The organism is Dyella jejuensis (genome assembly GCF_044904675.1).
Lineage (GTDB): Bacteria > Pseudomonadota > Gammaproteobacteria > Xanthomonadales > Rhodanobacteraceae > Dyella_B > Dyella_B jejuensis.
This window is the reverse complement of record NZ_JADIKJ010000012.1, coordinates 1-57,671: the sequence shown is the minus strand read 5'-3', so window position 1 is coordinate 57,671 and position 57,671 is coordinate 1. Positions and strand designations below refer to the sequence as shown.

The 57,671-nt window shown below is 62.6% G+C and carries 42 protein-coding genes, 1 pseudogene and 1 riboswitch (1 of these 44 running past the window's edge); of the genes and pseudogenes, 16 read left to right on the top strand and 27 right to left on the bottom strand.

Annotation, left to right across the window (positions count from 1 at the left end; genetic code table 11):
- On the top strand, nt 1–999 hold the 3' portion of the coding sequence (locus ISP15_RS11330; protein ID WP_404547445.1) for an alkaline phosphatase family protein. 153 nt of this gene lie to the left of the window's left edge; the window shows 999 of its 1,152 coding nt (coding positions 154–1,152); its start codon lies off the left edge, out of view; it ends in the stop codon at nt 997–999.
- 83 nt (nt 1,000–1,082) lie between these two features.
- On the opposite strand, the gene ISP15_RS11325 is transcribed toward ISP15_RS11330, so the two are convergent.
- From ISP15_RS11325 to cyoA, 6 genes are all read right to left on the bottom strand, one after another.
- Complete coding sequence (locus ISP15_RS11325; protein WP_404547444.1) at nt 1,083–3,233, bottom strand: S53 family peptidase; 2,151 nt, start codon at nt 3,231–3,233, stop codon at nt 1,083–1,085.
- Between the two features lie 662 nt (nt 3,234–3,895).
- Nucleotides 3,896–4,678, bottom strand: coding sequence for an SURF1 family protein (locus ISP15_RS11320; RefSeq protein WP_404547443.1), 783 nt, complete (start codon nt 4,676–4,678; stop codon nt 3,896–3,898).
- Nucleotides 4,679–4,785: 107 nt separating this feature from the next.
- Nucleotides 4,786–5,184 (bottom strand): cytochrome o ubiquinol oxidase subunit IV, encoded by a 399-nt coding sequence (cyoD, locus tag ISP15_RS11315; protein WP_404547442.1) that lies wholly within the window; start codon nt 5,182–5,184, stop codon nt 4,786–4,788.
- Nucleotides 5,181–5,819, bottom strand: coding sequence for a cytochrome o ubiquinol oxidase subunit III (gene cyoC / locus ISP15_RS11310; protein ID WP_404547441.1), 639 nt, complete (start codon nt 5,817–5,819; stop codon nt 5,181–5,183). The genes cyoD and cyoC overlap by 4 nt, the downstream gene beginning before the upstream one ends.
- On the bottom strand, nt 5,812–7,785 hold the full coding sequence (gene cyoB / locus ISP15_RS11305; RefSeq protein WP_404547658.1) for a cytochrome o ubiquinol oxidase subunit I: 1,974 nt from the start codon (nt 7,783–7,785) through the stop codon (nt 5,812–5,814). The genes cyoC and cyoB overlap by 8 nt, the downstream gene beginning before the upstream one ends.
- Nucleotides 7,786–7,837: 52 nt before the next feature.
- Nucleotides 7,838–8,800 (bottom strand): ubiquinol oxidase subunit II, encoded by a 963-nt coding sequence (gene cyoA / locus ISP15_RS11300; protein ID WP_404547440.1) that lies wholly within the window; start codon nt 8,798–8,800, stop codon nt 7,838–7,840.
- 443 nt (nt 8,801–9,243) lie between these two features.
- Here cyoA and ISP15_RS11295 point away from each other — a divergent pair, with 443 nt between their 5' ends.
- The 5 genes from ISP15_RS11295 (at nt 9,244) to ISP15_RS11275 (ending at nt 14,058) form a co-directional block, all read left to right on the top strand.
- Entirely contained in the window at nt 9,244–10,575 is a 1,332-nt protein-coding gene (locus ISP15_RS11295) for an MFS transporter (RefSeq protein ID WP_404547439.1), read from the top strand.
- A 524-nt stretch (nt 10,576–11,099) separates the two neighbouring features.
- Complete coding sequence (locus ISP15_RS11290; protein WP_404547438.1) at nt 11,100–12,203, top strand: enolase C-terminal domain-like protein; 1,104 nt, start codon at nt 11,100–11,102, stop codon at nt 12,201–12,203.
- A gap of 15 nt (nt 12,204–12,218) precedes the next feature.
- A complete protein-coding gene (locus ISP15_RS11285; RefSeq protein WP_404547436.1) occupies nt 12,219–12,668 on the top strand; it encodes a PPC domain-containing DNA-binding protein in 450 nt (149 codons plus the stop codon).
- Nucleotides 12,665–13,054: a sensory rhodopsin transducer gene (locus ISP15_RS11280; protein ID WP_404547435.1), complete on the top strand. Its 390-nt coding sequence runs from the start codon at nt 12,665–12,667 to the stop codon at nt 13,052–13,054. Before ISP15_RS11285 ends, ISP15_RS11280 begins: the two co-directional genes overlap by 4 nt.
- Complete coding sequence (locus ISP15_RS11275; protein WP_404547434.1) at nt 13,051–14,058, top strand: SDR family oxidoreductase; 1,008 nt, start codon at nt 13,051–13,053, stop codon at nt 14,056–14,058. Before ISP15_RS11280 ends, ISP15_RS11275 begins: the two co-directional genes overlap by 4 nt.
- 36 nt (nt 14,059–14,094) lie before the next feature.
- Here ISP15_RS11275 and ISP15_RS11270 read toward each other — a convergent pair whose 3' ends face one another.
- Together ISP15_RS11270 and ISP15_RS11265 are read right to left on the bottom strand one after the other, a co-directional pair.
- Nucleotides 14,095–16,026, bottom strand: a complete 1,932-nt coding sequence (locus ISP15_RS11270; protein ID WP_404547432.1) for a glycoside hydrolase family 15 protein — start codon at nt 16,024–16,026, stop codon at nt 14,095–14,097.
- A 1-nt stretch (nt 16,027) separates the two neighbouring features.
- Nucleotides 16,028–16,741 (bottom strand): DUF4396 domain-containing protein, encoded by a 714-nt coding sequence (locus ISP15_RS11265; RefSeq protein ID WP_404547430.1) that lies wholly within the window; start codon nt 16,739–16,741, stop codon nt 16,028–16,030.
- A gap of 401 nt (nt 16,742–17,142) precedes the next feature.
- On the opposite strand from ISP15_RS11265, the gene ahpC reads away from it, so the two are divergent.
- From ahpC to ISP15_RS11250, 3 genes are all read left to right on the top strand, one after another.
- A complete protein-coding gene (gene ahpC / locus ISP15_RS11260; protein ID WP_404547429.1) occupies nt 17,143–17,706 on the top strand; it encodes an alkyl hydroperoxide reductase subunit C in 564 nt (187 codons plus the stop codon).
- 242 nt (nt 17,707–17,948) lie between these two features.
- Complete coding sequence (gene ahpF, locus ISP15_RS11255; RefSeq protein WP_404547428.1) at nt 17,949–19,532, top strand: alkyl hydroperoxide reductase subunit F; 1,584 nt, start codon at nt 17,949–17,951, stop codon at nt 19,530–19,532.
- A gap of 46 nt (nt 19,533–19,578) precedes the next feature.
- On the top strand, nt 19,579–20,214 hold the full coding sequence (locus tag ISP15_RS11250) for a gluconokinase (protein ID WP_404547427.1): 636 nt from the start codon (nt 19,579–19,581) through the stop codon (nt 20,212–20,214).
- A 198-nt stretch (nt 20,215–20,412) separates the two neighbouring features.
- Here ISP15_RS11250 and glmS read toward each other — a convergent pair whose 3' ends face one another.
- The 5 genes from glmS to ISP15_RS11225 all read right to left on the bottom strand — a co-directional run bounded on the left by glmS (nt 20,413) and on the right by ISP15_RS11225 (nt 26,228).
- Complete coding sequence (glmS, locus tag ISP15_RS11245) at nt 20,413–22,242, bottom strand: glutamine--fructose-6-phosphate transaminase (isomerizing) (RefSeq protein WP_404547426.1); 1,830 nt, start codon at nt 22,240–22,242, stop codon at nt 20,413–20,415.
- Between the two features lie 227 nt (nt 22,243–22,469).
- Nucleotides 22,470–23,840, bottom strand: a complete 1,371-nt coding sequence (locus ISP15_RS11240; protein WP_404547424.1) for a pyridoxal-phosphate dependent enzyme — start codon at nt 23,838–23,840, stop codon at nt 22,470–22,472.
- A gap of 459 nt (nt 23,841–24,299) precedes the next feature.
- Nucleotides 24,300–24,536, bottom strand: a complete 237-nt coding sequence (locus ISP15_RS11235; protein ID WP_404547423.1) for a YdcH family protein — start codon at nt 24,534–24,536, stop codon at nt 24,300–24,302.
- Between the two features lie 355 nt (nt 24,537–24,891).
- Complete coding sequence (locus ISP15_RS11230; RefSeq protein ID WP_404547422.1) at nt 24,892–25,536, bottom strand: hypothetical protein; 645 nt, start codon at nt 25,534–25,536, stop codon at nt 24,892–24,894.
- Entirely contained in the window at nt 25,533–26,228 is a 696-nt protein-coding gene (locus tag ISP15_RS11225; RefSeq protein ID WP_404547420.1) for a DUF4398 domain-containing protein, read from the bottom strand. Before ISP15_RS11225 ends, ISP15_RS11230 begins: the two co-directional genes overlap by 4 nt.
- Before the next feature lie 84 nt (nt 26,229–26,312).
- Here ISP15_RS11225 and ISP15_RS11220 point away from each other — a divergent pair, with 84 nt between their 5' ends.
- The gene (locus ISP15_RS11220) at nt 26,313–27,428 is read left to right on the top strand and encodes a PilT/PilU family type 4a pilus ATPase (RefSeq protein WP_404547419.1); all 1,116 of its coding nucleotides are present in this window, start codon (nt 26,313–26,315) and stop codon (nt 27,426–27,428) included.
- 112 nt (nt 27,429–27,540) lie between these two features.
- On the opposite strand, the gene maiA is transcribed toward ISP15_RS11220, so the two are convergent.
- Complete coding sequence (gene maiA, locus ISP15_RS11215) at nt 27,541–28,206, bottom strand: maleylacetoacetate isomerase (protein WP_404547418.1); 666 nt, start codon at nt 28,204–28,206, stop codon at nt 27,541–27,543.
- A 124-nt stretch (nt 28,207–28,330) separates the two neighbouring features.
- Here maiA and ISP15_RS11210 point away from each other — a divergent pair, with 124 nt between their 5' ends.
- The 5 genes from ISP15_RS11210 to ISP15_RS11190 all read left to right on the top strand — a co-directional run bounded on the left by ISP15_RS11210 (nt 28,331) and on the right by ISP15_RS11190 (nt 40,802).
- Nucleotides 28,331–29,509: a phosphoglycerate kinase gene (locus tag ISP15_RS11210; protein ID WP_404547417.1), complete on the top strand. Its 1,179-nt coding sequence runs from the start codon at nt 28,331–28,333 to the stop codon at nt 29,507–29,509.
- Nucleotides 29,510–29,964: 455 nt separating this feature from the next.
- Nucleotides 29,965–31,260: an MFS transporter gene (locus ISP15_RS11205; RefSeq protein ID WP_404547416.1), complete on the top strand. Its 1,296-nt coding sequence runs from the start codon at nt 29,965–29,967 to the stop codon at nt 31,258–31,260.
- On the top strand, nt 31,257–32,255 hold the full coding sequence (locus ISP15_RS11200) for a helix-turn-helix domain-containing protein (protein ID WP_404547415.1): 999 nt from the start codon (nt 31,257–31,259) through the stop codon (nt 32,253–32,255). Before ISP15_RS11205 ends, ISP15_RS11200 begins: the two co-directional genes overlap by 4 nt.
- A gap of 180 nt (nt 32,256–32,435) precedes the next feature.
- The gene (locus tag ISP15_RS11195; RefSeq protein WP_404547414.1) at nt 32,436–33,251 is read left to right on the top strand and encodes a sulfotransferase family protein; all 816 of its coding nucleotides are present in this window, start codon (nt 32,436–32,438) and stop codon (nt 33,249–33,251) included.
- Nucleotides 33,252–33,380: 129 nt separating this feature from the next.
- Complete coding sequence (locus tag ISP15_RS11190; protein ID WP_404547413.1) at nt 33,381–40,802, top strand: ESPR-type extended signal peptide-containing protein; 7,422 nt, start codon at nt 33,381–33,383, stop codon at nt 40,800–40,802.
- Nucleotides 40,803–40,875: 73 nt separating this feature from the next.
- On the opposite strand, the gene ISP15_RS11185 is transcribed toward ISP15_RS11190, so the two are convergent.
- The 9 genes and pseudogenes from ISP15_RS11185 to metF all read right to left on the bottom strand — a co-directional run bounded on the left by ISP15_RS11185 (nt 40,876) and on the right by metF (nt 51,110).
- Nucleotides 40,876–41,370, bottom strand: coding sequence for a hypothetical protein (locus ISP15_RS11185; protein ID WP_404547412.1), 495 nt, complete (start codon nt 41,368–41,370; stop codon nt 40,876–40,878).
- 427 nt (nt 41,371–41,797) lie between these two features.
- Nucleotides 41,798–42,385, bottom strand: coding sequence for an alpha-ketoglutarate-dependent dioxygenase AlkB (locus ISP15_RS11180; protein WP_404547411.1), 588 nt, complete (start codon nt 42,383–42,385; stop codon nt 41,798–41,800).
- Nucleotides 42,386–42,415: 30 nt separating this feature from the next.
- Complete coding sequence (locus ISP15_RS11175; protein ID WP_404547409.1) at nt 42,416–45,499, bottom strand: error-prone DNA polymerase; 3,084 nt, start codon at nt 45,497–45,499, stop codon at nt 42,416–42,418.
- The gene (locus tag ISP15_RS11170; protein WP_404547408.1) at nt 45,496–46,896 is read right to left on the bottom strand and encodes a Y-family DNA polymerase; all 1,401 of its coding nucleotides are present in this window, start codon (nt 46,894–46,896) and stop codon (nt 45,496–45,498) included. Before ISP15_RS11170 ends, ISP15_RS11175 begins: the two co-directional genes overlap by 4 nt.
- A gap of 423 nt (nt 46,897–47,319) precedes the next feature.
- Nucleotides 47,320–47,925: pseudogene (gene imuA, locus ISP15_RS11165) on the bottom strand (translesion DNA synthesis-associated protein ImuA); the annotation flags it as partial.
- Nucleotides 47,925–48,545, bottom strand: a complete 621-nt coding sequence (lexA, locus tag ISP15_RS11160) for a transcriptional repressor LexA (RefSeq protein WP_404547406.1) — start codon at nt 48,543–48,545, stop codon at nt 47,925–47,927. The gene lexA and the pseudogene imuA, both read right to left, overlap by 1 nt.
- A gap of 128 nt (nt 48,546–48,673) precedes the next feature.
- Nucleotides 48,674–49,591 carry a branched-chain amino acid transaminase gene (locus ISP15_RS11155; RefSeq protein ID WP_404547405.1) on the bottom strand — a complete coding sequence of 306 codons (918 nt, stop codon included), beginning with the start codon at nt 49,589–49,591 and terminating at the stop codon, nt 48,674–48,676.
- Between the two features lie 63 nt (nt 49,592–49,654).
- Nucleotides 49,655–50,254 (bottom strand): DUF4124 domain-containing protein, encoded by a 600-nt coding sequence (locus tag ISP15_RS11150; protein ID WP_404547404.1) that lies wholly within the window; start codon nt 50,252–50,254, stop codon nt 49,655–49,657.
- 31 nt (nt 50,255–50,285) lie between these two features.
- Nucleotides 50,286–51,110: a methylenetetrahydrofolate reductase [NAD(P)H] gene (gene metF, locus ISP15_RS11145; RefSeq protein WP_404547403.1), complete on the bottom strand. Its 825-nt coding sequence runs from the start codon at nt 51,108–51,110 to the stop codon at nt 50,286–50,288.
- Between the two features lie 215 nt (nt 51,111–51,325).
- On the opposite strand from metF, the gene ISP15_RS11140 reads away from it, so the two are divergent.
- The gene (locus tag ISP15_RS11140; protein WP_404547402.1) at nt 51,326–52,987 is read left to right on the top strand and encodes an APC family permease; all 1,662 of its coding nucleotides are present in this window, start codon (nt 51,326–51,328) and stop codon (nt 52,985–52,987) included.
- 38 nt (nt 52,988–53,025) lie between these two features.
- Here the strand turns inward: ISP15_RS11140 and ISP15_RS11135 are convergent, their stop codons facing one another.
- The 4 genes from ISP15_RS11135 to ISP15_RS11120 form a co-directional block, all read right to left on the bottom strand.
- On the bottom strand, nt 53,026–54,111 hold the full coding sequence (locus ISP15_RS11135) for a homoserine dehydrogenase family protein (RefSeq protein WP_404547401.1): 1,086 nt from the start codon (nt 54,109–54,111) through the stop codon (nt 53,026–53,028).
- Complete coding sequence (gene metB, locus ISP15_RS11130; protein ID WP_404547400.1) at nt 54,108–55,316, bottom strand: cystathionine gamma-synthase; 1,209 nt, start codon at nt 55,314–55,316, stop codon at nt 54,108–54,110. Before metB ends, ISP15_RS11135 begins: the two co-directional genes overlap by 4 nt.
- Before the next feature lie 3 nt (nt 55,317–55,319).
- A complete protein-coding gene (metX, locus tag ISP15_RS11125) occupies nt 55,320–56,366 on the bottom strand; it encodes a homoserine O-succinyltransferase MetX (protein ID WP_404547399.1) in 1,047 nt (348 codons plus the stop codon).
- An 80-nt stretch (nt 56,367–56,446) separates the two neighbouring features.
- A riboswitch (SAM riboswitch) is annotated at nt 56,447–56,562 on the bottom strand.
- A gap of 793 nt (nt 56,563–57,355) precedes the next feature.
- Complete coding sequence (locus ISP15_RS11120; RefSeq protein WP_404547398.1) at nt 57,356–57,517, bottom strand: MBL fold metallo-hydrolase; 162 nt, start codon at nt 57,515–57,517, stop codon at nt 57,356–57,358.
- Between the last annotated feature and the right edge of the window lie 154 nt (nt 57,518–57,671).

Below are 57,671 nucleotides of genomic sequence, written 5' to 3'. Positions count from 1 at the left end.
ATGCTGGAGAACGAATCCTATGCGGTGACGTTTGGCCAGCAGTCGCTCGCGCCTTATCTCGCGCACGAGTTGCCCAGGCAGGGAGCTTTGCTCAGCCAGTACTACGGTATCGGCCATTACAGCCTGGACAACTACCTGGCGATGATCAGCGGGCAAGCCCCCAATCCCGCCACGCAAAACGATTGCACCACCTTCGGCGAATTCGTGCCCACCGGCAAAATCGATGCGAACGGGCAACTGCCGGGCACCGGCTGCGTCTACCCCAAGCGCGTGCGCACCATCGCCAACCAGCTGACCGATGCCGGCCTGAGCTGGAAGGCCTACATGGAAGACATGGGCGCCGATCCGTCGCGGGAAGCGGCCACCTGCGGACATGTCGCGGTCGGCGCCAAGGATCCCACCAGCCACGCTACCCCGAAAGACCAATACGCCGCCAAGCACAATCCATTCGTCTACTTCCACGCAATCATCGACGATGCGAAGTATTGCGATAGCCGCGTGGTGAACCTGGACCATCTCAGCGCCGATCTCGCACACGTCGACAGCACGCCAAACTTCGCCTATATCACGCCCAACCTTTGCCACGACGGCCATGACGCGCCATGCAAGAATGGCGAGCAAGGCGGCCTGATTTCGGCGAATGCGTTCCTGCGCACCTGGGTGCCGCGCATCATGGATTCCCCGGCGTTCAAGCAGGATGGCCTGCTGATCATTACCTTCGACGAAGGCACCGACGGCACCGCCTGCTGCAACGAAAAAGGCCTGCCCGGCGGCCCGCGGCCGGGCCAGTTCGGACCGGGAGGCGGCGTGATCGGCGCCGTGATGCTGTCGCCTTTCATCGCACCGGGTACCAGGTCGGACGTGCCGTACAACCACTACAGCCTGCTGCGCAGCCTCGAGGACATCTTCGGCCTGCCGCACCTGGGATATGCCGGCGACAACCGCCTGCGTACATTTGGCAGCGACGTGTTCACCGCCCGTCCCATCCCACAAAAGTAACTCGTTCGGATAACGCGGAAAGAAGAAGCCCCCTGGCAAGAACCAGGGGGCTTGTCGATCCGCAGCGTTCGTAACGGCGGCAGTTACCAGTTGGATGCGTAGACCAGGTTGTAGGCGTTCACCGAACCGATACCGGTGGCGAAATCCCAGCCGGTGCCCGTGCCATAGGCCGGAGCGTCGGCCGAAGTCGACGTCGACAGTACGCCGTAAGTACTCGAAGGCTTGTAGCAGCTGTGCGTGCCGGTGCAGTTCACGTCCATGTCGCCCTGGGTAACGTCATAGAAGATGCACGAGCTGCCCACGGTATTGCCGTTGCTGGAGTTGCAGGTGCTGCTGCCCGATGAGCCGTACTCGGTATTGGCCAGCGAGTAGTAGACCGGGTTCGGGTTACCCGCGCCGCCGGTCAGGTTGTTGTGCTCGTTAACCAGCGACTGGATCGCCGCCATGATCGGTGCTGCGAACGAGGTGCCACCCGCGCCGGCCCAACCGCTCGGGGCACCGGTACAAGCCACGCCCTCGCCCTTGGTGTTGCTGTAGCAATACACGTAGTAATGGCCCCACGCACCGTTGGCCGCGAACAGCGAGACGTCCGGGATATCACGCACGCCATCGGCCGGGTTGCCGAGTATCGATTGCCACGACGGCTTGGCCGTGCCCTTGCAGGTGCCGCTGACGACGCCCGAGGTGCTGGGCTTGCCGCTGGCGCAACCGCTGGGGCCACCGCTGCCGGAAGCCGTGGTCAGGTAATACTCCTTGCCCTCGCTGCTGTTGCAGAAGCCGCTCGTGCCGTAAGGCGTGCTGTAGCCTGCCGCCTTGCTCAGCAAGGCACTGGCGCAGGAGTCGTTCCACGGAATTTCCGGGATATACGACAATGCCGAGCCATAGGTCGACGTATTGCTCGAACTCCAGTACGTGCTGCTGGTGCCGGCATAGGTGTCGCCGAAATCGGTACCGCCCACCGCCACGTTGTACGGCGTGGAAGCGAAGCCGCTCACGCCGACGCCATGAGTAGCGTTGCTCTCGTCGGCATCGCAGCTGGCCGCGCCTTCGTCGCCGGAGGAAACGAATACCGACACGCCTTCGGTTGCGGCCTGCTGGTAGGCCGACACATAGGCGGCATTCGCGGTGGCTCCGTTCTCCGCCTCGCACTCGCCGTAGCTGATGCTCATGATCTTGGGCACGGACGAACCGTTGATCAGGTTCTGTACCGCGATCAGGCCGCCGAAAGTGGTCGAGGTATCCTTGCACGACGCCAACTCCAGCGTGGCGCTGGGAGCGGCGGCGCCGGCGTATTCCACGTCCAGTTCGGCTTCGCCGTCATTGCCGGCGACATCGCCCGGGTCCGTGCAGCTGCTCGGATGCACCTGGCTGAAATTGGCGGTCGGCAGTCCGAAAGTGGAACGGAAAGTGGTGATATCCGCCGTCTTGTATACGTCGGTATCTTCGATCAGCACGATGGTCTGGCCGCTGCCGTTGATGCCGGCATTGAACAGCGGATTGAGGTTGTAGATCGTTGCCAGGTCGGCCGGTGTCACCGCCTGGTAGGTGCTGCTGCCGCTGGTGAAGGTGTAATCGCCATGCGGCTTGAAGTTCACGTGCGGGCGGAAATCGTTCAACGACACCACCCCTTGCACTGCCGCCGCGAATGCCGCCGGAATCTGCGGATCACTCATGTTGGCGATATGGTTCTCGCCGTTGACGCTCAAATGATGGATCTCGGCATTGAACGCGCTATGCACCTGGCCAGCGGTACCGGAGAAATCGATGGTCATGCCGCTGTCGTACACGCGGTTCACGGTGAAACCCTGCGACTTCAGCCAGCTGGTCACCGTATCGATATCCATCTGCGAAGGGCCGTATTGCTGGCCGAATTCGGCAGCCGTCAGCCACTGGTGGTAATTCGGCGAGCCTTTGGTCAGCTGTTGCTGCATGAACGTTTCCAGCGCCGCCTCCCGGTCGGCGGGGCGCTTCAACTGCAGGAACATATGATCCAGCACGGTGGCGTCTTCCACCCGGCCGCGATCATTGCTGGCCGTGGCGAAGGGCGATACGTTTCCTTCCAGGGTAACGCGATCGTTATTGTTCGGGGCCTGCGTAATCTGCGGCCTGGACAGCAAGCCAATCGTGGCGGCATGGCTACTCATGGCGTAGGCCGATGCAAGGCCCATGGCCAATACGGTCAACACAAACTTGGCAGCACCATGGCCGCCATGACGTACAAATCCAACTCTCACGTGTATGTCTCCCCAAGATTTCCATAAGAAATGACGTCGCGGAAAGCCACGCATGCCATCACGACGGCGGCATGGCGATGGCACGAAGCGCCAAACGCAAATCCACAATCACGTAAAAAATCCCCTCACCACACAGTGCTGAAAATGTTGCGACTGTTGCCCTGGTTCGCCGTCATTTTCGCCCCGGCATCTTTCTAACATGGGCCCTGCATGACCGATAGATGACGATCACATGAAGTCGGTCACAGTTTTTTGTAGGCGTAAAATTTCCCGCGTCACTGCGCAAACGGGCATGGCGACGAAAAACGACAACTGCTCGCGCACACGTCCGCAAGTATCTCGATCTAAATGACACACTCGGCTTTTACTTGCGTGTTGGCATCGCGCCCACGCCCGGCTGCCCGTTAAAAAACAGCAGTAATGACGCAGCATGCGGCATGGCCGTAATGGGATGCGGTATCCGCGCACAGTCGGCATTGCGCCGCGCGTTTTTCAAACGTATCGGGTCGCCGGTGTATGCAATCGACGACTATCGCCACGACGTGCAGCGCCGCTCCCGAAAGCGCGCTGGTCCGATCTCGGCAGCAGCCAATCATCCGCATGGCAACGCGAAGCTATCTACCCGGCCCGCAGCCAGCGTCGCAAGGACGAATCGGCTCCGCCTATACCTTATCCAGCGACCGGGTGCGCAAGCGGTATTCGTCGTAGCCCACATAGATACTGCCGGCCAGCACCATCAACGCGAGCAGATACCAGGTGATCAGGTAGCTGAGATGGTTGTTGGGAAACTGGATGACGGTCTTGCCGCCCTTCGGCCATGCGGATGGGCCGCCGGCAGGCGCGGCATCCGCATCGACGAAGTAAGGGGCCACGTCGGCAAGTCCGCGCGCCGCGGCGATGGCGCCGACGTCGCGCGTGTACCAGCTGTTGTGAGCCGGATCGTTGTGGCGCATGAACGCCGGCGGTTCGGACATCCGCAGCAGTCCGGTGACGGTCGTTTCGCCGGTGGGACCAGGTTCGCAATGCCCTTCGCGGCCACACCAATCGGCGGGCGCGAAACCACGATTGACCAGCACGATGGCGCCGTCGGCCATCTGCAAGGGTGTCATGACCCAATAGCCGCTGCCTTCGTCGGTGGCGGTCCAGATCAGGGTCTGGCGATCGTTGAGAAAAACGCCGTGCAGGCGCACGTGGCGGTATTCGTCGTCCCCGGCGTTGACACCGCTCCATTGGTCGGGCGCCGGCGGCGCCACCGGCGGCGCATGCACGCGCTGGTCGACATGGGCGATCAATTCGCGCTTCCATGCCAGCCGTCGCACCTGCCAATTGCCCAAAGAAATGAAGCCGACGAACAGGCCCGCGGCAAAGATGGCAAGCAGGATCAGCGCCAGCGGACCACGGGGCTGGCGGGGCGCGTCGTAGGGAGAAGTCGTTTCGGAAACCATGGCGCCATGATCGCATGCGCTGCGATCCGTGGACCTGCCTCGCGTCATTCCGGCGCAGGCAGGCATCGCCGCCGGATGGACAGGAAACCTGACGCGACGGGCCGTACTTACGGCAAATTGCGCGTGTCCTGCATCATCGACGGCGTCATGTTGTCGTTGAGGTGGTACATGATCCAGATCGATCCGCTCAAGGCGATCACCACCAATACGATGGTGAAGACCAGCGCAAGCATGTTCCAGCCACCTTCCGACTTCGTGTTCAAGTGCAGGAAATAGACCATGTGCACCACGATCTGGATCGCCGCCAGCATCAGGATCAGCACGGAGGCCGGGCCGGATTTGGCGAACGCGCCCGACATCACCAGCCAGAACGGAATGGCGGTCAGGATCGCGGCCAATCCGAACCCGGTGAGATAGCCCTTCAGGGTAACGTGGATGGCGGCCACGCCGTCATCGCCATGCTCGTGATGGCCGTCGTCGTGGCCGTGCTGGAGGTGTTCGCTCATGGCAGCACTCCCATCAGGTAGACAAAGCTGAAAACGCCCACCCACACCACGTCGAGGAAATGCCAGAACATCGACAGGCACATCAGCCGCCGCTTGTTGGCCGCAGTCAGGCCTTTCCTGCCGACCTGCACCAGCAGCACCACCATCCAGATCAGGCCGCAGGTCACGTGCAGGCCATGCGTGCCTACCAGGGTGAAGAACGAGGACAGGAATGCGCTGCGCTGTGGCCCCGCGCCGATCGACACCAGATGCGTGAACTCGATCAGCTCCAGCGTGATGAAGCCGGCGCCCAGCAAGCCGGTGACGATCAGCCATGCCATCATCGGTCCGCGGCGATTCTGTTGCATTTCCAGCACGGCGAAGCCGTAGGTGATCGAGGAAAACAGCAGCAGCATGGTGTTGATCGCCACCGTCGGCAGCTCCAGCACCTGCGCGGCGGAAGGACCGCCCGCGTAGTCATGGCCGAGCACGCCATAGGTGGCGAACAGGCAGGCGAAGATGAGGCAGTCGCTCATCAGGTACAACCAGAAACCCAGCAGCGTGGCGTTTTCCGGATGGTGGCCCTCGGCCACGTGGAAGCGCAGCGCTTCCTCTGCGCCGCTGCCCCCGCTTACGGTCATGGTCATGTCAGACATGGCTGGCTAGCAACTCCGCGCGGGATGCTTCAATGCGGGCCACCTCATCGGCGGGTATGTATTTGTCGCGGTTGTAATTGAAGGTATGTCCGATCGCCACGGCCAGCAACGCCACGAACGACACCACCGCAAGCAGCCACATGTACCAGACCATGGCAAAGCCGAACACGAAGCTCAGCGCCGCCATGATGAAGCCCGCGCCGGTGTTCTTCGGCATGTGGATGGGCAGGAACCCTTGCACCGGCCGGCGATAGTTGTACTGCTTCATCTGCCACCACGCATCGACGTCATGCACCTGCGGGGTGAAGGCGAAGTTGTACGGCGGCGGCGGCGAGGAGGTGGACCATTCCAGCGTGCGGCCATGCCACGGATCGCCAGTCACGTCGCGCAGCTGTTCGCGGCGCAGGATGCTCACCGCGAACTGTACGATCATGGCGAGGATGCCAAGCAGGATCAGGAACGCACCGAATGCCGCGATCTCAAACCAGATCTGCAGGGCCGGATCGTCGAAATGGCGCAGGCGGCGCGTCACGCCCATCAGGCCCAGCAGGTACAAGGGCATGAAGGCGAAATAGAAACCCGTCACCCACAGCCAGAACGAGCACTTGCCCCAGAACGGATCGAGCCGGAAGCCGAACGCCTTCGGAAACCAGTAATTGATGCCTGCGAACATGCCGAACAGCACGCCGCCGATGATCACGTTATGGAAATGCGCAACCAGGAACAGGCTGTTGTGCAAGGAGAAGTCCGCTGGCGGTACCGCCAGCAACACGCCGGTCATGCCACCGATCGCAAAAGTCACGATGAACGCCACTACCCACAACATCGGCACGTCGAAAACGATGCGGCCGCGGTACATGGTGAACATCCAGTTGAAGATCTTCGCGCCCGTGGGGATCGAGATGATCATCGTGGTGATGCCGAAGAACGAGTTGACGCTCGCGCCCGAACCCATGGTGAAGAAGTGGTGCAGCCATACCAGGTAGGAAAGCACCGTGATCACCACCGTCGCATACACCATCGAGGCATAACCGAACAGGCGTTTGCGCGAAAAAGTGGACGTCACTTCGGAGAAGATGCCGAACGCCGGCAGGATCAGGATGTACACCTCCGGATGGCCCCACACCCAGATCAGGTTGACGTACATCATCATGTTGCCGCCGTTGTCGGCGGTAAAGAAATGGGTACCGACATAACGGTCCAGCGCCAGCAGCCCCAGCGTAGCGGTAAGCACCGGGAAAGCCGTCACGATCAGCACATTCGCGCACAGCGCGGTCCAGCAGAAGATCGGCATCTTCATGATGCTCATGCCCGGCGCACGCATCTTGATGATGGTGGCGAGCAGGTTGATGCCCGATAACGTGGTTCCCACACCGGCTATCTGCAAGGACCAGATGTAGTAATCCACGCCGCTGTCCGGGCTCGATGCCAACTCCGAAAGCGGCGGATAGGCCAGCCAGCCGGTGCGCGCGAAAGCGCCGATGAACAGCGAACTCATCACCAGCATGGCGCCGGCTACCGTCATCCAGAAACTGAAATTGTTGAGGAACGGGAACGCTACGTCACGCGCCCCGATCTGCAGCGGCATCACGTAGTTCATCAGGCCGGTAATCAGCGGCATGGCGACGAAGAAGATCATGATCATGCCGTGCGCGCTGAACACCTGGTCGTAGTGTTCTGCCGGCAGGAAGCCTTCGTTCGGACCGAAGGCCATGGCCTGCTGCGCGCGCATCATGATGGCGTCGGAGAAGCCGCGCAGCAGCATCACCAGGCCCAGGATCATGTACATGATGCCGATCTTCTTGTGATCGATGCTGGTGAACCATTCGCGCCAGAGGTAGCCCCAAAGGCGGTAATAGGTCACCACGCCGAGCAGCGCCACGGCGCCGAGCATCACCGCGATGAACGTACCCACCAGGATCGGCTCGTGCAAAGGGAAGGAAGCCCAGTTCAGGCGTCCGAACAGCAGCTTGGCGAGATCAGGATCTTGGAGGGTCATCGCGGCACCGGGGCGTGATTCACTGTGGGTGAGCCATCGACATGGCGTCATGGTTGCTGGAAGGCGCGGCCGCCTCCGGTTCCTCACCGGACTCCGGGGTGCGGAGCATGTTCATGCACGCAACGCCGGGATGGACGCAACGGTTGAGGATGGACCCGTACAGGCCGGGCGCCACGCTGCCGTAATAGTGCACCGGGTTGCGCTCGCTGGGCGCTTCCAGCGATGCATAGGAAGTGCGATCAAGCCGGTCGCCGCTGCCCTTGACGCGCGTCACCCATTTGGCGAAGTCACCCTCGCTCAGGCCATGGAAGGTGAAATCCATGTACGAGAATCCCGCGCCGCTGTAGTTGGCCGAAAAACCCGTGTAATCGCCCGGTTTGTTGATCACCGCCTGCAACGTGGTCTGCATGCCCGGCATGGCGTAGATCTGGCCGGCCAGGGCGGGAATGAAGAACGAGTTCATGACGGTCGAGGCGGTGAGGTTGAAATGGATCGGCCGGTTCACCGGCGCGGCCAGTTCGTTCACCACCGCGATGTGTTGTTCGGGATAAATGAACAGCCATTTCCAGTCGAGCGCGACCACGTCGACCTCGAGCGGCTTCATGCCTGCCGGTACCGGCTTGCCGGGCGCCAGACGGTCGAGCGGCCGGTACGGGTCGAGCTTGTGCGCGCTGACCCAGGTGACCGCGCCCAAGGCGATGATGATCAGCAACGGGGCCGCCCAGATCATCAATTCCACGATGGTGGAATGATCCCATTCCGGATCGTACTTGGCCTTGTGGTTGTTCGCGCGGTAACGCCAGGCGAAGACCAGCACGGTCACGATCACCGGCACTACGATCAGCAGCATCAGGATCAACGAGACGATGATCAGGTTGCGCTGCTGCAAGGCGACATCGCCGGATGGCGACATGAGCACCGTATGGCAGCCCGTCAGCGACAGGACAGCGGCAAGCACTAGCAGTCCGCGGAAAGCCTTCATGGACATACCCGGCGATGCAACCGAAAGGGAAAAGGTGGTGCTGCGCTGAAAAGGTACGCCGATCGGCAGTCGATGCGCAAATGGTCTGGTGGACGCAGGGAAATCCTTTGCTCGATTCGGTGTAAGCACGGGGCCGTCTGTAACGTCTGCGCCATCGAGGCGGTGCGAACGGAAAACGCGGGCCAGCTTATTGAATGGCCACGTGATGAGAGGGTGATTCCGGTCTTTTTACGCGGCCCCGCGTCGTGCGACAAAGAAGCGCAGCGGCATGCTGCAACACCTCGACAGGGCCGCCCTGGCCCCTGTCTTTGTCGCCACGCTCGCAGGGAAAACAGGGCCAGGGTGTCCGCGTCTGCGCGAAATAGACTTTCTACGCCCTAGCCTTGTCGCCGCGACGGTGCCATGCTGTGGCCGCCGCATCATCCCTCATCCGGGTAACGACGATGTCCAGTACGTTTCAGGATCAGCGCGAACCAGCCGGCTTCTCTCCCGAAGACATCGGTCGCATCCATGCCCATGCCAAGCTGGCACCTGGCGAAATCGCCGTCGGCGTGATCGTCGGGCGAACTTCCGAATACTTCGATTTCTTTGTGTTCGGGATTGCCTGCGTGCTGGTGTTCCCGACCGTGTTCTTTCCGTTCGAAAGCCGGCTCGACGGCATGCTGCTGTCGTTTGCGATCTTCTCGCTGGCCTTCATTGCCCGTCCGATCGGCACCACCCTGTTCATGGGGTTCCAGCGACGCTGGAGCCGCGGCACCAAGCTGACCATCGCCCTGTTCCTGCTTGGCAGCACTACCGCGGGCATGGCCTTCCTGCCCAGCTACACCATCATCGGCGGCTGGGCGATCGGCCTGCTGACGCTGTTCCGCTTCCTGCAGGGCATTGCGCTGGGCGGCTCCTGGGACGGCCTGCCTTCCCTGCTGGCGCTCAATACGCCGCCCGAACGCCGCGGCTGGTATTCCATGCTGGGCCAGCTCAGCGCGCCGATCGGCTTCATGATTGCCAGCGCCCTGTTCCTGTTCCTGCACGCCGAGCTATCTACCGACGATTTCATGGACTGGGGTTGGCGCTATCCCTTCTACGTCGCCTTCGCCATCAACGTGGTGGCGCTGTTCGCGCGCCTGCGCCTGGTGGTGACGGAGGAATACACCCGCGCGATGGAAGAGCGAGAACTGGCACCCATCGGCCTGTTCGACATGCTGCGCCGGCAGGGCTACAACATATTCCTCGGCGCCTTCGCGTCGCTGGCCAGCTATGCATTGTTCCACCTGGTATCCATTTTTCCGCTGTCGTGGATCACGCTTGGCACCACGCAATCCATCAACGCGGTGCTGACCGTCCAGGTCATCGGCGCGCTAGTGGGTATCATGGGCGTGATCGCCTCCGGGCTGATCGCGGACCGCATCGGCCGCCGCACCACGCTGGGCACGGCCGCCATCTTGATCGGCATCTTCGCGCTGTTCGCCCCATGGCTGCTGGGCGGTGGCCAGGCGGCACAGGATGCCTTCATCCTGATCGGCTTCGGTTTGCTGGGTCTGTCGTATGGACAGGCCGCCGGCAGCGTGACGTCGAATTTCGAGATCCGGTTGCGCTACACGGGAGCGGCGCTGACCTCCGATTTCGCGTGGCTGATCGGCGCTGGGTTCGCACCACTGGTGGCACTGGGGCTGTCGGCCCGCTTCGGGCTGGTGGCGGTAAGCGTGTACTTGCTTTCCGGAGTGGCCTGCACCCTGATCGCGTTGCGGGTGAACCGGGCACTGGCTGAGCGCGAATAGCACTGCACCTGCGGCAAGTTCCTGGGTGGCGTGCGTGGGCGTGCCATCCACACGAAGCGCCAAGAACGACACGTCCGCAAACATGAGTCACGTGGGTAGTCGCGCGCGCTGTGTTGCGACTTCAGCTTTGACATTTTGCGTTTCTTGGTGATGCGTACTGCGCACGCCAGGGTTTTCTACACAGCAGTGCAGCCTGGACGATCACGTCCAGCGGCGACCGAAATACCCCGCGCAGCAAGCAATCTGCAAACGCTTGCATGGACTTTTCCAACGCTACGAACACCGGGGCCAAGGTCACATCTTCAGGCTGCGCCAGCCTGCAATCGGAAGCAGCCACGTCGAGCGCGCAACCGTGTCCACACAATCTCCACCGAATCGCTGCGCCACCACTGCGCCTCGTTCACCCATGCATGACTTGCTTCCGCGCAGGATGAAAAACCTCGTCTTGCCATCCCTGATTGCCACCTCATGCCCCATGACATGTCACCCGCGCATAACCGCGCATTGAGCGAGGAACCGGCGCAGTGAGCGGCGCGGCAGCGCGAATCGATAGTGTCCAGGCCACGGCCTATACCGTGCCGACCGACGCGCCCGAAGCCGATGGCACCCTGGACTGGGATTCGACCACCATCGTCATCGCCACGATCCGCTGCGGGGAGTACGAAGGCCTGGGCTACAGCTACACGCATCACGCGGCGGCGGCACTGATCGCCAAGCCGCTGCGCGATTGCCTGCTGGGCGCCGATCCCATGGATATACCGGCGTTATGGCAGTCGATGCGCCGCAGGCTGCGCAACATCGGCTGTCCCGGGCTGGGCCTGATGGCGATGGCCGCGCTGGACCATGCGCTGTGGGATTTGAAAGCCAAGCTGCTTGGCGTTTCCGTGGTGACGTTGCTGGGCCGCGCCAGGGACGACGTTCCCGTGTATGGGAGCGGCGGCTTTACCTCCTACACCATCGATCAATTGCAGACGCAGCTCGCGGGCTTCGTCGAGCAGGGTATTTCACGAGTGAAAATGAAGGTGGGCACCGATGCCGGGCAAGACCCCAGGCGCGTGTTTGCGGCGCGCGAAGCGATCGGAGCGGAGCCTGCCTTGATGGTCGACGCCAATGGCGCCTATACGCGCAAGCAGGCGCTCGCGCTCGCCGATGCGTTTGCCGAATGCGGGACGGACTGGTTCGAGGAACCGGTATCGTCGGACGACCTGGAAGGCCTGCGCCTGCTGCGCGACCGTGCCCATCACGGCATGGCTATCGCCGCCGGCGAATATGGCTGGGACAGCGTGTACTTCCATCGCATGCTGGATGCGGGCGCGGTGGATGTGTTGCAGATCGACAGCACGCGCTGCGGCGGCTTCACCGGATTCCTGAAGGCGGCCGCACTGGCGCAAGCGTATGGCATACCGGTATCGGCACATTGCTCGCCTCACCTGCATGCCCACGTTTGCTCCGCCATCGAAACCCTGATGCACGTGGAATATTTCCACGACCATGTACGCATTGAATCGATGTTCTTCGATGGCCTTCCCGCTTTGCGCGGCGGCGCGCTGGTGGTCGACATCCATCGTGCAGGCCTGGGCATGACTTTGAAGAAACAGGACGTCGAAGCTTTTCGCGTCAGTGCTTGAGGAGATCGAACTACCATGCACCACCAATTGATCCACCATGGGCAGGGCGCGCGCACCTGGGCCGTCGTACTCGACACCGGTGACGAAGTGAATGCCTGCCTGCTCGATTTCGCGCGCCGCGAAGTACTCGCCGCGACCAGCTTCACCGCTATCGGTGCGTTCCAGGATGCCGTGCTCGGCTATTTCGAATGGGAGCGGCGCGAATACCGCCGCAATACCTTCGACCGCCAGCTGGAAGTGGTATCGCTGATCGGTGATATCGCATTGCAGGACGGCAAGCCGCAGCTGCATATGCATGCCGTACTTGGCGACCGCGACGGCACGGCGCTGGGCGGTCACTTGCTGGAAGGGCATGTGCGCCCCACGCTGGAAGTCATCCTGACCGAAACACCGGCACACTTGCACAAGGAATACGACGCCGATGCCGGCTTGGCCCTGATCAAGCTCGATGGGGGTTCGTCATGAACGCCCCAGCGATCGGCAGCCGGCGCTGGGCGATCGCCGAAGGCTACATACCGCTCAACCCGACGCCGTCCGACGATCCGCGACTGGTCAGCCACGAGGCGGCCTGCCTGCTTAACGCCAACGACCAGGATGCGCAGGTGACCCTCACTGTCTACTTCAAGGATCGCGAACCGGCCGGCCCTTACCGTGCCGTGGTGCCGGCGCGGCGCACGCTGCATCTGCGCATGAATGATCTTTCCGATCCGGAACCGGTGCCGCGCGACACGGATTATTCCGTAGTACTCGAATCGGACGTGCCGATCGTGGTGCAACACACGCGCCTCGATTCGAGGCAATCGGCCTTGGCACTTATTTCCACGATAGCCTACGCAAGCGGCGGAGCATGAAGAAGCGGCCTGAAGTGGTGGTCATCACTGGCGCATCGGCCGGTATCGGGCGCGCGACCGCGCATCGTTTCGCTCGCGCTGGCGCGCGCGTCGCCTTGCTGGCACGCGACAATCTGGCCTTGCTGGCCACCGCCAACGAAGTCCACGAACGCGGCGGCGAGGCGTTCCCCGTGGCGGTGGACGTCGCCGATGCCGCGCAGGTGGAAGCAGCAGCCGAGCGGATCGAACAGGAATTCGGACCGATCGACATCTGGATCAACGCCGCGATGGCGACCATCTTCGCGCCGGTCAGCAAGATCAGCGCGGAAGAATTCCGCCGCGCCACCGAAGTGACTTACCTGGGTACCGTACATGGCACGTTGGCCGCCCTCAAGCGCATGCGTGCGCGCAACCGCGGTCATATCGTGCAGGTCGGTTCGGCACTGGCCTATTGTGCGATACCGCTGCAGGCGCCCTACTGCGCGGCCAAGTTCGCTATCCGCGGCTTCACCGATTCGCTGCGCGTGGAACTGATGCACGACCGCAGCAAGGTGCACGTCACCATGGTGCAACTATCGGCTTTCAATACGCCGCAATTTGAATGGGCCCGCTCCCGCCTCGATCGGCGCCCGCAACCGGTACCACCCATTTTCCAGCCGGAGCTGGCGGCCAAGGGCATCCATTGGGCGGCGCACCACCGGCGGCGCGAAGTCTGCGTCGGCTTTCCGGCGGTCAAGGCGATATGGGCGAACAAGTTGTTTCCGTCGCTGGTCGATCGCGTGCTGATGCGCAGCGGCTACAAGGGCCAGATGGGACGCCAGGCCGAGCCCGAAGGCCATCGCGACAATCTGTTCGAAGCGTTGCCTGGGGATTACGGCACCCATGGACGGTTCGATGATCGCGCGCGCTCCGGCAGCCTGCAATGGTGGCTCACGTCGCATCGCAATGCCTTGCTGCTGGGTATGGGAGCGCTGGCGGCGCTGACGATCCTGCGTAAGCTGCCCGGCGGCAGACGGCCCGATTGATCGGCGTCCTCTCGCCGGCCACCAGGCCGGACGAGATCAGTCCCGCGCCAGGCCAAGCCTGGGCAGGTCGAGCACTGCGGCTCGCGGATCGCCATGCTGCGCCAAAGCTTTCTTTTCCATGACCTGCGCCAACTGTTGCAGGCGATCGGCATGCGTGCCGCGCAAGGCTTCGTAGCCGAAGTGTTCGACGAAGCGCAACAAGGTTGCGCTATGGATCAGGGCCAGATGCGAAAGCGCTTGCGGGAAATTGCCCAGGAAATGCCCGCTCGCCGCATCGATCTCTTCGGCGTACAGGCCCACATCGTTGGCCTGCCGCAGCAGTTGCGCGAAGCGGCGCTTTGCCTCCTCGACACGCCCGGCAAACAGCAGTGCATCCACCAGCCAGAAGCCGCAAGCGACGAAAGTGCCTTCGCGCGGCACACCATCGTCGCCCTTGTAACGGTACAGGCCCATGGGCGCGCCGAGTTGGGCGACGATTTCATCGATGGTCGCCTCCAGGCAACCGGGCGGCAGTGGAAAGCCGACGCTCGGCGTCTTCAGCGCCACAGCATCGATCTCGTCGTGATCGAACCGTTTGCGCAAATAGCCGCCGGGCGCAATGCCGCGACGATGCACCTCTGCCACGATGTCGCCCATGACATGCTCGTAATCGCGACCGCCAAGCAGGCTCTGCGCACGATCGAGCGCCACCCAGCACATCATCTTGCCGTACAAGAAATGGTCCGGCGGGCCGCGCTCTTCCCAGAAGCCCTGCCCCGGCTCGCACCAATGCGCCGCCACGTAATCGGCGGTCCGCCGCAACATATCCCGTTGGTGGCGTTCCAGCGTCCCGCCCAGCGTAGCGCGAAGCTGCATCCAGTCCATCATTTCGCCATACACGTCGAATTGCCGCTGGCGGTAGGCCGCATTGCCGACACGTACCGGCCGGCTGCCACTATAGCCATGCAAGTGGGGAAGCTGCTGCTCGGTCAAATCCTGCTCACCGTGGATGCCGTACACGATCTGGGTGGGAAATATTTCACCAGACCCGCAGCCGAACAGGAATGCGCAAAATTCCTCGGGCTCCTCGTGATAACCGAGTGCGGAGAGTGCGAACAAGGTGAGCGTGGAGTCGCGCACCCAACTCAGCCGGTAATCCCAGTTGCGGGTATCGCCCAGCGCTTCGGGCAGGGACGTGGTCGCCGCGGCAACGATCGCACCGGTCGGTACATAGGTCAACAGCTTCAGCGCCAGCGCGCTGCGCGCCACCGCATCCGCGTAAGGTCCGGTGTCGCGGCAGCGGTTGCTCCAGTCGTGCCAATAAGCGCAAGCCACGGCCAGCAGCGCGTCTACCCGCGATAATGCCATGTCAGCCGGTGGACACTGGCCGGCCACCAAGATCAGCCGCGCCTGTTCGCCGGCCCGCAGGCGTATTTTGCCGCGTGCATGAGCATCGCCCGCGGTGGTAATCGGATGGTCGCAGAGCAGCGCGCCTTCATCCCACTCCACGCCACGCTTGGCTTGCCGCAGTTGCGATGGCCGCCGGCCCCAGGCCATGCATGGCAGCATGTCCAGCTCGAACGTCAGTTCGCCTTCGAGCACGCGGATGACACGCACCAGCCAATGCAGCGCCTGGATGTCCACGGAGGCCTCGGCGCTCGCCAATGGCTGGCGTCCCAGCGGCATGAAGTCGACGAGGATGGCACGGCCACTTTCGCCTTCGAACGTGGTTTCCAACACATTAGTACCGGGCAGATAACGGCGGCGCTGCTGGAACACGCCGATTGGCCGGGTGTCCAGGTAGCCGCCCCGTGCGTCATCGAGCAACCGGAAATACATCGGCGCGGCATCCAGGCTTTGCAGTGCGCACCAATCGATGCGACCGTCCCTGGCCACCAGCGCCAAGCCGTGGCAATTACCGATCGCGGCGTAATCGTCGATGTTGCGATAAGCCCTATCCTTGCCGTTGCTTTCCATGGCTTTGTTCATGTCACATGGCTTCTTTGATACCGGCATGGATCAACCATGCATTGACCGGATAGGCGGTGATGAAGCCGCCGATCATCGCGACTTGCATGGCCAGCCAGAACTCAATCCTGCTTGCCGGCAGCGGGCCACCGTAAACACGCGCGAACAGGTCGCGTTGCGCGAACCCCATCACTGCATACATGCCGACCTGCCAGGCAGCCAGCGACAGGCTGTCCGCCTTCAGCGCGGCGCGCACGCCTTCCTGCGGCGAAAGCTTGCGCATCGGCACGATGGCGAAGTACTGGAAGAAAATGCCGGCGGCAAAGGCGAACAGGAAGTCGAGCACCCAGGTGGCGAACATCCGGTCCTGGAACAACCAGTGCCACCCGAACACTACCGCCACGCTGGGAAAGAGCAGCAGCAAAGATTCCGCCACGACGTCGCCAACCATGCAGCCGCTGCCACAGTGCAACGTGCCCTTGGCCACGGCGATCGGAAACGGTGCGGTTTCACGTGCCTCGTCCGGCACTTCCCTGGCGTCCTGCACCCCGTGGCGGAAATAGCCGTAAAGCACGAACACCGACCCGAACAGTGCCGCGATCGGCCATACGCCGTTCATCACGCCCATGCGCTGCGGGTGATGGCTGACATGCTCGGCGATCACCACTGCGCAAAGGCACGAAAGGCCGAGCGAGCCGAGTGAAATCAGGTGCAGCCACTGGGATACGTCATGCATTGACCAGCACGAGTCCGCGGATGATGAGTGCGGCCATTAAGCAATCCAAATCGTGCAGGGCACGTCATCGCCGCCGCCATGCACCGCGGGCGGTCCATGTTGGTGTACGCGCGATTCAGCTTTGTAGCGCTGGCGTGATTCCGCTCTGCTCGCCAGTGGCTTAGCCTGCTGCCCTCGCATCGGTCATGGAATGCGCTTTGACAGCTGCTGAACGGTGGGACTGCTAGCTTTTCGTGGACAGTCGGCCGTCGCGGGGAGCGCCCGCATCCATGGAACCGGCCCAGTACCGGGTCGCCAAGTGATAGGCGCCACGAATCAAACCTATCCCAACAATCAATTGGCTCTTTCGCCGGCCTCGCACTATCTTTAACGCCTCATCCACAACTCAATGGAAGAATCCGATGTCGTTGATCAACACTGAAGTCAAACCGTTCAAGGCCACCGCATACAAGGATGGCAAGTTCATCGATATCACCGAGGCGAACCTGAAGGGCAAGTGGTCCGTGGTGGTGTTCTACCCGGCGGACTTCACCTTCGTGTGCCCGACCGAGCTGGAAGACCTGGCCGACCACTACGCCGAATTCCAGAAGCTGGGTGTGGAGATCTACGGCGTTTCCACCGACACGCATTTCTCACACAAGGCGTGGCACGACACCTCCGACGCGATCAAGAAGGTGAATTATCCGCTAGTGGGCGATCCGACCGGCAAGCTCACGCGCAATTTCGAGGTGATGATCGAGGAAGAAGGCCTGGCCCTGCGTGGCACCTTCGTGATCAATCCCGAAGGCCAGATCAAGCTCTGCGAAATCCACGATAACGGTATTGGCCGCGATGCGTCCGAGCTGCTGCGCAAGGTGAAGGCCGCGCTGTATGTCGCCTCCCACCCGGGTGAAGTGTGCCCGGCGAAGTGGAAGGAAGGCGCCGCCACGCTGAAGCCGTCGCTGGATCTGGTCGGCAAGATCTAAGTATTCGCCTTTTACGGTTCGCATCGCGCGAACCGGCAGGACATAGCAACCCAGGCCATGGATGGCCTATCGCGAACCGGACGCCCCAGGCGCCCGGTTCGGCGGGCTCTAAAGCATGCGCGAAGCCCTTTCGACATTCGACTAGCGGTCACCTTTTCAAAGCAACAAGCAGGCGCCCTTCCACCCATGTTTCAGCGGGTGCCGGCAGCGTCTACCCCAAAGCAATCGATGGAGTCGCACTCATGTTGGATAACGATCTCAAAACCCAATTGAAAGCCTATCTCGAAAAGGTGACGCATCCGATCGAGCTGGTCGCCTCCGCCGATGGCAGCGCCGCCTCGCAAGAATTGCTTTCGCTGCTGCAGGATATCCAATCGCTTTCCTCCCACGTGGCACTGCGCACGAACGGCAGCGACGCGCGCAAGCCTTCGTTTGCGATCAACCGCGTTGGAACGGATGTCGGCGTGCGCTTCGCGGGCATTCCGCTGGGCCATGAGTTCACTTCACTGGTGCTTGCCTTGCTACAGGTGGGCGGGCATCCGTCCAAGGCTGCACCGGAAGTGATCGAGCAGGTGCGCAATCTCGAAGGCGAATATGTCTTCGAGACCTTCATGTCGCTGTCCTGCCACAGCTGCCCGGACACGGTGCAGGCATTGAACCTGATGAGCGTGCTCAACCCCAACATCAAGCATGTGGCGATTGACGGCGCGCTGTTCCAGGACGAGGTCACCGCGCGTGAAGTGATGTCGGTGCCCACCGTATTCCTCAATGGCCAGCCTTTCGACCAGGGCCGCATGACGATCGAACAGATCGCCGCGCGCCTGGACAGCGGTGCGGCGCAGCGCGACGCCGAGAAGATCAAGGCCAAGGCGCCGTTCGAGGTGCTGGTGGTTGGTGGCGGCCCGGCTGGCGCGGCAGCGGCGATCTATGCCGCGCGCAAGGGCATCCGTACCGGTGTGGCCGCCGAGCGTTTCGGCGGCCAGGTGCTGGATACGATGGCGATCGAGAACTTTATTTCGGTGCCTTACACCGAAGGCCCCAAGCTTGCGGCATCACTGGAACAGCACGTGCACGAGTACGATGTGGACGTGATGAATCTGCAGCGTGCGGAGCAATTGGTCCCCGCCAGCGAACCGGGCGGCCTGATCGAAATACGGCTGGCCAATGGCGCTTCGCTGAAAGCCAGGTCGGTGGTGCTTTCCACCGGCGCGCGCTGGCGCAATATGAATGTGCCGGGCGAGCAGGCATATCGCAACAAGGGCGTCACTTATTGCCCCCATTGCGATGGCCCCCTGTTCAAGGGCAAGCGCGTAGCGGTGATCGGCGGCGGCAACTCCGGCGTGGAAGCGGCGATCGACCTTGCCGGCATCGTGGAACACGTTACGCTGCTGGAGTTCGACAGCAAGTTGCGCGCGGATGAAGTGCTGCAGCGCAAGTTGCGCAGCCTGTCGAACGTCAAGGTGATCGTCAACGCGCAAACCACCGAAGTGCTGGGCGATGGCAACAAGGTCACGGGCCTTGCCTATATCGATCGCGCTTCCAAGCAGAACGAGCGCGTGGAACTGGAGGGCGTGTTCGTGCAGATCGGCCTGCTGCCCAACACCGAATGGCTCAAGGATGCGGTGAAGCTTTCGCCGCGCGGTGAAATCGAAGTCGACGCGCGTGGCGAAACCTCGGTGCCTGGCGTGTTCGCCGCAGGCGACGCCACCACCACGCCCTTCAAGCAGATCGTGATCGCGATGGGCGAAGGTGCCAAAGCATCGCTCGGCGCCTTCGATTACCTGATCCGACTGCCGGTGCAGGAAAAGGAAGAAATGGCCGCCTGACCGGTTGCAGGCGCCAGGTAGCTCGCACTGCCCGAAAGGCTGGACAATGGTGTCCAGCCTTTCTTCGTTTGCAAACGAGCCGGAATATTATGGTGCAGGAGCATCGTCGATGCAGGAAAAGATGCGTGCCATCGTCATCATGGGAGTAGCCGGGTGTGGCAAATCAACCATCGCACAAGCCATGTGCCGGCGCATCGGCGCAGTGCTGATCGAAGGCGATGATTTCCACTCCTCCCACAACATTCAAAAGATGCGGGCCGGCACGCCGTTGACGGATGAAGACCGCAAGGGATGGCTGCAACGCCTTGCGCAAGCCACCGCCAATACGTTGTCCAACGACCGATCAGCGATCCTTGCCTGCTCCGCGCTCAAGCGGACGTATCGCGACATATTGCGCGGCGCCGTGCCACAGCTCGGCTGCCTGTATCTGGAACTGACACCCGCGCAGGCAGCGGCGCGCGTTGCCCATCGCTCCAACCATTTCATGCCCGCCTCGCTGATCGACAGCCAGTTCCGCGACCTGGAACCACCGTATGACGAACCTCTCGTTTTGACAGCCGCCGCCGTGAGCCCGATCGACGACATTGTCGATGCGGCTCTCGCATGGTGGGCGAGAATCAACGATTCGATCGATGGTGTTGCGCCGGGTCAAACATTGAGCTCGGGCCCGTCGCGCACATGACGGTTATAAAACGCATTCTCGAGACCCGGCTCGCCTCTCGTGCTGATAGATGCAAGCAAGGCCACCTGGGTGCGCCACATAATTAAAGCAGCCACGCAAGGCTGAAGGCGGCGTCCCGCGGGCGCGTGCCGGCGTTGAACTCGCACGCAACAATCGATGCTCGAACTCATCAAGCACGCGAGCGGCGCGCAATGCGCATTACTCCACCGTCACCGATTTGGCCAGGTTACGTGGCTGGTCCACATCGGTACCCCGCAGCACGGCGACGTGATAGGCGAGCAGTTGCAGCGGCACGGTGAAAACGGCGGGCGCGATGAAATCGCCGCCGGCGTCGATGCGCAGGAGTGCGCCGCGCGTGGCATTGCCATCAAAATGCGCGGCGTTATCGGCGAAGACAATCAGTTCGCCGCCACGCGCACGCACTTCCTGCAGGTTGGATTTGAGTTTGTCGAGCAATGGGCCGTTCGGCGCTACCGCCACCACCGGCATGTCTTCGTCGACCAGGGCCAGCGGGCCGTGCTTGAGTTCGCCGGCGGGATATGCCTCGGCGTGGATGTAGGAGATTTCCTTGAGCTTTAGCGATCCTTCCAGCGCCACCGGGTAGTGCGCGCCGCGGCCCAGGAATAATGCGTGATGACGATGGACAAAGCGCTCGGCAAGCTCGACGATCTGCGGCTCCAGCTTCAACGCTTCGTCGATGGCGCGCGGCAAACGATGCAATTGATCGCTGAGTTCCTGGTAGCGCGCGGCATCCAACCCTTGCTGTCTTGCAAGATGCAGCGTCAGCAGTGCCAGCGCAGCAAGCTGGGTGGTGAAGGCCTTGGTGGAAGCAACGCCGATTTCAGGGCCGGCGCGCGTCATCAGCTTCAGGTCGGCTTCTCGCACGACGGAGGATTCGGGGACATTGCAGATGGCGAGCGTGCCCAGGTAGCCGCGGCGACGCGATTCGCGCATCGCCGCCAGGGTGTCGGCGGTTTCGCCGGACTGCGAAATGGCAACGAACAGCGTGCCAGCGGGCACCACCGCTTCGCGATAGCGATATTCGCTGGCCACCTCCACGCTGACCGGCAGGCGTGCGTAGTCTTCGATCCAATATTTGGCGACCATGCCAGCGTGATAGCTGGTGCCGCACGCGATGATGTGCAGCCCCTTTACCTTTGCCAGCAGTTCATCGCCACCGACGCCGAAGATATTCGGCAGCACGCCGTTCGCGCCAATGCGCGCCTCGAGCGTGTCGGCCACCGCACGCGGCTGCTCGAAGATTTCCTTCTGCATGTAGTGGCGATATTCGCCGCGCTCCACCGCGTCGCTCGACAGCTCGCTTTCGTGGACCTCGCGCTCGACCGGCTTGCCGTCGAGTGTGTAGACGCGCACGCCTTCGCGGCTGATTTCGACGACGTCGTCTTCTTCCAGGTAGATGATGCGGTTGGTAACCTGGATCAGCGCCTGCGCATCCGAACCGAGGAAGTTCTCTCCGATGCCGACGCCGATCAGCAGCGGGGCACCGCGCCGCGCGCCGACCACCCGCCCCGGCTCGTCGCGACTGATGACGGCGATCGCGTAGGCGCCTTCCAGTTCGCGCACGGTGGCGAGCACCGCCTCGCGCAAGCCCCTGCCTTGCTGGAGATTCACGTCGACCAGCGCAGCCATGACTTCCGTGTCGGTTTCGGAAGAAAAGGCGTAACCCTTGGCCCGCAATTGCTCGCGCAACGACGCATAGTTTTCGATGATGCCGTTGTGCACCAGGGTGACGCCGCCAACCATGTGAGGGTGCGCGTTGACCTCGTTGGGCACGCCATGGGTAGCCCAGCGCGTATGTGCAATGCCGGTGCCGCCAGGAAAGGGGTCGGCAAGATACAGGGCTTCCATCTCGCGCACCTTGCCTTTGGCGCGCACGCGGCGGACTTGTCCGCCTTCCAGCACGGCCAGACCGGCCGAATCGTAACCGCGGTATTCGAGAGCCTTGAGGCCGGCGATCAAAAGCGGCGCAACATCGCGTTGGGCAGCAGCGGCGACGATTCCACACATGGCAGCGATTCCTTGTACAGGAGACGTGAAAAAAAGAACCCGGGCAATTGGACGGATCGGCGACTGTGCCGGTCGGCCGTTTCGACAGGCTTTCATGCTGCCAGTTCAACGATGCGCGGAGCGTGCAGCGGCCGCCCGCACGATGTTCCGGCCATGCCCCCACCCCAGGCCTGGAGCAAGCCTTCAAAAGAAGGCCGGATGCCTGGCCGGGCGTTCGCAAGGATCCGTCAGTGCACCTTGCGCCGCAGGTAATTCAACAGGTCGATACGGGTGATCAGGCCGAGGAACTGCTGCCCGTCCATGACGATGGCGACGTGGCCACGCTCGAACACCGGCAACAAGGACTGGATCGGCGAGCGCACATCCAATATCTGCAGGTCGCTGATCATGGCGGTGGCGACCGAATCACGGAAGCGCGCTTCGTCGGCATGCACGTGCATCAGCACATCCGATTCGTCGAGGATGCCGACGATCCGGCTGCCTTCCATCACCGGCAGCTGCGATACATCGTAAAGCTTCATGCGCGTATAGGCGGTCATCAGCAGTTCGTTCTGGCCGACCACCACAGTGTCGCGCTGCGAGAAGGGACGCAGCAGCAGGTCACGCAAATCACCGTGCTGCTCACGCTCGATGAAGCCGTTATCGAGCATCCAGTAATCGTTGTACATCTTCGACAGGTACTTGTTGCCGGTATCGCAGACCAGGGTCACGACCCGCTTGGGCTCGGTCTGTTCGCGGCAGTATTTCAATGCGGCCGCCAGCAACGTGCCGGTGGAAGAACCACCCAGCACACCCTCTTTTGCCAGCAGTTCGCGCGCGGCGAGGAAACTTTCCTTGTCGGAAATCGCGAAGGCTTTTTTGACGCGCGTGAAATCGCTGATCGATGGCAGGAAATCTTCGCCAATGCCTTCGACCATCCAGCTGCCGGACTTGGTCGACAACACGCCTTCGTTGATGTACTGCGCGAGAATCGAGCCAACCGGATCGGCCAGCACCAGCTCTGTTCCAGGCGAAGCTTCGGCGAAGTATTTGGACAATCCACTGAGCGTGCCGGAAGACCCGCAGCCGACCACCACCGCATCCACCTTGCCATCCATCTGCCGGAGGATTTCCGGCCCGGTGGTTTCGATGTGCGCCTTGGGATTGTCCGGATTGCCGAACTGGTTGATGAAATAGGCGCCCGGCGTTTCGCGCGCGATGCGCTCGGCCATGTCCTGGTAGTACTCCGGATGGCCCTTGGCGACATCCGAACGAGTGAGTACCACTTCGGCGCCCATCGCCTTGAGGTTGAAGATCTTCTCGCGGCTCATCTTGTCCGGCACCACCAGCACCAGACGATAGCCCTTGGCTTGCGCCACCAGCGCCAGCCCCAGGCCGGTATTGCCGGCGGTGCCTTCGACCAGCGTGGCACCCGGCTTGATCTTGCCGGCCTTTTCGGCCCCCTCGATCATCGACAGGCCGATGCGGTCCTTGATCGAGCCGCCCGGGTTGGCGCTTTCCAGTTTCAGGAACAGCTCGCAGCGGCCGGTATCCAGGCGTTGCGCGCGCACCATGGGGGTGTTCCCGATCAGCTCGAGGACGCTTGCATTGACCGACATGAAAACTCCGTTACCTGGACGTTGAAACGCACGAGCGATGGCACCGTGCTGGTGTTGCATGATAACCGAGCATTGCGCTGCCCCGGCGCGCGCATGCGAAGGGAGCATCCGGATTGGATCGTTCCAGTGCCCGCTCGCATTATTCGCGTAAGCCCGGCCAGCGTTACGTGGCTGTCAGGTAGTGCGCGGTGCGGGCTTGGCTGGCCGCGCAGCCGCGTGGCGGCCAGCAACGCTAACCGCCAGAGAGTGTCATCACTCGGTCGTGTACGGACGTACACCTTATTCGTTGTCCGGCAAGCAAACAGCTCTCGGCACGGGCCACGCGAATAGCGTGGACAGGCCCTGCTACAGGTGTGCCGCAAGTCTTGTTGCATGCCTTCTTTCGCCAGGCCATGCCGCCTAAACAAAAACGACCCCGGAAGCGCTTGCGTCCGGGGTCGTTTAGCTGGAGCCAGCAGTTCAGTGTATCTGGTGCTGTCGAGCGTGGCGTTCGTCCCACATGCGTTGCAGACGTTCCTTGGCGTGCAGCTTTTCTTTCTTCATCGAGGCCAGGGTCACATCGTCAACGGGGAGCACGCCAATCTCGGCATTGTCCACCTTGCTGTTGAGTTCCTTGTGCCGCTGGTAGAGCCGACGGAACTCGGCATCGGCTTTCATCAAGGCTTCGACAGCGTCACGCTGCTGGTCTTCGAACATGATCTAACCTCCTCGCGATAAGACGGCGGGCGCACGACTTAAGACGCTCGCAAACAGAAGCGAATCACGCGCACAACCAGACCCCATGTCCTTGGCTGAGAACACAGGTGAGGGAAAGTTGGAGGATGTGCGCATGTTCAGTCGATGGGCCGCGGAAGTGGGAAGGCCCGCGGCGACTTCGACCCTACTCTCCGCTCATGAGGGGCGCAAGAACCCTCCGCGAAAGCGCATGGATGCTAGGAATGCCGTCAAAAACTCGTAAAGAGGTGCGTGCGACAGGGCACGCGGCGACGGAGGCCATCCGCCCGATGATGCCACGAGCGAGGGCTTTCGCCCTCGCCGATGACGCTTTCGCTTACTTGCCGTCGGTGGAACCGCTCGGCGCCTGGCTGTCCTGCATCTGCGAACGCAATGCCTTGGCGGCCCTGGCCGCCAGTTCGGCCTGGCGCCGGGCGGCCTGGGCCACCCGGCTTTGGGCCGCGGCCAGCTTGCGGGCCTGATCCGCCTCGGCCCGTGCCTGGGCCGCCTGGTCGGCGGCTTCCTGGCCCTGCGCCTGCAAGCGCGCGGTTTCCTGCTGCGCCAACTGGTATTGCATGCGCTGGATATCGAGCTGTTGCTGCGCGGCGGTGGCATCGATGCGGCTGCGATCCAGCTGCAGTTCCGCGTTTTCCTGGTCCAGCTGGTAAAGCTGGCGCTGCGCCACCTGCAACTGGGCTTCGGCCCTGGCCTGGTCGACCCGGCGTTCGGCGACATAGAGCGCGTGCGGCCGGTCGTGCGAACTGGCCTGCGCCAACTGGTTGATCGCATCGCGCGCCAGGGCCTGGTCGGCCTGGGCGTAGGTGCCCAGGGCCGGATCGCTGGCCAATTGGTTCAAGCTATTGTTGAGCCGGTCGACATCCATATCGTCCTTGCGCGCCTGGACCGCGGTGCTGGCAAGCACCGCCAGGAATGAGGCGGCGATGATCGATACTGCATGTATTTTGAAAGCAGGCTTTTTCATGGCTGGCCTCCCTGGTTCTGCTGGCCAGCGTCGGGCAGCGTCTGGAAACCCTGCCCTGATTGCTGCTGAGGATTACCCAGCACCGAGGAAGCCGGCGCCGGCATGTCTTGCTGCACCGGGGACTGAGCCGGCAACGCCGAACTGGCCGCAGGGACTGGCGACGTCGACGAGGGCGCCGGGGCACCGTCGCCATTGTCGTTATTACCGCCATTGTCGCCGGCAGGCTGCTGCATCGCCGCTTGCTGCGCGACCAACTGGGCCTTCTGCTGCTGATAGTGCTGATCGTTCTCGGATTGCGCTTCAGCGTTTTGCGCGCGCAATTGACTGTTTGCGTCCGTTTTGGACTGAATTTGGGCACGTGCCGCAGCCAGCTGCGCCTTGGTCCGCGACAGCGTGGCGTCAGCTCGCGATTCATCGGCCAGGTCGCCCGCCAGCGCGTATTTGCGATCGGCCATGGCCGCCTGCGCCTGCTGGAATTTGTCTTGCGCGAACCCGAAATCGACCGGATCGTAATCCGCCGCGCCGGCATCGCGCGCAGCCTGCAGCTGGGATTGCGCCTGATTCATGGCGCTATCCGGCGGCGGAACGCTGGCGCAACCGCCCAAGCTCAGCGACCAGGCCAATACCAGCGCCGGAACCACCGCAGGGAGACGCCGGAGGCGCACCTGCAGCGGGGAAAATGTGTGCACCATCGCTCATTCCTCTTGGAGGATCACAGCGTATTGTGAGCGGGCATAATCCTTGAATGCAATGCATAAAATTTTGGGGTCTTTAAGGTGGATATCGGTTACTTCCTCAAGTTGATGGTGGACAAGGGTGCGTCGGACATGTTTCTGACCACCGGGGCCCCGGTGAACATCAAGGTCGAGGGCAAGCTGTACCCGCTCGGCAACACCGGGTTGCCCAGCGGCATGGTGAAAAAAATCGCCTACTCGCTGATGGACGAAGGCCAGGTGCCCCAGTTCGAGCGCGACCTGGAGCTAAACATGGCGCTGGCGGTCAAGGAAGCCGGCCGATTCCGCATCAATGTGTTCAAGCAGCGCGGCGAAGTGGGCATGGTGATCCGCGCGATCAAGAGCGAAATTCCCAGCATCGACCAACTGCAGCTGCCGGCGATTTTCCGCGAGCTGATCATGGAGCCGCGCGGACTCATCCTGGTGGTGGGCGCGACCGGTTCGGGCAAGTCGACCACGCTGGCGGCCATGCTCGACCATCGCAACAGCAACACGCCCGGGCACATCCTTACCATCGAAGACCCGATCGAATACCTGCATCGCCACAAGAAGTCGATCGTCAACCAGCGCGAAGTCGGGCTGGATACGCATACCTATCACGAGGCCCTGCGCAATGCGATGCGCGAAGCGCCGGACGTGATCATGATCGGCGAGATCCGCGATACCGACACCATGGAAGCGGCGATTGCGTTTTCCGAAACCGGTCACCTGTGCCTGGCGACGCTGCATTCCAACAACGCCGACCAGACGCTGGAACGCATTCTCAATTTCTTCCCCGAATCGGCGCACAAGAACGTGCTGATGAACCTTGCCCTGAACCTGCGCGCGGTGATCAGCCAGCGCCTGGTCAGCGGCAAGGACGGGCGCCGCCTGCCGGCGACGGAGGTGTTGCTCAATACGCCCTTCATCCGCGACATGATCCGCCGCGGCCAGATCCACGAAGTGAAGGAAGCGATGGACCGCAGCCTGCAGGAAGGCATGCAGACCTTCGACCAATCGCTCTACAGGCTCTATAAGAACGGCCGCATTGAACTGGAAGAAGCCTTGGCCAAGGCCGATTCACGCGACGGGCTCGCACTGAAGATCCGGCTGTCGGAAGGCGGCAATTCGGAGACTGCAGAATTGGCGGGCAACGATCCCTACGGCCTGGGCTTCTAGAACGCCGCGACGATGCGTGGATTACCGTCTTCCTTTGGAAGAAGGTAATCCACGGCGGCAAGGGCCGAAGTGGCGAACAGGCGATGCCCTCCTTCGAAAAGCGGCCGTAATATTACCTGTTCGATGGCGCGTCCGGCTGCCGCTCCGGCAGCGCTTCGCGGAATGCATCCAGTTCGGCGCATGCCGCGTCGATCCGCAAAAGGGTCGGATAATCCTCCAGCGGCACGTTCCAGCGCCGCGCGTTGTAGACCTGCGGCACCAGGCACGCATCCGCCATGCCGGGCACGTCGCCATGGCAATAGCGACCGGTTTGCGCACTTCCCGCAAGCATCGTCTCCAAGGCGTGAAAGCCGCTTGCCACCCAATGCCGCATCCACAGCGCCTTCTGCTCGTCGTCCGCGTCGAACTGCGCGCCCAGCCGTTGCAGCACGCGCAGGTTGCCGATCGGGTGGATATCGCATGCGACGGCCTGCGACAAGGCACGCACGCGCGCCCGGCCGGCCGCGTCCGCCGGCAGCAAGGGAGGCTGCGGGCGCGTTTCATCCAGGTATTCCAGCATCGCCATCGACTGGGTGATCACCCGCTCGCCATCCAGCAAGGTGGGCACCAATTCTTGCGGATTGAGCGCCGCGTAAGGCAAAGCATGCTGCTCGCCGCCATCGCGCACCAGGTGGACTGCCCGCGTTTCGTAACGCAATCCCTTTAAATTCAGGGCAATGCGCACGCGGAAGGCCGCGCTGGAGCGCCAATAGCTATAAAGGATGAGATCGGAGGACATGCATCGCTTCCCGGACCGGAAAGCCAGGGAGTGTAAACCCGCGCGTTTGCATCGCTGCGATGCGGGCGGGAAAATACTCGGTTCCGGCCGCATGGCCGATTTCCTCGTTGCCAGGAGTTTTCCCGTGACCGTCACCCGCATGAGCGACCTCGACCTGCGCGGCAAGCGCGTGCTGATCCGTGAAGACTTGAACGTGCCGATCGAAAACGGACACATTACCTCCACCCAGCGCCTGGATGCCTCGCTGCCCACCATCAAGGCCGCGCGCGATGCCGGCGCCAAGGTGATGGTGATCTCGCACCTGGGCCGGCCGAAGGAAGGCCAGTTCGATGCCGAATCGTCGCTCGCGCCAGTGGCGACATGGCTGGGCGAGCAACTCGGCAAGCCGGTGCGCCTGGTCGCCGATTATCTCGGTGGCGTCGAAGTAGCGGATGGTGAGGTGGTCGTGCTCGAGAATTGCCGCATGAATCTCGGCGAAGGCAAGGACGACGAAACACTGGCCGGAAAATATGCGGCGTTGTGCGACATCTTCGTCATGGACGCCTTCGGTACCGCGCATCGCGCGCAAGCCTCCACGCACGGCGTGATCAAGTTCGCGCCGATTGCCGCCGCCGGTCCGCTGCTGTGCGGTGAACTCGATGCGCTCGGCAAGGCGCTGGAGCATCCCGCGCATCCGCTGCTCGCCATCGTCGCCGGCTCGAAAGTGTCCACCAAGCTCACCTTGCTCGAAAACCTGATCGGCAAGGTCGACCAGCTGATCGTGGGCGGCGGGATTGCCAACACCTTCATCGCTGCCATGGGTTATCCGGTCGGCAACTCGTTGTACGAGCCCGATCTGCTCCCCGCCGCCAAGAAAGTGCTTGCCGACGCCAGGCGCCGCGGCGCCCAAGTGCCGATGCCGGTGGACGTGGTGGTGGCACCGGAGTTTTCCGCGCACGCGCCCGCTTCCGTCAAGCCGGTGGACCAGGTGAAGGACGGCGAGATGATCCTGGACATCGGTCCGGAGACCGCCAGGCGCTATGCCGAACTGATCGCCAAGGCCGGCACGGTGGTATGGAACGGCCCGGTGGGAGTGTTCGAGTTCGACGCCTTCGGCAAGGGCACGGAGGTGCTGGCCCATGCGATCGCCGATTCCAAGGCATTCTCCATTGCCGGTGGCGGCGACACGCTTGCCGCCGTCGACAAATACGGCATCGCCGACAAGATTTCCTATATCTCCACCGGCGGTGGCGCCTTCCTGGAATTCCTCGAAGGCAAGGAATTGCCCGCCGTGACAGCCCTGAAGGCGCGCGCAACAAAGTGACGCCTGCCGGTTCGAACTCGACGGCAAACTGATCGATTCCGAACTGGGCATCACCTCCCGCATCCGGCACGCGCTGGCAAAGCCCGGCGTGCCGGGGCCGGATGAATCAGGCTCGCGGATCAGATCGCTGCGAAAAAAGTAGCTGCGCCAAGGGTCAGGATAAAGCGCATGGTCCGGCTTGGATCGCGCAACGTTTCGTACCGCTGATCCAGGCCGCATCCCGCTAACGCCCAAAAGCGCTGCAACCGGGCGAGCCGCGCATTGCTTTTTCAAAGCGTCCTTCACCGTCATAAGGTGACCCGGATGGTCTGCCCGCTGGCGACTTTTGAACGGGGCGCCCCGAACCACGCCAAGCGCGGCCTGGTTTCATTTGGCACTAAGATTGCTCGGGAGCATGGCTAGGTGCCGACTCGCGAGAAGGGACCTGCGCAGTCCGTTCATCCGATCACCATGCCATGGGAAATATGTTGTCCTCTGGATCCCGTTCGAATTCGCAAAAAATGACGCTGCCGCTCTTAAGCATGCTTGCTTTGGGGCACTGCATGGCGTTTGTCGATCGTAATTTGCCGGCCGTTGCGGCACCTTTGTTGAAGGCCGACCTGGGCCTGTCGGATACGCAGCTGGGCTTGCTCGATGGGCCTGCGTTCGTACTGCTATACGTCGCCGGCATGCTGGCGAGTTGGCCACTGGCGCGTTCGCGCCATCGCTTTCGCTTGCTCGCAGGATGTATCGCGACCTGGGCCGCAGGCATGGTGATGTTCGCGTTCGGGCATGCGTTCATGGTGCTGGTGGTGGCGCGCGCGTTAGTGGGACTGGGGCAAGCTGCTTACGTTCCGCTTGCATTGAGCCTGATCGTGGAATACGCGGCGACAGCCTGGCGCGCACGCTCCATCGCGATATTCACGGCTGGGGCGGCCGTGGGGCGCAGTCTTTCCCTGTTGTTAGGCGGATTGACGCTGGCGCTGTTTGCGCGGTGGATGCCCGGCTCGGGTTTTGCGCATTGGCGCCTGCTGTTTCTGGTGATGGCCGCGCCCAATTTGTTTTTGATCGTCATGTTGTTGCGTCGCGCGGAACTGCCCCATACACCGCTGCCATCGCCCAGGGAAGTTTTCAGGCAGATGCTGGCGGCATTTCGTGAACGGCCCGGCGTGATGTGTGCCTACCTGTGTGGTGCCGGCGCCAGCGTGCTGGTGGTGCAGGCAGTCGGCGCATGGGCGCCATCGGTGTTGCATCGCGAGCAAGGACTGGCGCCAGCGGTGGCGGCGTTGATGTTCGGCACGTCATTGCTCGTGGTATCGCCGCTTGGGTATTTCATCGCCGGCACCTTGGTCGACAAACGCAAAAAAACGCTGTCGCCCATGGTGATCGTGATGTGCGCCATGCTGCTTGTCGTCCCGCTGCTGGACCTGACGCCTCGTGCGAGCTCGGCCGCCATGGCCTGCGGTTTGCTGGCATTGACGTCGATGATGGGCGGCATTGCGGCGCTGGCTACGTTGGCGGGGCTGCCGTCGATGTTGCGCGCCCCCTTGCACGATGCGGGGTTACGCATCTTTCTGGCCTTCACCACCATGACCGGCGTTGCGCTCGGCCCCTTCATGACGGGCGTAGTCAGCGACGGATTGGGCATGGGCGGACACGGTTTATCGTCCGCCTTGCGTAGTGTATGCGTGTGCGCGGCGATCGTCGGGATGACGGCCGCCCTCCTGGCACGCACCGGCTGGTATCGCGCGGCGATAGAGACCACCTCGTGAGCGAAATTTTTGCGTTCGACAGCGCGGCCTACGATCCGGACGTCGCGTTTGCGCGCTATTGCGATCTGTATGCGCGTGGCGCGGATGTCGAGCGCACGGGCGCTCCGTTCTTCGCTCGCGTGCGCAGCTGGCGCCTGGATCGGACGATCTTGTTCGCGCGCGAATACGGCGGCATTTGTCATCGTCGCCGCAAGCGCGTGGAGTCCGACGGCTTCGACCATTTCGTCCTCAGCCACGTGGTCAGCGGCAAACTCATCGCAGGCCCCGATGGCAAACCCATACCGATCGGGCCGGGTGAATGTCTGCTGCTGGACACGACCGAGCCGACGGAAAACGGCGCCGACAGCGTCGTACTCATTACCGTGAGCCTGGCGCGGGATATCGTTCGCGCGGCGGTCGGCGATGTGCAGAGCCTGCATGGTTATCGCATTGGCGCGCGCGAGGGCAGTTTGCTCGGCACCATGTTGCGCGCGCTGGTCGAGCAGGTACAGCACGTGCCGTTCGGCGCGCACGCGGCGATTACGCGCACGCTGATCGATCTTCTGTCGATAGCCGTCAATCCGTTCGGTTCGGGCGCGCGTTCGGAATTCCATCGGCTCGAACACGTGCGCTACGAAACCGTGCGGCGGCTGATCGAGGCGAACATCGGCGTACCCGACTTTTCCATCCAGGACATCGTCCAGGCCACAGGTATTTCCCGGGCAGGCCTTTATCGCCTTTTCGAATCGTCCGGCGGCGTCAATCGCTTCATCCAGCTTTGCCGACTGCAACAGTTGCGCGATCGGCTGGACAACCGCATGTTCGATCAGCTCTCGCTGGCCGAACTGGCGCCCATGACCGGGTTTTCGGATGAAAGCCATGCAAGCCGGCTCTTCAAGCAGGCGTTCGGCATCGCACCGGGCGCCTACCGCACCGCCAGCATTCGCGGCACCCGGCACCCCTGCGTCGACCTGATGACTCGCCGCTGGAACAGCAGCCTTACCGAATTGCGCTGATCCACGAGCCGACCGCACTGCCCTGCACGTGCGTTGCGGACATGCAACGCACAGACATGTTCTTCTCAGGCCCTGGCGCCTAGCATTCGTGGCGGTATAACAAGCATCACTTGAACCAACGACGCGACAGGGCGAGAGCCGGTCGTGCCTGCATATGGGCTAGAGCCTACAGGGGGCTAGATGGACCGCCAATTTCACTTCATCTCGGGCCTTCCCAGGTCCGGGTCCACGTTGCTGTCAGCGATCTTGAGCCAGAACCCGCGATTCCACGCGGGGATGAGCGGCCCGATCGGCGGCGCTTTCAACAATCTGCTGGGCGAGCTCAGCGGCCGCAACGAATATTCGGTCTTTATCTCCGACGAGCAGCGCCGCCGGATGCTCAAGGGCCTGTTCGACAACTACTACGGCCCCGAATACAACGCCCAAGTGGTGTTCGACACCAATCGCGCCTGGTGCACCAAGATGCGCCACCTGAAAGAGCTGTTCCCGCAAGGCAAGATCATTGCCTGTGTGCGACACGTGTCGTGGATCATCGACAGCATCGAGCAACTGGTCCGCAAGAACGCCTTCCAGCCATCCTCCATTTTTAATTACGTGCCCGGCGGCACGGTGTATTCGCGCGCCGAAGGCCTGGCCAACGGCGAAGGCATGGTGGGCTATGCGTACAACGCACTGAAAGAAGCGTTCTACGGCGATGAAACTTCCAACCTGATGCTGCTGCGCTACGAGACGCTGACAAGCGATCCGAAGCGCGCAATTGCCGCTGTCTACGATTTCATTGGCGAGCCGGCCTTCCAACACGACTTCGAGAACATCAGCTATCAGGCCGATGAATTCGACCTGCGCGCCGGCACGCCGGGATTGCATACCGTGCGCAAGAAAGTCGCGGTGCGCGAGCGCACCAGCCTGCTGCCGCCGGATGTGTTCCGTCGTTTCGAAAACGACGCCTTCTGGCTCGATCCCACGCTGAACCCGCGCCAGGTGCGGGTGGTTTGAGCGCTGCACGCGCGTGCAGCCAATCCTTTTCCAGATCGAAGGCCGCTTGCCTGCTGCTCTGGGACGCACAAGCAAGCGTCTAACCACAACACATAAATCAAACGAATAACAAGTAACAGGGGACACAGCGTGAATCGCATTTATCGCATCGTTTTCAACCGCACACTCGGCGTCATGCAGGTCGCTTCGGAACTGGTGAACGCCAAGGGTGGCGTAGCGGGTGGCGCAGAGGCGGCATCGAAGCCGGAACTGAAATCGCGATTGCTGGCGATCGCGGTGAGTGTCGCCCTGGCTGCGGCGATCGTGACGCCCGCGATGGCACAGACCTGCACGCCGAGCGGCAGCTCCATCTGCGGTGCCAGCGGCGCCACCGGCGGGACTCCTGGATACGCGCGAGGCGGCACGGGCGGCACGGGCGCGGTGGTCTCCGGTGCCTACGCCAACTCCGGTGGCAGCGGCGGGGGATATTACGCTAGTGGCGCCAATGGGCAGGGCGCCCATGGCAGTGGCGGCGCTGGCGGAAGCCCGGAACGCGGCGGCAGCGGCGGTGCCGGCGGTTCCCCGGCGACCCAGGGTATGGGCGGTGGTGGTGGTGGCGGCGGCGGAAGCTACAACGGCGGGGGCGGCGGCGGCGGTGGTGGTGGCGTTGGACTCGTGGCAACGGGAAGCACTACGTTGGGTGGCGTTAGCGTCACCGGCGGCAACGGCGGAGCTGGCGCCAATGGCAATATCGGCTGGAGCGGCGGCGGCGGTGGCGGCGGCGGTGGTGGTGGCGCGGGTGTCTACGCGACTCCCGGCGCATCGCTGAATTTAAGCGTGACTGCGTCCGTCACCGGTGGCACGGCCGGTAATGGCGGAAATGGCTACGGCAACAGCAGCGGCGGCAGCGCTGGCCGCGGTGGCGCGGGCGTAGTGGGATCCAGTTTCACCCTTACCAACGCCGGAACCATCACCGGCGGCAGCGGCGCCAGCGGTGGCGCGGGCGTGATGGCTACCGGCCATGCCACCATCGTGAACAGCGGCACCATCGCCGGCGGCGTTGCTGGCGGCAATGGCCCGCAGGCCGACGCAATCGACCTGAGCGGTGGCGGCAACCTGCTTGTTCTGGAACCCACCTCAAGCATCATCGGCAATGTCGTCAGCAGCAGTGGCGTCACCAACGGTGGCGACACGCTCGACCTCGACGGCAGCGGCAACGGCACGATCACCGGCTCGATCGGCGAATACGGCAGCGGCGCGCAATACCAGGGCTTCAATAATTACGAGAAAACAGGCTCGGGTACCTGGACACTCGACGGTGCCGTGAATATCAGCGAGGGGTTTTTAATCCAGGCGGGCGGATTAAGCCTGCAAGGTAACAGCACCGTCCTCAGTGGCGGCGTGCTCATGGCAGCGGGAACGGCGCTTGTCATCGGGAACGGCAGCAACGCTATCAGCGTGAATGGTAGCGGCGGTACTTCTGGCAACGCCGGTACGAACGGTTCGGCCGGATACGTGAGGAGTCCCTACGGTGGCGCCGGTACGGCAGGCGGGGTCGGGAGTTTCGGCCAGTCGGCCATTTCGGCGGGGACCGGCTCCACGATCACTAACTATGGCTCCGTTCTGGGTGGTGCAGGCGGTGTGGGCGGCCATGGTGGCAATGGCGGTAACGGACAGAGTAACTATATCGGCGCCGCATCCGGTGGAAACGCCGCCATGGGTGGCGCTGGCGGCGCCGCTGGCGCTGGCGTCAGCGGCACCGGCTTCACCCTTAACAACAACCAAGCAGGCACCATCTCCGGCGGGGTCGGCGGTGCGGGCGGTATCGGCGGCAGCGGCGGCAATGGAGGCGGTGGCTATCCCACCTATGGCCCCACCTCCAACAGCGGCAATGCCGGTGACGGCGGGGTCGGCGGTGACGGCGGTGATGGCGTGACGGGCGGCAATTTCACGGTTGTAAATTACAGCGCCATCAAGGGTGGCGCCGGTGGTGTGGGTGGCAACGGTGGCAGGGGCGGCAACGCGGGTGGCGGCCAGTACAGTGAGGGCAGCGACGGGGCTGCGGGTGGCACAGGTGGCAACGGCGGCGCGGGCGGTAGCGGTATCTCCGGCTCCGGGTTTACGGTAACCAACGCCGACTCGATCAATGGCGGCATCGGTGGAGACGGTGGCAACGCCGGTAATGGCGGCCAGTTTGGTGCCGGCCAATACAGTGTGGGCGCCAATGGTGCAGGCGGCAACGGCGGCACTGGTGGAACAGGTGGCAGCGGTGTCGCTGGCGTTCTATTTACACTGACCAATGCTGGCCTGACAGCCGGTGGTGTCGGTGGGGCCGGCGGCGCGGGCGGTGCCGGCGTAGCCGGAGGGTATGCGAACAACACGACCACGGCCGGAAGCACGGGCGGCATTGGCGGCGCCGGCGGCGCGGGCGGTGCCGGTATTACCGGGTCCCAGCTGACGCTCATCAACAACAGTGAGGTTGTCGGTGGAAATGGCGGCAACGGTGGTAGTGGCGGGGCCGGTGGCTACGGTGGTTCGGCCAACCAGAATGCGTCTGGCGTCATGGGTGGTGGTACGGGTGGCAACGGTGGGGCCGGTGGTGCGGGCGGTAATGGCGCCGCAGGTATCGACGCGAGCTCATCCACGTTGACCAACAATAATGTTGTCCAAGGTGGTGCTGGTGGCATGGGCGGCACCGGTGGCGCTGCCGGCGCGGGCGGCTATAGCAACTCATCTGGCAACTCGGTGTCGGGCGGCAGTGCGGGTGTGGCCGGTGTCGGAGGCGCAGGTGGCAGCGGCGGTGCGGGCGTCGCTGGCACAGGATTCACCGTCACCAATAACGGCCAGATTGTCGGTGGCATGGGACAAGACGGCGGCACGGGCGGCAACGGCGCGGCGGGCGGTCACTCCTATGACTCCAGCGGCGCTACCGGCGGTGCGGGTGGTCAGGGCGGCGCAGGCGGCGCCGGTGGTGCGGGTGTGGCCAGCTATGCATCCAATGCAGCGGCTACCCTGAACAACTATGCAGCAGTGGCTGGCGCCAACGGTGGCGCCGGTGGCACGGGCGGCAGTGGCGGTTTTGGCGGCGATGCTTCAGGGCCGGGAAATCCCAGCGGTGGCGCTGGTGGCGTTGGCGGTGCGGGTGGCAGCGGTGGCGCAGGCGGGGCCGGCGTCTCCGCCAACAGCGGACTGACTATCAACAACGCCTACGGCGCCATCGTAATAGGTGGCGCGGGCGGCAATGGTGGTGTGGGCAGTTTTGGCGGCGGTGGCAATTTCAACGGTTCCGGCGGCGTTTCTGGTACTGGCGGCGCGGGCGGAAACGGGGGTGACGGTGGCGCGGGTATCGACGGCAACGGTTTTGTCGTCAACAACCATGGCGGCATTTTTGGAGGTAATGGTGGCTCTGCTGGCGCGGGTGGCGCGGGCGGCTACGGTGGCTCCCAGTCTGGTTCAGCTGGCGCGAGCGGCACGAGCGGGAACGGTGGCACGGGCGTTACTGGCGTGAATTTCACGCTGATCAACGCGGGCAACGTTGCAGGCGGCGACGGTGTGAGCGGTGGCGCAGGGGTCAGTGGCTCGAATTTCATCCTGACCAACAGCGGCACCATTAGCGGCGGCGCAGGTGCGGTTGGCGGCGTCGGCATCGTGTCGACTGGCGGCTCCACGATCACCAACAACGGTATGGTCGGCGGTGGTACGAGCGGCAACAACACGCAGGCCGACGCCATCGACCTCAGCGGCGGTGGCAACCAGCTGGTGCTGGAGGCCGGCTCGAACATCGCCGGCAACGTGGTCAGCAGCAGTGGCACTACCAATGGTGGCGACACGCTCGACCTGGGTGGCAATACCGGCGCCAGCTTGAGCGCCTCATTCGGCGAATTGGGAAGCGCCGCGCAATACCAGGGCTTTGCCACTTACGAAAAAACCGGCGGCAGCACATGGACGCTCAGCGGTTCGTCGAACCTCAATGAAGCGTGGCAAGTGCAGGACGGCGAATTGGATTTGACCGGCACGGCGTTTGCCGGTGGTTTCGTCATGTCATCGGGCACGACCTTGGGGGTAGGTACCGCTCAAACGAACGTCGAGATTATCGGCAGTGCCGGCTACGCAGGAACCTCGGGCGGCGTCGGCTCGACTGCCGGCACTTCGGGTAGCGCGGGTAGCGCAGGCGGCAATACCGTCAGCGGCTCGGGCTTTACGCTGAATAATCAGAACGCGGTCATCGGTGGCACGGGTGGACAGGGAGGAACCGGAGGTGCCGGCGGCCCTGGCGGGTCTGGTGGCTTCCTAAACGGTAAATATGCAAGCGCTGGAGCCAATGGTGGCGCCGGAGGAAATGGCGGCAACGGCGGTGCGGGTGTCAGCGGCTCGGCATTTACGCTCAACAACTCCGGTGGCATTTACGGCGGTCAAGGCGGCGCCGGTGCTCAAGGTGGTCAGGGTGGCGCTGGCGGTGCTGGCAAATACGCCAGTACTGGCGACAAGGCGGGCTTGACGGGTGCCAATGCCGGCACCAGTGGCAATGGCGGTGCTGGCGGCGCGGGCGGTGCGGGTGTTAGCGCTACGGGCCTGAGCACGCTTATCAATGATGCGCTGATCATAGGGGGGATCGGCGGCAACGGTGGCAGAGGTCAATACGGTGGTGCGGGCGGTGCCGTGGGTGCATACCATGGCGGTCCGACACCGGCGGGTGGTTCGGCCGGCAGCGGCGGCGCAGGCGGCAACGGTGGTGTGGGCGGCGCAGGCGGTGCTGGCGTTACGGGGTCCAACTTCACCCTGACTAACAACGGTGCAATTGCCGGCGGCTACGGTGGCCTCGGCGGCAACGGCGGTCGCGGCGGTTTCGGCGGCGTTTCGCAGAACGGTACCGGTGGCGCGGGTGGCGCCGGCGGTAACGGCGGGCTGGGTGGTGCTGGTGGTGCGGGCGTCACGGGTAATGGCTTCATGCTCACCAATACCAGCGCGGGTTACATAGAGGGCGGTAACGGCGCCATCGGTGGCGCGGGCTATTTCGGTGGCATCAGTGCAGGTAGCAACATCCCCGGCACAACTGTTGTTTCGGGCAACGGTGGCAACGGCGGCGTAGGCGGCGCGAGTGTCAGCGGCACCGCCTTCACCCTTACCAATGCCGGCACGATCAACGGCGGCTATGGCGGCGCAGGTGGCGTGGGGGGCTTGAGCTCCAATGCCAGTGGTGTGGCTGGCAACGGCGGTAATGGCGGTAACGGTGGTGCAGGCATCAGTGGTTCGGGCTTTATGCTCACCAATACCGGCAAGATCACCGGTGGTAACGGCGGCATCGCGGGCACGCAAGGCAACACCAGCAACTATGGCGGCGCGGCGGGCAGCGATGGCGTCGGTGGCGCGGGTGGCGCGGGCGTCGTTGCAACAGGCGGCGCCACCGTCATCAACTTGGGCACCATCGCCGGTGGCTTGAGCGCGAGCAACGTGCAAGCAGATGCCGTGGACTTCAGCGGTGGCGGCAACACATTGGTGGTCGAGGCCGGTTACACGTTCATCGGCAATATCGTCAGCACCAGCGGTAACACCCATGGTGGTGACACACTCGAACTCGCTGGTGCGACTAACGCAAGCTTCAACATGAACACGTTGCAGGGCTTCGCGAATGGCATCAAGGTTGGCACCAGTACGTGGACGTTGAGCGGCACCGGCAACGCAAGCCAATCGTGGACGATCGCCAACGGCACATTGGTGGGTAACACTACCAGCATCGTCGGCAACGTGACGCTCGCACCGGTAAGTGGTGGCAGCGCCAACCTCACGTTCGACCAGTCCACCAATGGCGTCTACGACGGGGTGATCAGCGGTAGCGGTTCGTTGACCAAGGATGGCACTGGCACAATCACCTTGACCGGCGACAACACCTACAGCGGCGCCACTGTCGTCAACGGCGGCGTATTGCAGGTAGCCAACAATGGAACCTCCGGCATGGTGAGCGGCAACGTGACGAACAATGGTGCGATGGCATTCGACCGCACAGATACCGTTACCTACAGCGCCGTGATCAGCGGCACCGGCAGCCTCGCGCAGGTCGGCAGCGGTGCGTTGATTCTCGACGGCGCAAATACCTACACCGGCGGCACGACTGTGCAAGCCGGTACGTTGGAAGTGGGCGATAGCGCGCATACCGGCGCATCCATCGCCAGCAACGTGACGGTGGACGCAGGCGGCACACTGCGCGGCCACGGTACGATCGATGGCAATGTCACGAGTGATGGCACGGTATGGCCGGGCGGCTCGGTTGGCGTGTTGACGATCAACGGCAACTACACGCAGAACGCCGATGCAACGCTGCAGGTCGATGTGACACCGACGCAGGCGTCCGAGCTGGCAGTGAATGGCAACGCCATGCTCGCAGGTACGTTGAACCTGGTTTACGCACCCGGCACCTATACCAGCACGTCATACACGCTGTTGCAGGCCAATGCGGTAAGCGGAACATTCGCGACGACAAACTCGACAGGCTCGGTACCCACCACGCTTGATTCGAAGGTGTCGTATGGTGCAACGGCGGTTGCCCTGACATTGTCGGCAGCAGGAACGCCGACGCCGCCACCTGCCGTTATCCAACCGCACGACGGTGACCTGTACGCAAACTTGATGCGTGCCGCCGAGCTGGTCGGACAGCAATCGCAGGTCACGGTGCTCGGTGCAACGCTGCGTCCTACCAATACGGCATGCGGCTCAACCGATGCGATGCACACCAACACCGTCAACTCGTCGTGCAACAGCGGCCTGTGGATGCAATACAGCGGCGGCGCCGATTCGCTCTCGGGCAGTAACGGCCTGAACAGCACGACGTTCGGACTGCAGGGCGGCTGGGATCACGCTGTGGCCGATGTTGCGCACGTCGGTGTGGAAGCGGGCTACGACCGCATTAACGGCAGCGATCACGATGGCGGCAACGGCAGCATCGACAACGTGCATGGCGGCTTGTATGCGTTTGCCGACGCAGGCTCCGTAGTGTTCTCCGGCATGATCGATGAAGCGCACAGTAGCTATCGAGTGTATCGCGCGACCGGCATCGGCCATGCCATTGCCGATCCTGATGGCAGCACGACTTCGGCTGCGCTGCAAGCCGCGTGGCCCCTGACCGCGGCGCAGTGGCAGATCACGCCGGCCGCGGGTGCGCTCTACCAGCATCAGAGTCTGGATGCCTTCGGCGAAACAGTGCCGAGCACCAGCCCGCTCGCTACCGCGTTCGCCGTGGATGGCGCACACGCCACGTACAACACGTTGCAACCGTATGCGCAGGTCTCGTTCACGCATGCGTTCGTCGCACAAGGTATCAGTTACATACCGCAGTTCGACGTTGGCTATCGCTACGACACGCGCAGCGGCAATACGCCAGTGGTGCAGGAAACGTCGCAGGACGGCACCGTGTTCGCAATGCCCGCCGACAACCTCGGCCGCGGCATGGCCACCGTGGGTGCGCGCATCACCGCGAAGTCCGGTACGTCGTGGAGCCTGTACCTGGATTACCAGGGCCAGTTCGCCAATCACCTGAGCGACAACGCTTTGAGCGCGGGCTTCACCAAGCAGTTCTAAGTAACCACCGGCGGAACATCGACACAAGGATGTGTCGACGTACCCGACATAAGCAGAAGAAGCGAGTTGGCGCTTACGCCGTCAGCTTGCGCTCGATCACCCTTTCGCCATTCGGCGCGGTGCCGACGTTCACAAAACCCAGTCTTGCGAGAATGCGTTGCGCGGCGCGGCGCTCGATCTTTCGATTCTCGATGGTGGCAATCAGTCGCTGCGGCGCGCCGGGTTCGCGCGCGAGTGCGATGAAGCCCTCCAGCATGCGTTCCATCAGACGGACGTTCAGACCCACGAAACGGCTATCCGCGCGGATGAAAATGCGCACGAAACCGTAAGAGCGGCCATGTTCGTCCATGCGTATCGCCACAGTGCAAACACCGGCGATATCCTCGCGCTCGCCCTCCACCAGCACGCAAGCGACTTCAAACGCGCGACGCCACGCTTCATCCGCATGTGGCAGCGCGCCTTCCTTCAACCAGAACGCGACAATCCGCTGCCTTAGTGCATCGCCGATGCTGCCGAACACCCAGCGCACCTCAAAACGATCGATGTTTTCTGTCGCGCCGGCGCTCATGCAATACCTTATCCCCAGAACGTTTCGTCGGGTCGATTATGCGCGAAAAGGCGCTGAAATTGCCGACATTACAAACTTCCACGACCTGGTCCGCCGTTTCTGCATGGCGGAAAGGCTGCAATGAGCGCCGCTGTCGCACTGGCCGACTTCGGCGCGGCGGCACAAGTGGCAGGTCATGGTCGTCGATCGCCGTTTCGATATCGGAATATGCGCTGGCCAATGGCGTGAAGGATATCGACGTGTGGCGGGGTTTTTAGCGACCGCCGGGAGCTGGAACAGGCTGGTGCGCGGGCTGTCATTGAACCTCCGCTGTAGTTGTACGCATGGCAGCAGCCGGCCTGGCATGGGAGGGAATTCGCTTCGATTGCCCCTCACTCCAACTGTCTCCCCGCGGGGGGAGAGAAAAAAGCGCTACTCCGTAATCGCTTCATGCAACGCCCCTGCCCGGCCTCACCCGGAACGCCACGCTGATCCTCGGCCCGACCGGCCGCCGCAACTTGGGAATGCCATGGTCGTAGTGCAATTGCGCATTCCAGCCCATCAACAACAGGCTGCCCGCCTCAAGTTCGAGTTCGGTTTTCAAATGTGGCGGGAGTTTGCGGCGGATGACCATGGTTCGGGTGGCGCCCAGCGATAGCAGCGCGATGGGCTGATGCGGAACCAGCTCGTGCAGTTTGTCGTTATGCGGTGCGACGCTGTCGTGCTGGTCGCGATAGCAATTCAGGCCGATGCTGTTGAAAGGTGCACCCACCTGCTTTTTGACCACTGCGCATGCCGCACGCAACGCCTTGGGCAGGGACGGGTCGTCGAGCGCGTAATGGCGATGCAGGCGCGGCACATCCACCATGCGCTCGTACATCATGCGCGCGCCGGCATGCCAGTCGACGTGTTCGCGCAAGGCATCGAACCAGCTGGTCGCCAGCGCAGGCGATATCACGCCGGTTTGATAAATGATCGGTCCGGTGGTGTCGTCGGCAATCCGTTGCACGCTTTGTTCGAATAGTAGCGTTTGCATGAGATTCGTCCGCCAGGGGCCTTGGATGGCTCAATGGAAATCCCGAGAACGCACGTCCAGATCGGCGGCCATGCCGCTGAGATCGCGCAGTCGTCGTGCAATGAGATGACTGACGCCATCGACGGCTTCCCACCGCCCCTCAACGGCCAGCAGCCGTGCTTCGAGATAGGGCCGATGATGGGCTTGTGCGATGTGTTTCCACACCACCACGTTCACGCAGCCGAACTCGTCTTCGAGCGTGATGAAGGTGACACCGCTGGCTGTTTGCGGCTGCTGGCGCTGGGTAACCAGGCCCACGGTACGTACCCGGGAAGCATGCGGCAGTTTCTGCAGGGTGCGCGAATCCACGTAGCCATCCGCACGCACCCGGCCGCGCAACAATTTCAACGGATGCAAGCCCAGGCTCAATCCGCTGTGCGCGTAGTCGGCTGTCATGTTCTCGACCGCCGTGGGCGGCGGCAGCACGACATTTTGCTCGCGCGGACTGGCGCGATCGAACAACGGCAATTGCGTCTCCACGCCGGAAGCGAGCCATAGCGCACGATGGCGATGCCCGGCCAGGCCGCGCAAGGTGCCAGCATCGGCCAGCAGATCTTGATGCCGGGTATCCAGTTCCGCGCGCGTGCAGAGGTCGGCGATATCCTGGAAGGCTCCCGCTTGACGCGCTGCTGAAATCCGCCCTGCCACATCTTCCCGGCAACCGCGCAACTGGCGCAGTCCCAGGCGCAACGCCAGTCCGTCTTTGCTGCGCTCATCCTGTTCCAGCGTGCAATCCCAATCGCTATAGCGCACATCCATCGGCCGCACGCGGACACCTCGCCGCTGTACATCCTGCACGATCTGGCTCGGACCGTAGAAACCCATCGGCTGGGCGTTGAGCAAACCGCATGCGAAGATGGCCGGCTCGTGGCATTTCAGCCAGCTGCTGACATAGACAAGATTGGCAAAGCTGGCGGCATGGCTTTCCGGAAAACCGTAGCTGCCGAAGCCTTTTATCTGGTTGAAAATCTGCTCGGCGAATTCCAGCGCATATTTGCCGTCTTTGGTCATGCCGGCGATGAGCCGTTCGCGATGTTTCTCCATGCCGCCATGGCGCTTCCATGCCGCCATGGCACGCCGAAGTTCATCCGCCTCGCCCGCGCTATAGCCGGCCGCCACCATCGCCAGCTTCATCACTTGTTCCTGGAACAGCGGCACGCCCTTCGTGCGTTTCAGTACGGGCTCGAGTTCATCCGATGGGTAATGGACGTTCTCTTCTCCATTCCGACGTCGTAAATAAGGATGCACCATATCGCCCTGGATCGGCCCGGGCCGCACGATGGCGATCTGGATCACCAGATCGTAATAGTTGGCGGGTTTCAGGCGCGGCAGCATGGCCATCTGCGCGCGGCTTTCAATCTGGAAGACGCCGATGGTTTCGGCACGCTGGATCATCTCGTAGGTAGCTTTATCGTCAGGCTTGATCGTGGCGATGCTCAATCGCTTGCCGCGATGGTTCTGTACCAGATCGAAGCATTTGCGCAGGCACGTCAGCATGCCCAGCGCAAGGCAATCGACCTTGAGCAGCCCCATGGTGTCCAGATCATCCTTGTCCCACTGGATGATGGTGCGATCGGGCATGGCCGCGTTTTCCACCGGCACCAGTTCGTGCAGCGGTGCGTTGTGAATCACGAAACCGCCGACATGCTGGCTCAGATGACGCGGCATATCGAGCAATGCCACGGTCAGGCCGATCAGCATGCGCATCACGTGCGTATCGGGGTCGAAACCTTGTTCGCGCAGGCGTGCGTGCAGGGTTTCGCCACCGTTGCGCCAGGCAAAGATGCGGCTCAGTTTGTCGATCTGGTCGGCGGGAAGACCCAAGGCCTTGGCGACGTCGCGCACGGCGCTTTTGGAACGGTAGGAAATGACCGTGGCCGCCAGCGCGGCACGCTCGCGCCCGTATTTGCCGTAGACATACTGGATGACTTCCTCGCGGCGCTCGTGCTCGAAATCCACGTCGATGTCGGGGGGTTCATTGCGCTCCACGGAAATGAAGCGCTCCACCAGCAGATCGATCTTCGCCGGGTCGGCATCCGTGATGCCCAAGGCAAAGCACACGATGGAATTGGCGGCTGAGCCGCGTCCCTGGCAAAGGATGTTCTTGCTGCGGGCATGGCGCACGATGTCTTCGACCGTGAGAAAGAACGCTTCGTATTCCTTCTTTTCGATCAGCTGCAACTCATGCTCGATCTTGGGTCCAATATCAGCCGGCACACCATGCGGCCAACGCCGTGCGGCACCTTCGGCAACCAGGTGGCGTAGCCATTGCATGGCGGTATGGCCGTGCGGCACCAGTTCGGCGGGATAATGGTAGTGCACGTCTTCCTTTAGCCTGAACGTGCAACGTTTGGCGATGCGCACGCTTTCGTCCAGCAAGGCTTTCGGATAGATCTTTTCCAGCGCCGAACGCCGGCGCAAATGCCGTTCGCCGTTGCGGAATAGCAAGTTTCCGGCCTCGGCGATGGTCTTGCGATGACGAATGGCGGTCATCGTGTGCTGCAGAGGAAGGCGCCGGCGTATATGCATGTGCACATCGCCGCTCGCCACGCATGGCAATTGCAGTAGATCACCCATGGCTTGAAGCCCGGCCAGACGCGCTGCATCGTCGCCGTCGCAGTGCAATTCCACGGCCAGCCAGGCGCGATCGCCGAACGTACTTTTCACCCATGCGCCATGTTGGCTGTCCGGTTCGCGTCCGGGAATCCACAGCACCAGGGCGCCAGGAGCGCCATCGGCCAGATCGGCGATGGACAAGCGATAGCTGCCTTTTTCCGAAGCCCTGCGTCCCTGCGTGATCAGGCGGCACAATGAGGTATAGCCCTGTTTGTTTTCCGCCAGCAACACCAGCTTGGGACCGTCGGCAAGCTGGATTTCGGTGCCGACGATCAGCGGCATTTTCGTATCGCGGGAGGCTTCCCAGGCGCGCACGATGCCGGCCAGCGAGCATTCGTCGGTAATGGCCAAGGCGCTGTAGCCGCAATCGGTGGCGCGCTCGAACAGCTCGCGCGCACTGGACGCTCCGCGTTGGAAGGAAAAATCCGACAGGCAATGCAGCTCGACGTAATCGGTCATGCGAACCATCCGTGCAACATCCAGCCGGAGGATTCATCCGGCGCGCAAAAGGCCCAGGCGCGTTGCCCGCTGGAGGTTTCCACCAGGTAGTAATCGCGACGCATCGGATCGCCATCCCACCAGCCGGTTTCCAGCCGTTCGGGACCGGCGAGAATGCGTAGCGCGCCATGCAGTGGCATGGGCCGCTCCAGCAACCAGGTCGGACGCGGATGCGGTTCGATGTAATCGTTGCCCTGCATGGAGGGGCATTGCGAATGCTCCGGACGCGGATCGATCGTGGTGCTCCAGCGATACACCGCATGATCGCCCAGGCGTGCGCGCAGGCGTTCGCGCAGTTGCTCGAAGGGCAGCGCGTTGGCGGGACGTTCGTCGAACAGGTCGCGACCGGCCGGTGTGAAGCCGGGCAGATCATCCGCGATCAGGCGCAACGACATGACCGGCGCCGGCAGCCGTATCTGTTCCAGGCGACCGCGCGCTGCCTCGAACAGCACGCCGGCATCGCGTTCGGGCGAGAGCATGCCGACCGGCACTTCGGTGGCCTTGCCTTCGCGATGTTCCAGGTGCAGAACGAAACGTTGCACGCCGCCATCCCGTCCTGAGAGATAGGCCGCAAGATCACCCATCATGCGTTTCAGCGGAAAGACCAGCGCCGCGATGTTCTCCACTTCATGCGATAGCTCGATGCGCCAGTCCACGGCATCGGGCGGTACGTATAACGCGAGTTCGGCCGGCGCGCGGCCCAGCAAACGATCCATGGCTTGCAGCAGCTCGGCGCCAAAGCGGCGCTGCAGGCTGTCGCGCGGCATGCGCAGCAACTGGCCCAGCCGGCGGATACCCATGCGTGGCAAGGCATCCATCGCATGTTCCGGCAGCCGGCTCTTGCTCAAGGGCACGGCCTCGAGCGCGTGGCGCATGGTTTCCTGCGTCAAGACCGCCTGCCCGTCGCGCATGCCTGCCAGCACGTAGGCCGCATGCGGTGTCGGCGCGGCGGCAAGGCAATGCTGGAAGCCCAGCGCGAGAAGATCGCTGCGCAAGCGGCTTTCCAAGACCGGCCACTCGCCGAACAGGCACTGGCTGCGGCTGATTTCCAGCACGATCGCACGCGGCAACAATGCCACTTGCGAGCTGTAGCGATACGCCATGCCCGCCAAGAAACGTTGCCAGCGATCGACTGCCGCGGGGTCGTAAGGGATCATCTCGAAGTGCGCGAGCAATGCTTGCGCAGCGGTCAGGCGTTGGCCGGCATGCAGACCCACTTCGCGTGCCGCCGCATTGGCCGCCACGATATGCCGCGCATTCGCGGGGCCATCCACGAGCACCAGCGGTCCTTTATCGGCACGAGTGCGCAGGACGCCATCCAGCGCCAGATGCGGCAACCCAAAGCATGCCCACAACATAGGCGGCAACCATCAGCCAGCCGAGGCGGTTGAAAAAATCGGCATGGCTTCTCCCTTGCTTTCAGGAAAGGCCAACGCCATGGGCGATACGTCACGCTCGCCCTGCCGTGCGAATGGCACATGGATCAGGGTGAGCGGCCGTTCGGCATGACACATGCCTGCTTGCGATTCGCTCCCTATCCATGCAGCGGTAGCGGGCGATTTATCAGCACTCAGCAGCCATCCTGCGAGCACCCGCTCACGCCTGGCCTCTCTTCGGATGGAAGAGGATGTCATTCGTATCGAAGTGTCTGGGCGAACCCTTGCAACGTCATTTCCGCTGGTGGCCGCCTGGTCGAGCAACAGCATGGATTCCTGCGATCGCGGGAAGGAAGGCTCAGGCGGTAAGGCCGGCGAGGCACGCCGCGCAGCATGCCTTTGTTCCAAGGAAATGGGCTGCGCAGGCACTACCCCGCCGCGACATTTCCGTACCCGGATCGATGGCTGCGGCTGTGCTGTGAGTTCCAGCCGCAATGCAGCGGGCGATGCGTTGGCCAGATGCCGGACATCGCGAAATACGAAAGCCAGCGCACGCCCGGTATCGGCCGCCACTTGCAAGCGGCGCAGGCTACGGTCGTCCGCCTGTCGCGGCCATGCCAGCACGGCGGCGCAACTACCGGAACGCAGGCATTGTTCGGTAGCCCACAGTTGCTGCTTTTCGTCCGCGTCGACGATCTCCACGCGCTGCAGGTTCACGCCCTGCTGCCGCCAGCCCATCGCGCAGGGCGCATAGGGCGGTGCAATCAGCACGACCGGGCGCTGGCCTTGCGTCAGCCGCGCCAAGGTCGGCAAGACCAGTTGCAGTTCGCCGATGCCATCGGCCGGCAGCAGGATTTCGGTCAGCGCGGCTTCCGGCCAGCCGCGTGTTGGCAACGCGGCATCGAGCAGGGGCCAGCCGGTCGGCTGTGCGCCCGCGGGCGGCAGCTCGGCGCGACCGCGCCAGACTTGCCGGGCATCCAGCAAGTGGGACAGGGCTACCACCGCCCCCATCAGCCGCCCCTCACGAGACCCGCAAACAATCCTTCGATGGCAAAGTCTTCGGTGGGATCGGGATCGATCGGCTGGTAGCCGGGGCTGTTCGGCAGCAGGCGAATAATTTCGTCTTTCCAGTACAGCCGCTTGATGGTGAAGCGCTCACCCGCCACGCGCGCCGCCACCACTTGTCCGTGCCGGGCGACCGGCGTGGCATGCACGGCGACGAGGTCACCATCCAGGATGCCTTCGTCGCGCATCGAATCGCCGATGACCCGTACCAGATAATCCGGACGCAGGCGGAACAGCCAGCGCGACACCCGCAGGCTGCGTTCCACGCGCGCTTCGGAAAAGATCGGCTCGCCTGCCGCGATGCGGCCGACCAGCGGCAATTCCAGGGTATCGGCCGCGAGTGGATCGGCTTCTTGCACCAGGCGAACGCCACGCGCCCGATTCGGCTCGACCACCAGGCGCCCTTTCGCCTCCAGCGAACGCACGTGCTTGAGCACGGCGCTCACGTTTGGCAGGCCCATGGCCTGGCCGATTTCTTCCAGCGTGGGCGCCTCCCCGCCTTGTTCCAGGCGCTGCCGGATAAAGGCGAGGATGTTGGATTGGCGGCTGGTGAGCTGAAGGGTCATGGCTCACATCTTTTCACCTTTTTTGGTGAAAATGAAGTGGCGCTCCAAATCTGAGGAGCACATGGCCGAGGAGGCAGGCGTATTCGATGGCTGCGGGCGAGTTTTCGCCCTCTTATCCATCCCTGGAGTCAGACAGGCTCCAGCCAACCCCACTTGTCCTGGGTCTTGCCATCGAACAGGCCAAAATACAGCTGTTGCAGGCGGCGCGTGATGCGCCCGGCCTTGCCGCTGCCGACCTGCTTGCCGTCGATCTCGCGGATCGGGGTGATTTCGGCGGCAGTACCGCACATCAGCACTTCGTCGGCAAGGTACAGGTACTCACGCGGGATATCGCGTTCCACCACTTCGAAACCGTCTTCGCGCGCGAGCACTTTCAAGGTATCGCGGGTGATGCCGGTAAGGATCGATGCGCTGGCCGGCGTGGTGTGCAGCACGCCATCGAAGACCAGGAACAGGTTTTCGCCCGCGCCTTCACTGAGCAAGCCGCTGGCCGCCAGGGCAATGCCCTCGCCAAAGCCCAGACGCCGCGCTTCGCGCGCGACCAGCTGGCCGGAAAGATAATTGCCGCCGGCCTTGGCACCGGCCGGGATCGTGTTCGGCGCAAACCGCTGCCAGCTGGAGACGCAGGCGGTGATACCCACTTCCAGCGCCTCCGGCCCGAGGTAGGGGCCCATCGGCCAGGCCGCCACGGCCACGTCGATCGGGGTTTCCGCGGAGAGGCCGAAACCGCCCAGGCCGCGATAGGCCACCGGGCGCAGATAAGCCGCGCTAAGGCCGTTCTTGCCGATGACGTCGCGGCAGGCCGCAGCCAGTTGATCCTGCGAGTAAGGCAGTGCCATGTCGTAGATCTTGGCCGACTGGTACAGGCGCTTGAGATGATCGGTAAGACGGAAGATCGCCGCACCTTCCGGCGTGACATAGCTGCGTATCCCCTCGAACACTGACGAGCCGTAATGCAGGGCGTGTGACATCACGTGTGCGGTGGCTTCTTTCCACGGCTTGATTTCGCCGTTCTGCCAGATCCATTCGGGGTACTGCATGGCCATGGGAGTTCTCCGTTGAGGACCGCCCATAATAGCGCCTGAGGGTTTCACGCACCTGAAAAGCACTCACCATTGCGGGTGCAGCCAAAGGCATCCGGCATGGTGGACCACGTCGAAGCGAGTTGTTTGGGTCGCCCCGCTGCCATCGTCGGACTCGGTTTGCACCAGCACCGCTTCGCCACCAGCCGTCGAGGTGGACGCGGCAGACGGGGAAAGTTCGGAGGAATCCGCATCGTCGTCGCCGGACGCCGAAGAAGATGACGCGGGCGCCGACGACGATACAGCTTTTACATCGATCAGTGGCTGGGCCATCAAGCGGCTGAAAAGACGGATATCCGTCACGACTCCCGCCTTGGCATCACCATCCCATAGCACCAGTCCGGCAAGGCGATTGGGCTTGCGTACCGCGAAGGCATCAATGATGGCTTGCTTGAGCTGGGCCAGGTCCGCTGCGCAAAGCACTGCGGGAGGCTGCGCCAGATCAGCGGCAACTTGCGCGGCACTCGATGTTGGCGCCGGCATGACCGGCGTAGCGTTTACGTCGGAGCAGACCCGGTCGGTAAAGACCGGAATGCCGTTCGCGCCCATGCAACGGTGGATATCGCCTTGTGCCCAAGCGGCGCGAAGCGGCCATAGCAGCAGCAACAGCAGGGTCCATATACGCATCCGGGCAGGATAGCCCGATGCGCGAAAGGGATCAGTGCAGCTGATCAAGCACCGCGCGCGTCGCTTTCGCGCGATTGAGCGTATAGAAGTGCAAGCCGGGTGCGCCGCCTTCCAGCAAGCGGCGACAGATCTGCGCCACCACTTCCGCCCCCATCGAACGAATCGATTCGACATCGTCGTAATACGCTTGCATGCGCTTGGCGATCCAGCGCGGGATTTCCGCGCCGCATGCCTCGGAAAACCGCTTGAGCTGGGCGTAATTGGAAATCGGCATGATGCCGGGCACTACCGGCACGGATACGCCCAGGCGATGCACGTCGTCGACAAACCGAAAATAGGCATCGGCGTTGAAGAAGTACTGCGTGATCGCGCCATCTGCACCGGCGTCGATCTTGGCCTTGAAATGACGCAGGTCCGCGTGGACATCCTCGGCCTGCGGATGCATTTCCGGATAGGCCGCCACCTCGATATGGAAGTGATCGCCACTGTGCTCGCGGATGAAACGCACCAGTTCGGCGGCATAGCGGAAATCGCCCGGCGTGGCCATGCCCGAGGGTAAGTCGCCGCGCAGGGCCACGATGCGGCGATAGCCGGCAGCACGATAGGCGTCGAGCAGCTCGGCGATTTCCTTGCGGGTACCGCCCATGCAGGAAAGATGCGGCGCGACGTCCAGCCCGTGTTGCCGATGCAGGCGCGCCACGGTCTCGCTGGTGTAGCTCAATGTGGATCCGCCGGCGCCGAAAGTAACCGAGACATATTCGGGTTTGAGCGCTTTGAGTTCTTTTGCCGCCCGGTCGAGCTGAGCGCGCTGTTCATCGGTCTTGGGAGGGAAGAATTCGAAGCTGATGGCCGGCATTGCACAGGTCCTTGGCGGCAGGTCGGCCAAGTATATATCTCTTATTCTCGATGAAGCGATATATGTACGCCGGCTAATCTGCCTACTGCATGGAAGCGGCTTCCGATACGTGCCGCCGGGCCAGGGGATGGGCTGACACTGTTTGCGCGGGCTGTCATCATCGCCGGATTGTGTCGCTCCTGGGCGACCATCTGTTTCGCTTCAGGGAGTGCTTGATGTCTGCTACCAATGCCATTCGCCGCGATGTGGGGCCATTTGCCCTGATGCTTACCGGCCTGGGTTCGATCATCGGCTCCGGCTGGCTGTTCGGCGCATGGAAGGCGGCAGGCCTGGCCGGCCCGGGCGCGGTCTGGGCATGGGTGCTGGGCGCGGCGATCATCATGACCATCGCGCTTACCTATGCGGAACTCGGCGCGATGTTTCCCGAATCCGGCGGCATGGTGCGCTACGGTCACTATTCGCATGGCTCGCTGGTCGGCTTTATCGCGGCATGGGCGAACTGGATCGCCATCGTTTCGGTGATTCCGGTCGAGGCTGAAGCTTCGGTGCAGTACATGGCTTCCTGGCATTGGCGCTGGGCGCAGGATCTGTATCACGTCACCGCCGGACAGGGCGAGCTGAGCCATACTGGCCTGGTCATTGCCGCGGTATTGGTGGTGATCTATTTCCTGCTCAATTTCTGGAGCGTGAAACTGTTCGCGCACTCCAACACCATGATCACGGCGTTCAAGCTGATCGTGCCGGCGGCAACCGGCCTGGCGTTGATCGCCAGTGGCTTCCATCGCGAGAATTTTTCGGTAGGCATCCACGGCGGCAGCCATGCCATCGATTTCGCCGCCGTACTCAACGCGGTCGCTACCGCGGGCATCGTCTTCAGCTTCAATGGTTTCCAAAGCCCGGTGAACCTTGCCGGCGAAGCGCGCAATCCGGGCAAGAGCATCCCCTTTGCGATTGTCGGCTCGATCCTGCTGGCGACGGTGGTGTACGTGATCCTGCAGGTGGCCTATATCGGCGCCGTGCCGCAGGACATGCTGGCGAAAGCGGGCTGGCACGGCATCGATTTTCGTTCGCCGTTCGCCGAACTGGCCATTATCGTCAACCTGCACTGGCTGGCGATGCTGCTGTATGTGGATGCCTTCATCAGTCCAAGCGGAACCGGCATGACTTATACCGCCACTACCGCCCGCATGATCTACGGCATGGAGCGCAACGGCACGCTGCCGAAAATCCTCGGCCATGTGCATCCGAAGTGGGGCGTTCCACGTCCGGCCATGTGGCTGAACCTGGTGGTGTCGTTCCTGTTCCTGTTCTTCTTTCGAGGCTGGGGCACGCTGGCAGCAGTGATCTCGGTCGCCACGATCATTTCCTATCTCACCGGCCCGGTCAGCGTGATGACTTTGCGCCGGACCGCGACGGAATTGCATCGTCCCCTGCGCGTGGCCGGCTTGCCGATACTCGCCGGCGTCGCTTTCATCATGGCAACCGAGCTGCTGTATTGGGCGAAGTGGCCGCTCACCGGCGAGATCATCCTGCTGATGGTCGTGGCATTGCCGGTATATCTCTACTATCAGGCCAAATCCGGCTGGCACGATTTTCATCGCCAGCTCAAGGGCGCCGTGTGGTTGATCATCTATCTGCCGACGGTGGCCGCGGTGTCGTGGGCGGGCAGCACGACATTTGGCGGCCAGGGTTATTTGCCCTATGGCATCGACCTGGTCGTGGTGGCCGTGATCGGCCTGGTGTTCTATCTATGGGGCGTAAAGTGCGGCTGGCGCACACCGTCGGTAGCTGCGGCACAAGCCGAATCGCACAGGCATCCCGACGCACCGCAGATACCTCCGGATGAAGAAACGGCCGAACGCATCGTCTACCGCTGAGGTACCGGCCCGCTCCGTTGGCTTGATCGCAAGCCGGATCAGCCAAGCGACAATATGTCGCCCAGCAAAGCCTGCGCGGTGACTTCGGGCCCCGCCCCGGGCCCTTGGATGACCAGTGGCTGCGTGTGATAACGGGTAGTGGTCAACGCAAACTGATTATCGGTGCCGTACAGACGCGCGGCGGGATGGGTAGGCGGCACTTCCGTCAGCCCCACGCGGGCGCGTCCGCGTTGATTGATGCGCGCCAGGAAACGTAGCACTTGGCCACGTGCCCGCGCGGCTTCGTGCAAGGCAGCCAAGGGCTCATCCAATTCTTCGAGCCGCTCCAGGAAGGTTTCGGTGGAAACGTCGCGCAACGTTTCGGGTACGAGGCTTTCCACTACCACCTCATCGCTGCCCAGTGCGAAGCCGGCATTGCGCGCAAGGATCAACAGCTTGCGTGCCACATCCTCGCCAGAGAGGTCCGCGCGCGGATCCGGTTCCGTGTAACCGAGCTTGCGTGCCTCGCGCAGCAGGACAGAAAACGGTCGGCTCCCGTCGTAGTGATTGAACAAATAGGAAAGCGAACCGGAGAACACGCCCTCCAGCGTAAGCAGGCTGTCGCCACAGTCGCAAAGGCGGCGCAGCGTGGAGAGCACCGGCAGCCCGGCGCCCACCGTCGCGGCGTCGCCATAGCGGCCGCCGGCGGCGCGCGCCGCTTGTAATGCACGCCAACCCGACAGTTGGCCACCAGCCAATGATTTGTTGGCGGTGACAACGTGATAGCCACGGGATAGCCAGTCGGCGTGGCGCGAGGCCAACTCTGCGGAAGCCGTCGCATCGACGATCACTTTCAGCGCGGCATCGTGAGTATCCAGCGCCGAAAACAAGGCCGTATCGTCGCGCGCGGCACCTTCCCGCTTGAGTCGATCGCGCAGGTCGCGCGCGGCAAGTTGCACCGCATCGGTCTGCTGCTTGCGTGAGTTCGCGGCACCGACCAGATGCAGTCGTCCCGCCACCGGTGTGCACAGCAACTTGAGGAAGGCGCCACCCACCACGCCCGTGCCAAGCAAGACCAGGGCAACTTTGTTCCGGTTAGTCAGCGCGGCATGCGCCGCCGATGCTTCCGCCAACACCGCGCTCATGCGATCACCCGCCGTTTGGAAACACCATCGGCCGTGGCCTCTGCGCGTTGCAACGCCGCATCCAGATCGCGCAACAGATCATCGCCATCTTCGATGCCGATCGACAGGCGCAGGAGCGTATCGGCGATACCCGCCGCATGGCGTGCCTCTGGAGCCATCGCCGCGTGCGTCATCGAGGCAGGATGGGCAACGAGGCTTTCCACACCGCCGAGCGATTCAGCCAACGAGAAATAATGCAGATCATTGACGAACGCTTCGATTTGCGGGACGTCTCCGTGCAGCTCGAAACTCAGCATGGCGCCGAAACCCTGCTGCTGGCGCGCAGCCAGGGCATGGCCTGTGTGATGGTGCAGACCTGGGTAGTAGACCTTGCGCACGGCCGCATGCTGATCGAGATGGCCGGCGATGCGTTCCGCATTCTCCTGATGTTGCCGCAGGCGCACGCCAAGCGTGCGCAGGCCACGCAAGGTAAGGAAACTGTCAAAGGGGGCTCCGGTCAAACCATTGCAATTGGCCCACCATTTCAATTGTTCGGCTACCGCCGCATCACGTGCCACGACGGCTCCGCCGACGACGTCGCTATGGCCATTGATGTACTTGGTGGTCGAATGCACCACGATATCCGCGCCCAGGCTCAACGGCTGCTGCAGCGCCGGCGACAGGAACGTATTGTCTACCACTACCAATGCACCAACGGCATGCGCCGCCTGCGCAACATGGCGCACGTCGGTGATACGCAGTAGCGGATTCGACGGTGTCTCCACCCATACCAGGGATGGTTTGTCGGCAAGTCCCTCGGCGAGCGCATGGCTATCGGTAAGATCCAGGAAGCGCACCTTGAAGCGTCCTTTCCTTGCCCAGGCATCGAGCAAACGCCAGGTACCGCCGTAGCAATCGTGCGCCGCAAGCACGGTGGATCCGGCAGGTACCAGTTCCAATGCCAGCGCGACGGCAGCCATGCCACTGGCCGTGACCACCGCTCCTGCTCCCTGTTCCAGTTCGGCTAGCGCATTGCCGAGCAGGTCGCGCGTGGGATTACCGCTGCGCGAATAGTCATAGGCGCGCTTGCCGCCCAGCCCTGTAAAGCTGTAGTTGGTAGAGAGATGCAGTGGCGGCACCACCGCGCCGTACTGCGTATCTGTTTCAATGCCAGCACGGACGGCGCGGGTGCTGGCGGCAGTTCCTTTTACGTCATCAGCGCACATGGTTCAGGCTCCACGGGGACAGGGAATGGCTTGACGCAAAAGGGGCGCCAGTTGCTGGGCTTCTTTGAGGAAAGCATCGTGGCCGTAGGGCGAGTCGATTACTTCGAGCGTGGCCGCGCCACGCAGGCGACGCTGCAATTGGCATAGATCGGCAAAGGGAACGAGACGATCGGAGGGAAAGCCAATCAGCGTGGCAGGTACAAGCACTTCTTCCGGCACAATGTCATGCAGATCGATGGATTCGGATAGCGCGAGAAAGCGCTCGATATCAAAACGCTCCACGAAGCGGCGACCCGCATGCAGCAGATATTCCTCCACCGGAAAGTGGAATCGTCCTTCACGATAATCTGGCGTACTGGCAAACCGACGCGCGAATTCCTCGTTGCCACGATACGTCGTCATCGCCAGTTGGCGTGCCAGGGAAAGCGCCTCCTCGATTTTTCCCGTTGCTTGTCCAAGACGCAATATCTGGCGTTGGATGGCACGCTGCGCCGTCGACATGGGATGAGAACGGTGGGCACCGGCGATCAGCACGAGTTTTTCAACTTTACCCGGATGGCGTGCAGCAAACGCCATTGCAACCATTGCGCCATAGGAAGAACCGACGAAAGCGACGACACTGCGAATACCGAGTGCGTCGACCAGTGCGGCCAGCGCATCGGCTTGATCTTCACTGGAAATCGCACGGGGTTTGTCTTCGTAATCGTCTGGCGTCAACCAATCGATACTCAGCACACGGCAATGTGCAAGATCGATGGCCTTATCTTGGCCAACCAATTCTTCCCACCAACCCATCTTGCCCTGCCCGTTATTTGCAACATGCCGATCTGCCGAGATGCCGCCTTGAACGATGATCGTGGGCGCATCGGGTGCACCGATCCATTGGTAACGCACATCCACATTGCTCGGTTTAGCGCCGTATGTCGGCTGCAAGCTTAGACGACGGCTACTGCACTGCTCGGTGAGCGCGGAACGCGAATGCAGGGGAACGACCACGGCAGTATGGCGATCGTCAACGGAAGGGGAGTTGGCAAGTTGTGGCATCTTCATGGTTCTCCATTTGCATCGCCCTGCGGAGAACCTTGGAAGAGTTGTCGCCAAGCCAATCATGCCATGCATGCATTGACGACACCCCATCTACCGGTAGGCGCTCAAGCGCTCCGCAGGAGTTGGCACCGTTGCAGGTTTGATCCCGCAGGTTGCCCCGGCTTCAAAGGGCCTGTCCCTCAGCCGGTCTCGATGAGTGGAAAAGACTATAGCCTTGTATTTTTCTTGCGTCAACGGACGTATAGACGTCTAAACGTGCAAACGCTTCGTATTTTCCGGATATTACGGCCATATGTGAAATAGCCATATGTTCGATCCTGGGCTGCTGATGGCAGTTATCCTGCCAGCATTGCTTTCTGGCTTGCGGATTCCGATCAGGTTGAATATTGATTCCGGCAAGTGCTGAACGTCCCGCCCGCGCTGATCAGCGGCGAATAGTCTGCTGCTGCCAGGCCGCTCGGCTATATTGCGCGGAGATCCGCTTCCGACCCAAGGCGGACGTTAGCCGCTCTTCCCCATCGCCAAGACATTGTGGCGGCCGTTGGTCTCTCGACGCATGCATATCAGCCCAACTCGGCCTCGATTGGATCGCGTGGGGCATACAAAGCCGTCTGCAGCAGGCACGATTTTGAGGGTGACGCGGAATGCCGCGCTACCGGTCAACTTAAGCTCAATGCAGAGCTAAGCAGTGCGAAACCACGAATACCCGATTCGTGCCGACCAAGAGTGTTTTCGGTCTACTACCTAAGTGAATGGCGTCCACAGCAGTTGCGTGGGGCTCGCCGCCCTTACACTGTAAACCTGAAGACTGTGCCATCGCGGACGACATGGCCGGCAGTGGGGGCAAAGTGGGTATCGATGACGAGGATCGCCTGGTCGGCCATTCGTCGAAGAGGCGCGAACGGGTGAGTACGGCGGCCTTCGGTTCGTCGTCGAACATCCAGTCGGGATGCGCCATCTGGCATGGGTGGTAGGCCATATGTCGCCGGTGATCACCGCCCGCTCGCCCTCGGACTGATAATCACGCTGACGTGGCCCGGCGTGTGGCCGATGGAAGGCGGCGTGAGTCGGATCTCAGGCGAGATCACGTGGTCCAGCTCCACCAGCTCGGCGAGGCCGACGTCGAAGATCGGCTTGACGCTATCGCCGAGCATCGCCTGCTGCTCTTTGAACCGCCCCGGCTTTCGTGAAGGCTGTTTGGTTTAAGTCATGCTGGTTCAGCGGCTCGTGATTGCGCGAGTTGCCGATAGTAGTTTGCCTCGGCCTCCGCTGGCGGGATATAGCCGATTGGTGCAAGCAATCGCTGGG

Excerpts from the sequence above, each read along its gene's own strand:
- ISP15_RS11320 (WP_404547443.1), bottom strand. The coding sequence starts at position 4,678 with ATGGTTTCCGAAACGACTTCTCCCTACGACGCGCCCCGCCAGCCCCGT.
- cyoD (WP_404547442.1), bottom strand. The coding sequence starts at position 5,184 with ATGAGCGAACACCTCCAGCACGGCCACGACGACGGCCATCACGAGCAT.
- cyoC (WP_404547441.1), bottom strand. The coding sequence starts at position 5,819 with ATGTCTGACATGACCATGACCGTAAGCGGGGGCAGCGGCGCAGAGGAA.
- cyoA (WP_404547440.1), bottom strand. The coding sequence starts at position 8,800 with ATGAAGGCTTTCCGCGGACTGCTAGTGCTTGCCGCTGTCCTGTCGCTG.
- ISP15_RS11295 (WP_404547439.1), top strand. The coding sequence starts at position 9,244 with ATGTCCAGTACGTTTCAGGATCAGCGCGAACCAGCCGGCTTCTCTCCC.
- ISP15_RS11285 (WP_404547436.1), top strand. The coding sequence starts at position 12,219 with ATGCACCACCAATTGATCCACCATGGGCAGGGCGCGCGCACCTGGGCC.
- ISP15_RS11280 (WP_404547435.1), top strand. The coding sequence starts at position 12,665 with ATGAACGCCCCAGCGATCGGCAGCCGGCGCTGGGCGATCGCCGAAGGC.
- ISP15_RS11275 (WP_404547434.1), top strand. The coding sequence starts at position 13,051 with ATGAAGAAGCGGCCTGAAGTGGTGGTCATCACTGGCGCATCGGCCGGT.
- ISP15_RS11270 (WP_404547432.1), bottom strand. The coding sequence starts at position 16,026 with ATGAACAAAGCCATGGAAAGCAACGGCAAGGATAGGGCTTATCGCAAC.
- ISP15_RS11265 (WP_404547430.1), bottom strand. The coding sequence starts at position 16,741 with ATGCATGACGTATCCCAGTGGCTGCACCTGATTTCACTCGGCTCGCTC.
- ahpC (WP_404547429.1), top strand. The coding sequence starts at position 17,143 with ATGTCGTTGATCAACACTGAAGTCAAACCGTTCAAGGCCACCGCATAC.
- ahpF (WP_404547428.1), top strand. The coding sequence starts at position 17,949 with ATGTTGGATAACGATCTCAAAACCCAATTGAAAGCCTATCTCGAAAAG.
- ISP15_RS11250 (WP_404547427.1), top strand. The coding sequence starts at position 19,579 with ATGGTGTCCAGCCTTTCTTCGTTTGCAAACGAGCCGGAATATTATGGT.
- glmS (WP_404547426.1), bottom strand. The coding sequence starts at position 22,242 with ATGTGTGGAATCGTCGCCGCTGCTGCCCAACGCGATGTTGCGCCGCTT.
- ISP15_RS11240 (WP_404547424.1), bottom strand. The coding sequence starts at position 23,840 with ATGTCGGTCAATGCAAGCGTCCTCGAGCTGATCGGGAACACCCCCATG.
- ISP15_RS11235 (WP_404547423.1), bottom strand. The coding sequence starts at position 24,536 with ATGTTCGAAGACCAGCAGCGTGACGCTGTCGAAGCCTTGATGAAAGCC.
- ISP15_RS11230 (WP_404547422.1), bottom strand. The coding sequence starts at position 25,536 with ATGAAAAAGCCTGCTTTCAAAATACATGCAGTATCGATCATCGCCGCC.
- ISP15_RS11225 (WP_404547420.1), bottom strand. The coding sequence starts at position 26,228 with ATGGTGCACACATTTTCCCCGCTGCAGGTGCGCCTCCGGCGTCTCCCT.
- maiA (WP_404547418.1), bottom strand. The coding sequence starts at position 28,206 with ATGTCCTCCGATCTCATCCTTTATAGCTATTGGCGCTCCAGCGCGGCC.
- ISP15_RS11205 (WP_404547416.1), top strand. The coding sequence starts at position 29,965 with ATGGGAAATATGTTGTCCTCTGGATCCCGTTCGAATTCGCAAAAAATG.
- ISP15_RS11195 (WP_404547414.1), top strand. The coding sequence starts at position 32,436 with ATGGACCGCCAATTTCACTTCATCTCGGGCCTTCCCAGGTCCGGGTCC.
- ISP15_RS11185 (WP_404547412.1), bottom strand. The coding sequence starts at position 41,370 with ATGAGCGCCGGCGCGACAGAAAACATCGATCGTTTTGAGGTGCGCTGG.
- ISP15_RS11180 (WP_404547411.1), bottom strand. The coding sequence starts at position 42,385 with ATGCAAACGCTACTATTCGAACAAAGCGTGCAACGGATTGCCGACGAC.
- ISP15_RS11175 (WP_404547409.1), bottom strand. The coding sequence starts at position 45,499 with ATGACCGATTACGTCGAGCTGCATTGCCTGTCGGATTTTTCCTTCCAA.
- ISP15_RS11170 (WP_404547408.1), bottom strand. The coding sequence starts at position 46,896 with ATGTTGTGGGCATGCTTTGGGTTGCCGCATCTGGCGCTGGATGGCGTC.
- lexA (WP_404547406.1), bottom strand. The coding sequence starts at position 48,545 with ATGACCCTTCAGCTCACCAGCCGCCAATCCAACATCCTCGCCTTTATC.
- ISP15_RS11155 (WP_404547405.1), bottom strand. The coding sequence starts at position 49,591 with ATGGCCATGCAGTACCCCGAATGGATCTGGCAGAACGGCGAAATCAAG.
- ISP15_RS11150 (WP_404547404.1), bottom strand. The coding sequence starts at position 50,254 with ATGCGTATATGGACCCTGCTGTTGCTGCTGCTATGGCCGCTTCGCGCC.
- metF (WP_404547403.1), bottom strand. The coding sequence starts at position 51,110 with ATGCCGGCCATCAGCTTCGAATTCTTCCCTCCCAAGACCGATGAACAG.
- ISP15_RS11140 (WP_404547402.1), top strand. The coding sequence starts at position 51,326 with ATGTCTGCTACCAATGCCATTCGCCGCGATGTGGGGCCATTTGCCCTG.
- ISP15_RS11135 (WP_404547401.1), bottom strand. The coding sequence starts at position 54,111 with ATGAGCGCGGTGTTGGCGGAAGCATCGGCGGCGCATGCCGCGCTGACT.
- metB (WP_404547400.1), bottom strand. The coding sequence starts at position 55,316 with ATGTGCGCTGATGACGTAAAAGGAACTGCCGCCAGCACCCGCGCCGTC.
- metX (WP_404547399.1), bottom strand. The coding sequence starts at position 56,366 with ATGAAGATGCCACAACTTGCCAACTCCCCTTCCGTTGACGATCGCCAT.
- ISP15_RS11120 (WP_404547398.1), bottom strand. The coding sequence starts at position 57,517 with ATGCTCGGCGATAGCGTCAAGCCGATCTTCGACGTCGGCCTCGCCGAG.